Origin of the sequence: Flavobacterium potami, from assembly GCF_020026915.1 — a bacterium.
In the GTDB taxonomy this organism is placed as follows: domain Bacteria; phylum Bacteroidota; class Bacteroidia; order Flavobacteriales; family Flavobacteriaceae; genus Flavobacterium; species Flavobacterium potami.
The window spans coordinates 173,014-230,684 of record NZ_JAINUY010000008.1; the positions used below are offsets into that span (position 1 = coordinate 173,014).

Below are 57,671 nucleotides of genomic sequence, written 5' to 3' on the forward strand. Positions count from 1 at the left end.
GATTTCGTTTTCTGTCAATGCTGTTTTAAAACGCTCAAAAAGTTCATCACGATTAAAGAAAATTCTCCCTTCAAATTTTTCTTCTTTTCCTGTTTCCCAGAAAAACTGCATCACGCGAGGGAGTGCCCTGTCTTTCATTTTATTTTCTAAAAGCCAAGGACGGAGCATCTGGTCTTTTTCGGCATTGTAATATTCTGTATTTACCACAAAAATCCTGAATGCAGCATTCTCAGAAGTAAAAACAGGCTTCCACTGGTAGCGTACACGATACATGTCCCATAATTTACAGCTGGCATTGGGATTATATTTTTTAGCTGCCAGTTCATCAAAATATTCTGGGGTAAAACGCCAGGTTCGCAAATGGATCTCTTTTGCCTCATTTAATTCTTGCTGATCTTTAACAACCTGCGCCTGATAACGTCCTATTTCGATTACTGTTAAACCGTAATTTGCCCAGACCACAACCATGCCTTTTGGGGCAAAACCAAAAATAAGACTTGTAAAAGCATCATATGATTCATATGCAGTATCTGAATCATACATTGAAAATTGTAAATCAGGATCTCCTTCATATTTATATTCTTCAATTGTTTTTCCTTTTACCTCTGCAAACGCATAACGACGTTTAACAAGATCTTTCATCTTTTCTACAGGAAAATCTACTTTAAGCCTGTAAAAAGCATTATCATAACTGGCATAATACGTTAGGTCTGCCCCAATAGGAGTGCCGTGCTGTTCGGTCCACATACCGCCTGAATTTCCCCATTTTCCTGAGGAGCTGCCATACGGCATACCGGCATGAATGCCCTCTAGGGTAAAAATTTCATCTTTTACCATATCTACCATATAGTCATTATTTGGATGACACATTTCGGCATGCCATTCGGGTGTTTTCTCTTTTATCATTTGACAGCTTGTTATTTGTATAGAGGCTAAAAAAAATACTAAGATTTTTATCGCTTTTTTATCCATGCGCCCCAATTTTCTTATTTATAAGATTCATTAAATACATAATCGCTATTGGGATAAATACGAATGCTGTCCACTTTAAGAACTTGACCATTAAGCAGCACTTCAATACTTCGGTTGTCTTCTGCAATTTTTATCTGAATTTCGTTTTCTGTCAATGCTGTTTTAAAACGCTCAAAAAGTTCATCACGGTTAAAGAAAATTCTCCCTTCAAATTTTTCTTCTTTTGCTGTTTCCCAGAAAAACTGCATCACGCGCGGGAGTGCCCTGTCTCTCATTTTATTTTCTAAAAGCCAAGGACGGAGCATCTGGTCTTTTTCGGCATTGTAATATTCTGTATTTACCTCAAAAATCCTGAATGCTGCATTCTCAGAACTAAAAACTGGCTTCCACTGGTAGCGCACACGGTACATATCCCATAATTTACAATTCGCATTGGGATTGTATTTTTTGGCTGCCAGTTCATCAAAATATTCTGGGGTAAAACGCCAGGTTCGCAAATGGATCTCTTTTGAGTCATTTAATTCTTGCTGATCTGTAATAACCTTCGCCTGATAACGTCCTATTTCGATTACCGTTAAGCCGTAATTTACCCAGACCACAACCATGCCTTTTGGGGCAAAACCAAAAATAAGACTTGTAAAAGCATCATATGATTCATATGCAGTATCTGAATCATACATTGAAAATTGTAAATCAGGATCTCCTTCATATTTATATTCTTCAATTGTTTTTCCTTTTACCTCTGCAAACGCATAACGACGTTTAACAAGATCTTTCATCTTTTCTACAGGAAAATCTACTTTAAGCCTATAAAAAGCGTTATCATAACTGGCATAATACGTTAGGTCTGCCCCAATAGGAGTACCGTGCTGTTCCGTCCACATTTTTCCTGAATTCCCCCATTTTCCCGAGGAACTGCCATACGGCATGCCGGCATGAATACCCTCTAGGGTAAAAATTTCATCTTTTACCATATCTATCATATAATCATTATTTGGATGAGACATTTCGGCATGCCATTCGGGTGTTTTCTCTTTTATCATTTGACAGCTTGTTATTTGTATAGAGGCTAAAAAAAACACTAAAATTTTTATCGCTTTTTTACCCATTGTGTATTTCTCTTTTACGGTATTTTTCCAATAGCGCCCCTTCTTTAGAGGGTGCCTGACTTTCTCTCGCCCCAAGTCCTATTTCATTTGCTTTTACGGACCAATGCAAGTACTGGTTTCTCAATTTTTGTGTACTTTCTAAATCCAGATAATCCCAGTACGCTATTTTTTTCAATTTCCATAGATAATCACGGTTTAGTGATTCCTTATCATAAAGATCTCCTTTGTATATTTCGATGTAACTATTACGTAAATCATTGCACGCATTTACGTATCTATTTAAATTATTTTTAATCTTTACAATAAATTCGTCTTTAACTGAATAGGTTTCAGTTAATTTACTAGCAGTATACTGTACTTTTCTATCCTGAGAAAAGTGAAACATCAAATGCAGTGGAATCTGATCATAAGTGTTATAGAGCTGGCGCGTACCTAACAATGCATAAAAAGTTTCTTTGCCCTCTGCAGAATGTTCGTATACATTACGGTTTAATTCATGTTTCTGAAAAATGCGCGATTCGATCTGGCGTTTTGAAAACCAGCCTTCGTTGATTACTATTTCTTTAAATTTTTTAATTTCTTGATCGGAATGCAGTATCATTCTGTTGTATATGGATTCTTTTTTATAATATAAAACAGATTTTTCTACTGCCTCATTTAGATAAGATCCTCCAATGTCTGAATGCACCCCTGGCAACGTTAATTCTAATCCATGCAGGCCAGCACTTTGTATATTAGTCAAATCAAAGTTTTCCCTATATTCATCGTCTGAAGATAGCTGCACAACAAATGTTGCTTTTTTTATGGCTTTTAAATGTAAATCTTCAACATCATTGCCATGATAAACTCCATGAGAAGCTACTGAATCATAAAGACCAACAAAATCGAACTCTATTTCATCAATCTTAAATTTATTACGAAGTAGGCATGCTGCCAAAAAACCATTCTTTTCTAAAAGCAGACAATTTGATACTATAAACTTAGTATCGCCATCTTCCATACCATCATAATACCCCGGTGCAAGAACCTGTACTTTATTATCAGGTAGATTACTATAAATCAAAGCAGGAGTATTAGCGATATGCAAAAAATGTCTTGCGGCGGCGGCACCCCGGCTAAAACCATATACATTTATTTTTAAGACATCAATCTTTTTATTTTTATATTCTTTCAACTCAACAGGAGCTTTTACACAAGCTTTCACCACTTTTGCTACAATACCTCTAGACCCCATACCCATGGCAACATCTGGAAAAACATCATCCTTTTCGAGATCTTCAGTACCAATACCTTCTATGTATAAAGCTTTTTGAAAAGCAGCTTCAGGATTTATAGCATCATAACCTCTTGCTATATTGGTGTAATCGTTGGTATAACTGTCATCGAGTTGGTTGGAGCTTTTATGTTTTTTTCCTGCTGCGGTATTTGTCTTATTGTTTTGCGTACCATCAAAAAAAATGTTTAGGGTTACACTAATCATATTATCTAATGAATCTTCGGGATCTGAAGGTTCATAATCTTTCTCGTAAATACCTTCGTCACCGCCATGCCATCTATTTTTGCCTGTTGCATGAATAACATAATCTCCATCTGTGGTGCGGAGATCCATTTTGCCCGTTGTGGTGTTTATCATTTCACCCTCAACTATTCTAAGAATACTCATGATATATTATGATGCTGTAGAGTTTTCGCCACTGTATTTATTCAGGTTTTTAGAAGCGTGCACCTCTATGTTTTCTTCTGTACTAATTAACGAAGCGCTCTTGGCAATTTCTTTTCTTTCGCTTGATTCAGATTCTCTTTTTCCTCTTATAAGTTCGGTTAAATTGCCTGTTATTCTAGTCATAAAATCAATACCTATGGTTAAGAATATCGATTTTCCAATTGTCTCCGTTTTATTACCGCCAATAGTTACATTTTGATTAATACCAACGATCGTATTCATGTTTTGCCCCGCATTTATAATAATATCCTCTCCAGCTTCAAACTCTATATTCTTTGGAGCTTTAAATCTGATATTTCCGTCACCATAAATCACAGCTATTGTTTTCCCTTTTTGACTTTCAATTGTAATATCACCTGTTGCATCATCAGAAATTATTCGGTTTCCGCTTCTTGTCTGCATTACTTTTAAGTCATTTTGTGGAGTTTCGTATCCAGATGAAGCTGCCCCATTGTAATGGGTTCCCATTATATATGGAGATTCCACGTTACCGCCTTCAAAACCTACCAATACTTCTTCTTTTATTTCGGGAATGAAATAAAATCCTTTTCCTGCACCACCATGAGGCTGAATCATTCTTATCCAGTCGCTCTCATTATCCCAGCCATTCCAGTAATATTCTACTTTTACGCGTCCCATTTTTTCCGGGTCGTTGTTGTCTATGACTTTTGCGGGCTGGCTGTCGGCAAAAGCAAATGCTTTGGGATTGGTGTAATGGGGAACCGAAACATCTGATGGAATGGCTTTAAACTCACAGCTATAATTTCCGTTTATTTCTGAATGATGGATAACTTCTACGGCTATCAATTCGTGTTCAACCGTTTTATTCTGAATGGTAAAAACCTGCCCCAAACCTATTGGGTAATAGGAAATTCCGCTGTAAAAAACACAGTTTGCATCGCTTGCAGAAGTTTGGAGTTTGACCATTTCTTCAATTTCGTCCTTATCTTTGGCGTTATTGGTGTAAGCTCCAATTTTTAATTCTCTTCGCGCTATTTGTCCTTGATTGAATCCCATTGAAACGGCAAACCTGTCACGGCTTCCTGTTGTGGTTTTTTCAGATGAACTGCGGATGCTTGATGCATTTGTATAATCATAACCACCAAAAGAGCTTTTGTGCGAAGCCAATTTGGTCTCAATCGTAAATTTATGAAGCGAAGATCCATTTATAAGTTTTACGTTGCTGGCTTTTGTCTGGCCAAACTGCATGCGCATTCCGTCAAAATAATACCATTGTCCATAACGTGTGGCAAGCCTTTTTAAGAAATTGAAACTGGTTTCGTTATACTGCGGCTTGTTCGAAAATTCTTTTTTATAAGTGGGAACAATCGCTTCTCGCTGATAAAATTCGCCAGAATTGGTTTCGGCAAAAATTTCCAGTGCAATCTGCTGGAGGTTTCGGTTAAGAAAAATTCTAGATTTTTCATTATCATCCAAAAAAACGGTATGGCTTATTCCGTAAACATGAAGACCGGCAGGACTTCCATGAAGATCAACCGATTTTAATCCTTCAATAATTCCTTTTGACATCAGTCTGATGCTGCCGACTTTGAATGTAAAAATGACTTCACTTCCAATATATTTGCTGATGGCTTTTTCCTGATCTTCGGGGGCAATTATAGCTTTTCCAGTGTACTGCCAAGTAAACGAAAAGTAATGGTGGTCGGCCATTTTCTGCGAAAGTTGGAAATCGTAATAAATAATATTTTTTTCGAAGGAACTGATTGAAATATGAACTTGTTCTGAGAATTTACTCTTAGTCATGCTTGGTTAGTTTAAGTTATTCTATAAATTTAGAATTGTGAAAACCAAACAAACTGCCCTAAAAGACATTTGTATATCATAATAAGATTTTTTTACCCAATAAAACCATATTAAGATATTTAATAATTTTTAAAACAAAAAACGCTTCCGTCGTAAAACGGAAGCGTTTTTTAAATATACTAAATTGTATTCTTTATCCTTTTAAACTTGCTGCTAAATACTCACGGTTCATACGTGCGATATTTTCAAGCGAGATTCCTTTTGGACATTCAATTTCGCAAGCTCCTGTATTTGTACAGTTTCCGAAACCTTCTAAATCCATTTGGTGAACCATGTGTAAAACACGATCAGTAGCTTCAACTTTACCTTGTGGCAATAATGCGTATTGAGAAACTTTTGCAGAAACGAATAACATTGCTGAAGAGTTTTTACAAGTTGCAACACAAGCTCCACAACCAATACAAGCAGCAGCATCAAATGATTTGTCTGCATCGTCTTTTGGAACTGGAATAGTATTCGCGTCGATTGTATTTCCAGAAGTATTTACAGAGATAAATCCTCCTGCGTGTTGAATTCTATCAAAAGAACTTCTGTCAACCACTAAGTCTTTAATTACTGGGAAAGCTTTTGCTCTAAATGGCTCGATAAAAATCGTGTCACCATCTTTAAACATACGCATGTGCAACTGACAAGTTGTAACACCTCTGTCTGGTCCGTGCGCTTCACCGTTGATGAATAAAGAACACATTCCGCAGATTCCTTCACGACAATCGTGGTCAAATGCTACAGGCTCTTCACCTTTGTTGATTAGACCTTCGTTAAGAACGTCTAACATCTCAAGGAAAGACATGTCTGGTTCGATTCCATCGATAGGATATTCTACAATCCCTCCTTTATCTTGTGCGTTTTTTTGACGCCATATTTTTAATGTAAGTTTCATAACCTTTTTCGTTTGAAAGTCATAAAGTCGAAAGTCGAAAGTCGCTTGGCACATTTTGCCTTTTGACTTTAAGACTTTGGGCTTTCGACCAAATTCTTATTTATAACTTCTTTGAACTAATTTAATGTTTTCGTAATTAAGAGGTTCTTTGTGTAACACAGCATCACTTGGTTTTCCTTTGTATTCCCAAGCTGCAACGTATGCAAAGTTTTCGTCGTCACGAAGTGCTTCTCCTTCTTCTGTTTGGTATTCCTCACGGAAGTGACCTCCACAAGATTCGTTACGGTGTAAAGCATCTTTCGCGAACAATTCTCCTAATTCTAAGAAATCGGCAACACGAGTCGCTTTTTCTAATTCCTGATTAAATTCGTTAGCATTTCCAGGAACTTTTACATCTTTATAAAACTCTTCACGTAAAGCAGCAATTTCTTCGATAGCTTCAGCCAATCCTTTAGCATTACGAGCCATACCTACTTTATTCCACATAATTTTTCCTAATTTTTTGTGGAAGTAATCTACAGAGTGTTTACCATTATTATTGATAAATTTCTCGATTTGATCTTTTACTGCTTTTTCAGCCTCAACGAATTCTGGTAAATCTGTAGAAATTTCACCCATTTTAATATCTGGAGCTAAATAGTCTCCGATAGTATAAGGCAATACGAAATATCCGTCAGCTAAACCTTGCATTAAAGCAGAAGCTCCAAGTCTGTTTGCTCCGTGATCAGAAAAGTTAGACTCTCCAATTGAGAAACATCCAGGAATTGTAGTCATTAAGTTATAATCAACCCAAGTTCCACCCATTGTATAGTGAACCGCTGGGTAAATCATCATTGGAGTTGTATATGGATCTTCATCGACGATTTTGTAATACATCTGGAATAAGTTTCCGTATTTACTTTTCACTATTGCAGCTCCTAATTTAGTTACCAAAGCAGCATCTTTATCGTCTAAACCTTTTACGTAAGCATCTTCAGTTCCGTAACGTTTGATTGCCGCAGCGAAATCTAAGTAAACCGCTTCTCCAGTTTTGTTAACCCCAAAACCAGCATCACATCTTTCTTTAGCTGCACGAGATGCAACGTCACGAGGTACTAAGTTACCAAAAGCAGGATATCTTCTTTCTAAGAAATAATCTCTTTCGTCTTCAGATAAATCAGTTGCTTTTTTCTTTCCTTCACGGATTGCCTGAGCATCTTCTAATTTTTTAGGAACCCAAATACGACCGTCATTACGTAAAGATTCAGACATCAAAGTCAATTTAGACTGGTGATCTCCTGAAACCGGAATACATGTTGGGTGAATTTGTGTATAACAAGGATTTGCGAAAAACGCTCCTTTTTTATGAATTTTCCAAGCTGCTGTTGCATTACTTCCCATAGCATTTGTAGAAAGGAAAAATACGTTTCCGTATCCTCCAGAACCAATTACTACCGCGTGAGCAGAATGTCTTTCAATTTCTCCTGTAATTAAGTTACGAGCGATAATACCTCTCGCTTTTCCGTTTACGATTACTAAGTCTAGCATTTCGTGACGGTTGTACATTTTAATTTTTCCACGACCAATTTGACGGTTCATTGCAGAATAAGCTCCTAACAATAATTGTTGTCCAGTTTGTCCTTGTGCATAAAATGTACGAGAAACCAAAGTTCCTCCAAAAGAACGGTTATCTAATAATCCGCCGTATTCACGAGCCAATGGCACCCCTTGAGCCACACATTGGTCAATAATATTTCCTGAAACCTCAGCCAAACGGTAAACGTTTGCCTCACGAGCACGGTAATCTCCACCTTTTACAGTATCGTAAAATAATCTGTAGATCGAGTCACCGTCACCTTTATAGTTTTTTGCCGCGTTGATACCTCCTTGTGCTGCAATAGAGTGCGCACGACGTGGAGAATCTTGGAAGCAGAATGCTTTTACGTTATATCCTAACTCTGCTAGAGTAGCCGCAGCCGAACCTCCAGCCAAACCTGTACCAACAACGATAATATCTAAATTACGTTTGTTAGCTGGGTTTACTAAATTAATATGATCTTTATAATTTGTCCATTTGTCCGCTATAGGACCATTTGGAATTTTTGAATCTAATGCCATTATAATTGATATTAATTATTGGTTGAAATGATGAAATAATGCGATAATTACGAAAGCAGCTGGTACTACTACAGCAAACCATAAACCTACTTTACTTAAAAATCTAGAGTATTTGTTGTGCATCCCTACAGATTGAAGAGAAGATGCAAACCCGTGCCATAAGTGGAATCCTAAAAGGACAAAAGACACACAGTATAATCCTGTACGGATTGGGTCATGAAATTTGTGAACTAACTCACCATAATATCTTGTAGCGTCTGGTGCAGTTCCTGCTATGTATTTGTAGCTAACTTCAGGAAACCAGAAATCATAAAAGTGCAATCCTAAGAAAGCCAAAATAACCAATCCAGAAATAATCATATTTCTAGAACTCCAAGAAGCGTTTGCAGCTCCGTTGTATTTAGCGTATGCAATTGGTCTTGCTGCGCTGTTTTGTGCTGTAAGTACAAATCCCATTACGAAGTGGAAAATTACTCCAAATGCCAAAACTGGCTGCATTACATACTGAATCAGCGGATTGTACCCCATAAAATGTGAAGCTTCGTTGAAAACGTCTTCACTAAGAACAGAAATAAAATTTAAGGTAACATGCAGCGCTAAAAACGTGATTAAGAATATTCCCGAAAGAGCCATTGCTACTTTCTTTAAGATGGAAGCATTCAACTGTGCAGATTGTGCCATAAGTGTTAAGTAGTTTGTTTTAAAAAATTAGACAAAAATAACTCAATTACAAAAGAACTACAACCATTTCGCTGTTATTTATAATGATTTTAAAATAGCCTACTCCTAAGTATTTTTACTTATAAATTTGTTTTTAATAATAAATAATTTAGTATAAAAATTTTCAAAAAATTGCTTTATAGCTATTTCTAAGCACTTTCTGATCTTTTAGAATTACCAAAAATTTATCATATTGTTATTTTATTCAAAGTTTTGATTTGTTTTCTTCAAAAGTGACCTGCGTTAAAAATTTTATTCCGTCAAAAAATTGCCAGTCCACAACATAGTTTTACCTTTATCGGCTCAAAAAATTGATAATGAAAACAGGAATTGATGCTATCTCATTTGATGTAGCAAACATACATTTACCCATAAAAACTTTGGCCATTGCCAGAAATATTGAACCAGAAAAATTAGAAAAAGGTCTTGGCTTACTAAAAATGACCTTTCCAGATGTTCATCAAGACGCTGTTGTTTTTGGAGCAAACGCACTAACAAAACTTATACTTGATAATAAAATAAACTTAAACGAAATAAGCCGAATTTATGTTGGTACCGAAAGCGGCATCGATAGTTCGAAACCAATTGCATCTTATTTAATTAGTTTAATGGAGCAAAAATTTGGCGAAGATGCTTTGGCCGAATGCGATGTTGTCGATTTCACTTTTGCTTGTATTGGCGGTGTAGACGCTATGCAAAACTGTTTGGATTTTGTAAAATTGAATCCTACCAAAAAAGCAATTGTGGTTACTAGCGACTTTGCAAAATACGATTTAAACTCTGGTGGTGAGTATACACAAGGCGCTGGAGCTGTTGCAATGTTGATTACTGCAAACCCGAAAATTATTGCTTTTGATGACAATTGGGCAACAAGTACAAAAGGTGTTTTCGATTTCTTCAAACCATACAGAACTATTTCTAAAGAAGAAATTACTAAAAACACTAACAACGATTCTTGGTTTGATAATTTAGAAGCTGAAATTGAAATTCATAAAGATCAACCGGTTTTTGACGGTCAGTATTCAAACCAATGTTATATGGATCGTACGCGTAATGCTTACTTTTCATTCAAAAAATTAAAAAATACTACCGAAACTTTATATAATACTTGGACAAGTATTATCATGCACTTACCGTATTCTTTTCAAGGAAGAAGAATGTTGTCTGAAATTTACGCTTTAGACAGTGCTGAAAAGATTATTGCTGATGATATTGCACCTGCAGATTATCAGACAAAAATTAAAGAAGTAGCAAAATCTGATGATTACAAAACATTTGTAACCGAGAAATTACAGCCAGCTGAATTAGCATCTTCATTAATTGGAAACCTTTATACAGGTTCTATTTTCATGGGATTATTGTCGACTTTGGCTCATTTTTACGATACTAAAAAAGAAGTTGCAGCAACTAAATTTGGTTTCTTAGCTTACGGAAGCGGATCTAAATCGAAAGTTTTCGAAGGAACAATTCAACCAGAATGGCAATCGGCTTTAGCAAATGTGAAGCTTTTTGAAAATTTAGGAGAAAGCGTAGAAATTGATTTCAATACTTACGAAAGTCTTCACAAAAAAGAACAAAAAACAAGCGTAAGAACTCCGAAAAACGAATGGGTTTTAGACCGAATCGAAAAAGAGATTCCTGTTTTAATTGGAGCTCGTTATTATAAATGGGTGGAATAATAATTAAATTCCAATTTTTGAAAACCCAAATTCCAAATAAAAAGCCGAAGTTTAATAGCTTCGGCTTTTTATTTACACACAGCGTGTCATTGCGAGGAACGAAGCAACCACACTAACAAATGTCACACGCGATGAGATTGCTTCGTTCCTCGCAATGACGACAGCACCTTAAAAACCTTTGTCAAAGTTTAAAACTTTGACAAAGGCAAAATCGCATAGTTTCAAATATTAAGAATTATCTAATTATCAAATTGTCACATTATCCAATTAAATTTAATCCTTCTTATGCTGTTCTGTATAATTTTGATTGCCTTTAATTCTGGTATCTTCCGTATGCATTCCGTTTGCCATTCCGAGCATGAAAGCCGTAATGATTAGAATTAATTTTCGTTTTAACCAATGAAGTCGTGGCTTAGATGGCTCTAAACCTTTTTTATGAGTTTGTTTATACATTTTAAAATGATAAATGATTAGACATTATGAATCATCTTATGCCATGAAATAGCATAATGGCGTAGAAATAAAATTTTTAAGCCGTGTATAAACTTTTCTTGAAGTTGCTTGAAGTACTTATTTCATTTATAAAAACCGACTGATTTATAAATGAAGCAATATTTTGATGAAGATTTTTATGTAATTGAAAGACAATTCGAATTTGAGAATTTAAAACTTCTTTTAATCTAAAATCAATTAAAAGTATCGGAAATACAGTTTTTCCAGCTCTTTTAACTTGATTAAAAACGTAAACGCGAAGATTTTTAAGATCTATTTCTTTTCTCGAAACAACAAAAGAAGATTGATAATACTCAGGAGAACTAGCTTGAGAATATAAAACACCATCACCCGCCATTACGACCAAAGCCACAAAAAGGGAAAACAGGTATTTTAAATGGTTTTTCAAAATCTTTTTCAGTTTTTAGAGTATTTCTTTACAATATTAGTTCTTTGTTTTTAATTACTAATCAACTTTCAACTTTTTTCGTGATCCTTTACGTCATTTTTGTCATTCCGAGGAACGAGGAATCTTCGCAAGTAGCTCGTCAAAGATTGTCCATTTTGTTTGTGGAGTTTCGTGTGTGATTTCTCCTTCGTCGAAATGACAACCTTTATGGTTATTTCATTTCTTTTTCTTGATTAAGAACCAACAATCCTAATCCCAAACAAAAAACTGCACAACTAAAAAGCATCCAAACTCCGTCCTTCAAAACAAAAAATGAAATCCCAACAGTAACCGCACCAAAAATTACTATTAAAGATTTTACAATTTCGGTTTTCATAAAATCAAATGCATGCAATGCCAGACCAAGAAAAAGTAAAGACGGACCAACGGCAATAAACGGATAAAAAATCAATGGCGAAATTGTAACTTGATGACTTAATGCCTCTTTTGCAATTTCGTTGTTTCCGTAACTCGACATTATAAAGTCGATTGTACAAAGACCAATATGCGCAATCACGCCCAAAGTTGTCAAAACGGAAGCAACTTTATTGATTTTTGTTTTTGGAAATGCATCATTAAAAGATAATAATAAACATGCGCCAATTAAATTAAACCAATGTGCAAAATCTACCGATTCGCTTAAATTGGGTATAAAGCCCGAAAAAAATAAATAACTAACTAAAAAAAGTAGTAATCCGATCATGCAAAAGTGTTTTGTTTTCATAATTTGTTTTAAAATTGATGAAGCAAAACTAAAATGAAACCATTTCTAAAAACCCAATTTTATTGACTTGGGTACAAAACGCATTGTTTTAGGTACGAAATTACAAAGCCAACAAAAATTCTTTATAGTTTTTAGAAACCGGAAGTTCGATTTGAGTTAAAATAATGGTATTTGAATTTCTCCAAGATTTAAAATGCGACGGATTTATTAAATGCGAACGATGAATTTGCATTAAAAAATCAAAATCATCTTGAACTTTTTTGAGCGAAGAACGAATTAATTTTGATTGAAGTTTTCCATTTTCGATATAAAAAATCTCAACATAATTCTGCGCATTCGAAATACAAACCAAATCGGCTTTGTTGATTTTTAAAACATCTAATCTATTTTCGCCTTTAATTACAAGAATATCTTCTTTTACAGGAATTAGTTTTATCAAATAAGTTCTAGCAAGAATAAGTACAGGTGTCAAAATCAAAGCAACTTTGATAAAGATGACACTAAAAAACTGCCCAAAATTATAACCTCCGTTTAAAATTGGACCTTTGTAGTAACAATAAACTCCAATTAAATAAATAGAATAATAAAAAAGAAGACTCAAAAGTTCGAGTTTTATATTCCACTTTTGGATTCTATCGTGAATCTTTTTTTGAAGAAAAGCGAGAACAGCATAACAAACAAAAGCCAATCCGCTAAAACCGAAACTGATCAAAAGCCACGATTGAAAGTTTATTGTTCCATCATCAAAAGGTTTTATGATAAAAGCGAATATAAAAAGCCACAAGCTGATTAAACTCGCAATTATTAAATGATGCTTTATTGATGGATTTAGTTTGTTCATTTTTTATTTAACCGCAAAGAGCGCTAAGTTATACGCAAAGTTCGTAATGTTTTTTGCTCGCAAAGTCGCTAAGACGCAAAGTTTTATTCGTTAATTTTAATATTTTCAGTATTCAAACTAGTCGCACATTTTAGAAAATGCAATACTTCCGTCAATTATCTTTTTTAATTCTTCAAATTCTACTGTCCATTCTATTGTTATAAATTTCGAACAGTTATTTTTCAAATCATCACTCCAGTCAATTAAAATAGCTGCACCTCCGTTTTTTATTTCTTCCTTAACAAATTCGTATGTTTTAAGGTAATAGTCGGCTCCCTCTCCTCTCAAATCAAAAGAGACATTTTTTGTTTTTGAAAAGACAGAACATAGCGAAAGTCGTTTTCTCTCGCTTGTGTTAAGATTTTTTATTTTATGTTTTTTAGTAAAACTATCTATTTCAAATATTCTTGACACTACAGAACTTTTTAGCTCGGCATTTCTTTTTAAATACTGCCTCACATTCATCGGGTAAATTATCCTTTTCAGCATTGATTCTTCTATAGGTCTAGCAAAAGTTAACGGCTTTATTACTTTTACATTTTTATGTTTTTTTATACCTGCAAAAATAGAGACTAACTCCAATTTCATATCTTCCAGATAACGATGGTTCTCCATATAAATAACTATCAATTCTCCTTCGTACAACTCAAAAGGCGGTATAAAATATTGATCGGTTTTTATTCCTTTACTTTCTAATATTAAGTCTTTCATTTTCTGAATAAAAAAATATTTTAGAATAATTTTACATCATCAAGATTACACAATTCTAAATTCAAAAACAATTCAACAATCAGAAAAGCTATATTTTAATAAAAGTATCTTCAAGAATGTGAAGCTGATTATGAGTGATTATCTTTTGTGGAGTTTCTTGCGGAGATTTGCTTCGCCTATTCGCTATCGCTCGGGTCTCCTTCGTCGAGAGGACAAGACCGAGGAAAAAACTTTGCGCTTTAGCGACTTTGCAAGATTATTCTATTTAGAACTTAAAGAAACAACTTTACGTTTTTTTACTTCTTCAAAAAAATATTCCTTGCGTTCTTTGCGAAAAACCTTTGCGAACTTTGCGGTTAAACTTAGAACGAATCAAAATCAGAAACAAATAAGAAAACTTTAATAAATCAATTTTCCGCTATACATTTAAAATATGTAATTTTGAAATTCGAAGTTCAAAAACTAAGTTATTATGAAATATCATCAAATAAACAGTGGTCTTTTTGTAAAAAACCGCAGAAAATTCATGGCAGAAATGAAACCTAATTCGGTTGCCGTGTTCAATTCAAATGACATTTACCCAATTAGTGCTGATAGTACTTTACCTTTTGCACAGCACAGAGATATTTTTTATCTAAGTGGTGTTGATCAGGAAGAAAGTGTATTGCTTTTGTTTCCAGATGCGCCTTACGAAAATCAAAGAGAAATTCTTTTCTTGAGAGAAACAAACGACCATATCGCAGTTTGGGAAGGTGAAAAATTGACTAAAGAACGTGCTTTTCAGGTTTCTGGAATTAGAACGGTTTATTGGTTACAAGATTTTCATAAAGTTTTGAACGAAATGATGACATACGCCGATACGATGTACATCAACACCAACGAACATTACCGCGCGACTGTTGAAACAGAAACTCGTGAAGCTCGTTTTGTAAAATGGTGGAAAGAGCGTTATCCAGCTCACAATGTTGCAAAAAGCAACCCAATTTTACAAAGAATTCGTTCTGTAAAAGAAAGTGAAGAAATCGACTTGATTCAGCATGCTTGTGATATTACAGAAAAAGGTTTCCGCAGATTATTAGGATTCGTAAAACCAAATGTTACAGAATACGAAATCGAAGCCGAATTGGCACACGAATTCATTCGTAACCGTTCTAAAGGTTTTGCTTATACTCCAATTATCGCTTCTGGAAACAATGCTAATGTTTTACATTATATCGAAAACAACCAACAATGTAAAGAAGGCGATTTGATTTTGTTAGACGTTGCTGCTGAATATGCAAATTATTCAAGCGACATGACAAGAACAATTCCAGTTTCTGGACGTTTTTCTGATCGCCAGAAAGCGGTTTATAATGCTGTTTTAAGAGTTAAAAATGAAGCTACAAAAATGCTTACGCCAGGAACGCTTTGGAAACAATATCATGTTGAAGTTGGTAAAATCATGACTTCAGAACTATTAGGCTTAGGATTAATCGACAAAGCGGATGTTCAGAACGAAAATCCAGAATGGCCGGCTTACAAAAAATATTTCATGCACGGAACGTCTCACCATTTAGGACTTGACACACATGATTACGGATTACTTCACGAACCAATGAAAGCCAATATGGTTTTTACGGTTGAGCCAGGAATTTATATTCCGAACGAAAAATTCGGAATTCGTTTAGAAGATAATGTTGTGGTTCAGGAAAAAGGAGAACCTTTTAACTTGATGAGAAACATTCCTGTAGAAGTTGAGGAAATCGAAACTTTGATGAATTCATAAAAACAATAAAGCCCTTAATAAGTATTAAGGGCTTTTTTAATTTATAAATCGGTTTTTAATTATCCGATTTTTGAAATCTGAACATCCAATTGGAATTTACCGTCAGCTTCGTTTCCGTTGATTAATTCGAAAAGTTCTAATGCTCTTCTTGCATTTTTCTCTTCTTCTCTTTGCTCTGCTACATACCACATCATGAATTCTTCTGTAGCATAATCATTTTCAGCTCTACATTTTGCAATTACTTTATTAACTGCCTGAGTAACTGAAATTTCGTTTTGTAAAGCAATTTCGAATACTTCTCTAAAAGAAGCAAATTCTTGTTGTACTTCAGGAACTGATGGCGTAATTGCAATCCCTCCCATATCTGTAATGAATTTGAAAATTTTTAGAAAGTGTTCTCTTTCTTCTTCAGCTTGCTTATATAAATAACCTGCTGTATTTGCAAAACCGTTTCTATCCAACCATGCAGCCATAGCCAAATATTTGTTTGAAGCATCGCTTTCTAATTTTGCTTGTAAATTCAATATATTTTCTACGCCTTCAGTTAATGACGTGCTTGTTCTTAGTAAATCTTTCATAACATTAAGTTTTATAATGTAAAATTACAAAAACTTAAGCGAGTAGCCCTAAATGTCCGAAAATTTGGATTTAATCTAAGTAAGAATCTAAATAAGCTCAACATTTACCATACTACAAAGCATAGAATGCAAACTAAGCGTAAATTTAGTTCCGTTTAATAATTCTCGCAACTGCACTATTTCGCAGATAGTAAGATTTCTGGAGAAATTTCTTTTTGTAGTTTCTATCAACTGCGCATCTGATTGGTCAGACAAATCATAAAGCATGTTCAAAATGTCAACGCTGTTTACCTTTCTTTGAAAAATCAAAAAATCTTGAATCTTATAACTTGACATTGTATCAGCAAAATTGATAATAATGCTGTTGGTCAAATCACATTGGTAACTGTATCCTTTTTCGGTTTCAAATAATACTTTGGTTGTCAAATCACTAACTAATGCCATTCTGATAAAATTATAACGGTGCAAAAATATAGAATTAAAAGCAATTAAACACATAATTAAGACTAATTTAAAATAACAAAAGTTGTTTTTATTTTTAAATACATCGTAAGAACACTAAAAAACTGTAACATTCTAAAAAATCATTAGACTAATTTTAAAAACAAATTATTAGAAATTATGCAAGCACACGAAATAGATTATCAGATTTTTGGAGAAGAAATGCAGTATGTTGAAATAGAATTAGATCCGCAGGAAATTGTTATTGCAGAAGCTGGCAGTTTTATGATGATGGAGAACAATATTCAAATGGAAACGATATTTGGAGATGGTTCTCAACAACAAGGTTCTGGTTTGTTTGGCAAACTTTTAAGCGCAGGTAAAAGAGTATTGACTGGCGAAAGCTTATTTATGACTGCATTTTTAAACCAAGGCAATAGCAAAAGCAAAGTTTCATTTGCATCACCATATCCTGGAAAAATTCTTCCAATTGATCTGACTGAATTTCAAGGTAAATTCATTTGTCAAAAAAGTTCTTTTTTATGTGCTGCAAAAGGCGTTTCTGTCGGAATAGAATTTTCTCAGAAACTAGGTCGCGGCTTATTTGGCGGCGAAGGTTTTATCATGCAGAAAATCGAAGGAGACGGAATGGCATTTGTACATTCTGGAGGAACAATGGCAAAAAAACAATTGGCTCCTGGCGAAATCCTGAAAGTAGACACTGGATGCATTATTGGTTTCACCAAAGATGTCGATTATGATATTGAATTTATTGGCGGAATTAAGAATTCTATCTTTGGTGGCGAAGGATTATTTTATGCCACTTTAAAAGGTCCGGGAACGGTTTTCATTCAATCATTACCTTTTTCTAGATTGGCAGATCGTATTATTGCATCGGCACCAAGATCTGGTGGCAATAGTCGCGAGGAAGGAAGTCTTCTTGGCGGATTAGGAAATCTCTTGGATGGTGACAACCGATTTTAAAGTATAGAATGGCTTACAGAAATGTGAGCCATTTTTCTTAAAAAACAAAAGCAGGCCTTTCGACCTGCTTCTGATAACCAACCAAAAAACCTTTAATAACCATTTGTGCCAAAATCTTGGGCATTTGAAATTGCATCCAGAAAAGATCTCGGAATAGGCCTAACTGTATGTTTAGTATCAACAAAATTTACTCCCGCAATTGGATTTGTCTGATCTAAATAATTCTTGTTTAATTTTCCAGTACGCTTTAAATCAATCCATCTTGTATGTTCGCCAGATAATTCTCTTGCTCTTTCTTTTAGGATAAAATCAATGTTCATATCGCCACTTGTCACCAACATTTCATTTTCTCTTGAAGTTATGGCAGCTCTTTTTCTTAAAGTATTGACATAACCCAATGCTTTAGATTGGTTATTGTCATTTAAAATAGCCGCTTCTGCTGCAATCAAATACACTTCTCCCAAACGGATAATAGGAATATCTCCTAACCAATATTGATTGCTTTGACAATACAATGCTGCAGAAAATTTTCGCATAGCTGGAAACATATTAATCAAATTCGGATCGTTTGGATACATTGTTGGGTCCTTATACTTATTTGTTCCGGGCTCGAAGATATCGCTTGGATCTGCAACCAAAACGGGCATTTTACTTTTAGTTACTGGATCGATGTTCCAATTTGGAGTAAAAACAGACAATCCTTCATCATTATTCATGTTGATTTGTTCTTCTATTCTTTGAGAATAAAAATTAACCGTAGGAAGAGCCTGCGCCAAAGTATTCTTAATCGTGTAACCAACCACAGAAGCATCTTTCTTGTAAGCTGTAGCCATTGCTTGCGTAATGGTCTTGTTGCTTGCTGCATAAAACTTATAAGTAAATGTCTCCGCAAAACGAGTATCTGCTGGTGATGGAACTGGAGAAAATACTTCTGTCAACAAATATTTACTTGGTTTAAGTAAACGGCTGTTTGCTCTTCCATACAAAATACTGGTTGCTCCAGCTCCCCATTCTGCTCCTCTGGTTGCCAAATCAGGTAAATAATATTGTCTTGTTCTACCTCTATTGAAACCTTCCGGATTTAAACCTCCCGGATCAATACCTTGAGTAAACAAAAACTCCGTGTTTTTCTTGTTATTGTTACCGTCCCAAAGCTTCTTAAATCCTGATGAAGTATTATCACTCAGATACAAAGCTGTATTGTATTTTCCTGGATTATTAATTAATTCTTCTGCCGTTTCTAGCGCCAATTTTGCATATTCAGAAACTTCTCCTAATCGGGTTCTTTGCAAATACACTTTAGCCAACAAACCATAAGCTGCTTTCTTTGCAACTCTTCCTTGTAGTGTTTGCTGCGTTGGAAGATGTAAGCATGCGAATTTTAGATCTTCGATAATTAAATCGTAAAATTCCTTTTCAGAGCTACGAACCGGTGCATTGTCTACTCCTTCAATTATAGATGATTTTGTTCTCAAAACCACTCCTCCAAATTGTTCTACCAATATAAAATTGCTAAATGCTCTTAGAAAATATACTTCTGCTAATTTCGCATTCAATTCTTCTGCAGAAGAATACCCCTTCACATCTTTAGCATAATACATAGCGGTATTACAAAGATTTATAGTCGCATAGGTTGTACCCCAAATTACTTTCACATTTCCATCGTCAGGATTCAACTGACTGGTATATTGTGCGTAACCAATTCCGCCTGTACCTATGTTCTCCCAAGAATCAGTACCTGCTTCTGTGGGCGCTATGTAATCAATTTTTCCATGCAAGAAGTACAAATTTTCATAACAACTATTAACTAAACCTTCAAATCCTGCTCTTTCGCCGTATGATTTATCCAGAGAAACAGTAGTAAGGTTCTTTTCGTCTAAACTACATGATTGAAGAAAACCAATCAGAAAAAAGACAATTAATGATTTTACATTTATATATTTTTTCATATTACTATAATGATAAATTAAGACCGAAAATAACTTGTTTAAATAATGGGAATGAATCTGATCCTCCGTTTTCTGGATCTACATCTTTCAATAAATGACTGCGGCTAAAAACAAAAGGATTATAAGCTGTTGCGTAAAGTCTTAAAGAATTCAAACCACTCTTTTTAAGAAAATCATCTGGCATAGAATACCCGATAGTGATATTCTTAATTTTTATATAAGAAGCATCTACCAACTCTAATGCCGATTGAAATTGTGTATTAAAAGTACCTCCTGGTCTTGGAAAATCATTTGTTGGATTATCTTGTGTCCAATAACTATAGGTTTCTGGCTGTGCTTCTTTGTTCCAATATCCAAGTACTTGAGCACGCATCATGCCGCCGTATCTTCCGTTTACAAACACTGTAAAATCGAAATTCTTATACTTGAATGTGTTTTGCATACCGAAGAAATAATCCGGAACATTGTTACCAACAATCATCCTGTCTTTTGTAGAATAAACGTGCACACCATTATCTGATACTCCGTTGGCATCAAATTGTTCAACTGTCTGAAGTTTAATATCTCCTGGTTTAGCACCATACAAAGCAGCTTCTGTTTCTTGCCCTAACTGCCAGATTCCTATTTTCTTATAATCATAAAACACTCCTCCCGCTGCTGGAGTCTGGCCAATAAAAAGACCTTCAGAAATTAATTGGCTCACACTTAGGTTTCCTAAATCAATATTGGTTAGTTTTTCTTTGGCATGTGTGTAAGTGAATGAGGTATTCCATTTGAAATTTTCGGTCTCAATATTTTTAGTATTGATTGCCAACTCAAAACCTCTATTTTGCGAAGTGGCGATGTTAGAAGTTTTTTTGTAAGGTGTTTTACCATCATAACCTCCAGAACTAGTTGGTAAACGACGATCCCATAAAATACCATCTGTTTGAGTCCAATAATATTCAGCTACAAGATCAATTCTATTGCGCAATACAGAAATATCCAAACCTAAATTGGTGTTTGTGGAACGTTCCCAGGTTAAATCAGGATTTGAAATATGCTCGGTAGGTACATACATCGGTAATGCAGTTCCACCACCAAGAGAAAGATTACTTGTCTTAGTCGAAGTACGAGTCAAGCTGGAATAAGGATCAATATTTGCCGATCCAGAAACACCATAACCAAGTCTTATTTTTAAATTATTCAACCAAGAACTCGTTCCTTGCATAAAAGCTTCATCGCTAATACGCCAAGCCACCGATGCAGATGGAAAAGCCGACCATTTATTACCGTCTGCCAATGGAGAAACTCCATCCCAGCGATTTGTTAACTGAAATAAATATTTCCCTTTAAAACTATAATTAAGACGCCCGGCAAATGACATTCTGTTAAACTGGCTGTAGGTGTTCATTCTCGTCGTAAGATTTTTTACAGCTCCCATATTATAAAACAAAAAATCGTCATAATCTAAACCATTACCTCCCATGAAAGTTCCCTCTGATCTGGTATCTGCCCATGACGTAATACCGGTAACTGTAAAATCATGATTTTTACCCGCCTTAAAGTTATAGTTCAATATATTTTCCCAGATATAACTATAACCTAAAGTCATATTGTAAGTAGCCTCACTTGCTGTCCTTCCTTCTGTCAGCAAATTGTATGAGTTTTTACTTTGAAAAGTACCCGCTCTGTTTCCTGAAAATCGTGTTCCTAAATTGGATCTTAATTTCAAATTTTTGGCAAATTCAATCTCCAAATAAGGATTGAATTGTATGTTGTAGCCCATAGATTCATCAGCAAAAGCTCCTGGATAATTATTTGCTAAAATGCTAATATTGTTAGGGTCTCCTGCTATTGGATACAGATTTACATCACCATTTTCATCAAATGGCACTCCCAAAGGATAAACGCTGTAAGCTTTATTAATTCTACTATTTGTTGTACTTCCTTTGCTGTAATTTAAAATCAGTTGAAAACCTGTCTTAAATTTATCGCTAAATTTAAGATCAATTCCTCCTCTAGAATTGAACTTGTTCATTTTATCATTTTTATAAATTCCTTCTTCCCCCACATATCCTAAAGAGAAATATCCTTGTACTTTTTCAGATCCTCCTCTCATAAAAAGGTTGTGGTTTTGCTGTGTTCCAACTTGCAAAGTTTCATCAATCCAATTTACATATTGTCCATTTTCAATTGCCGCAACTGCTGAAGCATTTAACCCTAAATCGGTTAAACTCGTAGCTTGATAACCATTGTCTAGGAAAAATCGATCACGTTTGTAGTTGAGCCATTTCTCTCCTGTAAGTGGTGCTGGGAAAGACGAGAAACCATTTAATCCGAAGTAGCTGTTAAAATCAATTTGTGTTTTTCCAGCTTTTGCTTTTTTAGTGGTTACAATGATAACTCCGTTTGCTCCAGAAGAACCATATATAGCAGTAGAAGAAGCATCTTTTAAAACATCAATGGTTTCGATGTCATTTGTATTCAAATTGTCAATGCTTGACGGAATTCCATCAATAATATATAATGGATCCTGACTAGCAGTTAACGATCTGTTTCCTCTCAATAAAACTTTGGGTGAAGTTCCTGCTTTTCCAGATGGACGTTGAATATCCAATCCTGAAACTCTTCCTTGAAGTGCTTCCATTGGACTAGCCACAGGATTCAAAGCAATATCAGTCGACTTAACTGTTGCTACAGCTCCCGTCAAATCTTTCTTTTTTACAGCTCCATATCCCACAATTACAACTTCGTTCAATGCCGAATTTTGCTCGTTTAATATCACGCTCAAAGATTTACTTTGACCAACTGTAACTTCTTTATTTTCAAATCCGATGAAAGAAAATACCAAAACACTATTTGATCCGCTTACGCGAATGGTAAATTTTCCATCCAAATCGGTTGAAACTCCATTATTAGTTCCTTTCTCTATAACATTTGCTCCTGGAATCGGCATATTCTTGGAGTCAGTTACTACTCCGGTAATTTCAATACCTTGTTCGGCTATTACTTTCGGAACGGAGTTTTTTTCCTGCAGATGTGCTTGTATTTTTTTCTTCGTCAAAATAATCTGTCGGTCATTTATACTATAAGAAATATCAGTATTCCTGAATACTTCATCCAGTATTTCAGTAATTCCTTTCTTCTTAACATTGATTGTCACCTTTCTATCCAGGTCTATTGCACTGCTCTCAAAAAGAAATCTGTATTCCGAAACAGACTCCACTTTGTTAAACAGTTTTTCAACCGGAGCATTATTCATATTTAAGGTCAACTTTGTATTTTGTGAATAGACGCCTGCTTGAATTCTCATCAAAGAAAGCATCAGTAATAGCGTGGTTAGTTTCATTTTCAGACTAATTTTAGGCAAATAAGGACTAAGCCAATTCCTCTTAATTATTTTTTTCATAATTTTGGATTGATTTTAAATGATTTAATTCGAAACGTCGTTTAAAAACACATTACTAAATCGGGAAATATTGGTAGTATTTTCCGATTTCTTTTTCCTGTATTTCTTTAAAAAATTATCCTCTCACTTCATAAATTGATTTTTAGTTGGTTAATAAATTAGATAGTTAGTTTATTTTTATAAGCTTTCCTTCTATTGTATAAGTGAAGCCTTGAATTTTACTCATTGTTTCTAATACCTTTTCAATACTTTCAATATTTTTATTAAAACTGGCATTGAATTTTTTGTCTAAAATGTCTGTTCTTTTGTTTTCAATCTTGACACCATAAGTGCGTTCCAGTTTGATGATAATATCTCTAAAAGGTGTTTTTCTGAAAACAATTTCTCCATTGATCCATTCGGTATAAAAACGGGTATCGACTTTGTTTATGGCTATCTGATTGCCTTCAGCATTCCAGGATCCTTTTTCACCAGGAACAAGCATGGCATTTTTATTCGCATTTTTAACATCAGACAAACTAACCGAGCCTTCAACTAGTACTGTATTAATATCTGTATCTTCACTGTACGAACTCACATTAAACTTGGTTCCTAAAACTTTTACAGCAACTCCTCTTGTTTTTACTATAAATGGATGTGTTTTATCTTTTGCAACATCAAAAAAAGCTTCTCCTTCTAAAACCACTTCCCTATTATGTCCTTTAATAAACTGAATCGGATATTTTAGAGAAGAACCTGCATTGATATTTACAGTTGTACCATCTGAAAGCGCTACTTTGAACGTTTTTCCATTTGGAATTTTAATCTCATTGTAGACCAATTTGTTCATCGAATTTGTGGCACTATAATTAATTTCATTATTTTTTTGAGAAGCGACCACTTCTCCATTTTTCTTGACAATTTGTTTTTCTCCATTTGGACTTAAAATCTGAATATCTCCATTTTCTAAAACCAACTGAATGGCATCGGGCGGAATTACAATCTTACTGTCCTTATCTGTTTTGTATTGAAAAAGATATACTAAACCTAATAAGCAAACTACTATCGCCGCATACCGGAAAATGTTTTTCCAATTAACAACAATCAGCTTTTGATCAACATTTAATTTTTCTTTCAAATCTTCCCAGTTTTCATCAACATTTATCGATTCAGCATACAACAATGCTTCTTCAAGCAAGCCATTACTTTGTAAATCTTTTATTAATTCTTGCTCTTCAGGAGGCAAGGATGCTATTTTAGAAGCATCAAAATTTCCTTTAGACGTTACTTTTCTAAGTACATCAATCAATTTTGAATTTGGAGTCATTGTTTTTTTATATAGTGGTTTTATTTACTGTTAGGAAAAAAGTTTTTTAGGGTGACAACTAATCAAAAAATTTTGATTTTTTTTACACAATATGAAAAAAAATTAAGTTTTTATTTTACATTTGGCACTATGTAATCCATTACAAATAAATTAATGTCATTTTTAAATGTCGAGTCAAAAAGATTTAAAAATATTTGAAGCTTTATACAAAGAACACTTTGTCTTTCTTTCTTTGGTGTCTTTCAACATCGTAAAGGATAAAGATGTAGCAAAAGACATTACACAAGATTTTTTTGTATACCTCTGGGAAAAAGAAGAAACTCCAGATTTTACTATTTCATTTAAGGCTTATGGCACAAAAGCAATAAAAAACTTGAGTCTTCAATATATTGAGAAGAAGAAAGCAATCAGTCTGAAAACAAAAAAAGTAATCGTTCAAAAATCTGAAGAACAAGTTTTGTTTGAAAACGCAGAAGAACAGAAAAAACCTAAAATTCAAACTTTAATTGAAAAAATCCCTCAGGCGAGAAGAGAAATTTTAATATCACATGTTGTTGAAGGATTGAGTTACGCAGAAATTGCAGAAGACCAAAACATTTCAATAAACACTGTAAAAACACAAATGAAAAGAGCTTACGCCTCTTTAAGAGAATCACAAAACACTTCCCGTTTAAATTTGATCTTATATTTTCTATGGCTAATAAAATAGCTTATTTTTGCTATTAAAATTTCCATTTTGAATCACATACTTTACAAAAACACCAAAATATCCTATTCTGACACCGGAAAAGGAAACGCAATAGTTCTACTTCATGGCTTTCTGGAAAACAAAAAAATGTGGACAGATTACGCCAATTTCTTCGCAGAAAAATATCGTGTAATCACAATCGATTTACTAGGTCACGGCGAATCGGACTGTTTGGGATATGTTCATGAAATGGAAGAAAACGCAAATGCAGTTAATGAAGTCTTAAAACATTTAGAAATCGAAAAAGCCATAATTCTCGGACATTCAATGGGCGGTTATGTTGGTTTGGCTTTCGCCGAATTATACCCTCAGAAAATCCAGAAATTAGTTTTACAAAATTCGACTTCCAAGGAAGACAGTCCAGAGAAAAAGCTGAACAGAACACGCGCAATCAAAGCTGTAAAACAAAATTACATCACTTTTATCACTTTGGCTATCTCCAATTTATTTAGCGAAAACAACAGAGAAAGATTAGCTGAAGAAATTGAAAAAGCAAGAATTGAAGCCTTAAAAACACCTTTACAAGGAATTGTTGCCTCTTTGGAAGGAATGAAAATCAGAAAAGACAGAGAGTGGCTTTTGCAAGAAAACCGCTTTCCTGTATTATTGGTTTTAGGAAAAAAAGATCCCGTTTTAAACTACGAAGAAAGTCTTGCTCAAATTGAAGACACAACAGCAGAATTGGTTTCTTTTGAAGACGGGCACATGAGTCATATCGAAAACAAAGAAGCCCTGAAAGCTATTTTATCCAATTTCTTCCAATAACAACAAAAAGTATTAAAATCGAAAAAGGCCATTTCAAACCGTAGTTGAAATAGCCTTTTTCTCATTTGTGGGGGCAAAATATCGTTATAACTTTGAAGTAATATCTTTTTTATATTTAGACAAAGTAGCTCTTGTTAAACCAAGATTTGCTTTTGTAGAATCTACAGCTAGATAGATAAAATATCTTCCATCTTCTGAAAGGTCAATAATATGAATTTGATCTGTCAATGTAATTAAAATATCATTAATTTTTTGATCTAACCCTAAAGCTTTAAGCGCATTCAATTTCGCTTTTACTACTTCTAAATTATATGCCGAAGCCAATTCTGGATCAAAATCAGATTTAACAGTTAATGAACAATAAGACATTCCTGTCTCAACTTCAGTAACAGAAACAGCGATAAATCCGTTAATATTTTCTCTTAGATCGTTTTGGAAATTTTGTAAAAAATCTGACATGTTTTATTAGATGTTTGGTTAAAATTAGTTGTTAAAAACAGAGTCCATTTTTCGAAGTAACAGCCCCATTTTGCTTAAATCTTTAGAAAGTAAGGCGACACAATTATCGTCTTCGTTTTTGGTTGCAACAACAATTCCATCATTGTTTTTAATCATAACTTGTTTAAGATCACCATTATTAACGTCTTCAGACATTTCTAGGCACATCTTTAAGATCATTCCGATCATTGCTGCTACATTTCCGTCATATTCTAAATTAACAGACTCGTTTAAGATTCCATCAATATTAAAACTCAAGCCAGACTCTGCGCCAGTCTCATCTACTAGTGTTTGTAAATCAATCATATTCTATTATTTTGTCATGTTTTTGGAAGCGCCAAAGATATTTTTAATATTAACATTTATTGCCTAAACACTTGTTAAAAAAACATTCCACAAAGCCTATTGACTCACTTTTATTTATCACACACCTAATCTTATTTTTTTACGAAAAATCTGCAACAAAAATTAACAGAAAAAACATATTTTCTTAAAATCACAACATTTCACTTCATATAGTATATTTCTAAAATTAAGATTTACAGATTGTTGCATTTGATAAAAGTTTTTATTTAGCTTTGCAAAAAAATTGTACCTATGAAAACTGTTGACGAATTACGCTTTGACTTAAATGTAAAACTTATGAAGTTTAGAAGATTTCGTATTGAGAACGGAACAATCAACACTACGAACTCTGAAGCAACAACCAAAAAAGGTTTCTTCAAAAAAATATTTAGCTAAAAGCACTTTAAAAAAAAATAGCCGGACTTATCAATTTTCTTGAAAAGTCCGGCTTTTTTGTTTTTACTATTTTAAGAAATAAGAATCTCAGAAAGCTACTTTTGTTTATCTGCTTATAAATCAAAATATCCTTAAAAAGGAAAAACTCTTATAATAAATTGATTTTAAAAAGAATAGCTTTTTCCCTTAAATGTTTTCTTCGAAAGGAATACTTATATCAAATATCTCACTTAACAAATTAGCAATTTCTTCTAAATACAAATTCAGGATTTCAGCTGTAACAACCGAATTCAACTCTTTCTCTTCTTTAAAACCAAAAGGCAAAAATCCCGATTTTAGATTTTTAAACGAAATAATACCCACTTCTATCGGAAGATTTCCCGCTTCTTTTTCAAACATAAAAGCATAAGCCAACACCTGAATAATTTTGTCATTTTTAATCTCCTGCGTTAATCCATTCCAGGACTTTAGCACAACATTAGCTTTTTCTACTTTTCCGGTCTTATAATCGATAATTCTGATTTTCCCGTCACGCTGTTCAATACGATCGACATTCCCTTTAATTAAAACAGGAAAAGGCAACTTCGGATGAACAAATTCTCTCTCAAACGTCTGTTCCAAAGCAATAATCTTTATTGCCTCATCATTTTTTATCGACTCCAATTCCATCCTTAAAAAATTTGAAACATTTCGTTTTGCAACCTCAAAAGCCAAAAGATTTCTTCCTTTCTTAATCTCCCCTTCTTTATAAACCAACTTAAACTGCTTCAGAACTTCATCATCCAACAATTTAAAACAATTTAAAATATTATTTTCTGAAATGAATTTTCCAATAAAAGGATCATACAAGGCTTTTAAAGTTTCATGAATAATAGTCCCTAAAGTATTCAAGGCAATATTCTCTTCCACTTCTTCCACTTCACGAATCCTCAATATTTTTTGAAAATAAAAATCAATCGGATTTCGAATATAAGAAGTTAATGCCGAAGGAGAAAAACCGGCTACAGCAATTTCTCTCAAACGTTCCATAATCGCTTCAGACTTAGGAATAGAAATTGGCTCGTAAGCCATACTTGGTAAAACTGGATTATAAATATCAAACGTAATATTATGCCTCCATTTTTTCTCTACTTCTAATTGTGTAATAAAACGACTTCTTTCGCCTGCATCCAAGCCATCATTTTCTGTATTATAAATCAAATAAATATTTTTAGCCCTTTGCAGCAAATGATAAAAGTGGTATGTATAGATCGCATCTTTTTCCTTAAATGTCGGAAGCCCCAATTCTTTCTTTACATCATACGGAATAAAAGAATTCTGCGACTTTCCAGCAGGGAATTTACCTTCATTCATCGAGGTAATAATAACCGTTTCAAAATCTAAAACACGGCTTTCCAGGACACCCATTATCTGTAATCCTCGTAGCGGCTCACCTTCAAAAGATACTTCCGCCAAATCGATAATTTGCTTGTAAATAGCATGAAGCGTATCTATATTATCAATATGATTATGCTTGGAGTAATAATTTATTAGTTTATTAATTACTTTAAAAACACCATAAACAAATGCTTTCGCAATTTTTTCTTCCTCATTATCATTGCTAAAATGCTGTTTAATCAAAATTAGTAATGCAGAAATATTTTTCAGAACGGCTATCGATCCATTTTCCCATCTTTCAAACAATAAATTAAAAAAAACAGAAGAATCTGGATGAAGTTCCAGAATTTTATGATGCGTAATAAAAGTATAATTATTCTCTTTTATAATTTTTACCAATTTTTCTGCATGCGCATATGGTTCTACCAACGGATGAGTTAAAACATCAAGCACATCTTTATAATAAAAAACATAACTTCCTCCTTTTCTAGAGAGCGCATTAGTGTGCATTTTAAACAATTTGGCAACAAAAATCTGCGACGGATTATTCTTTCCTGAATACCCCATTGTAATATTCAAAGCTCCAACAGAAGAAGGTAAAGCATATAAAACCGGAACAAGTAAATTTTCTTCACTAAGCACAACCGCAACTTTATCCAAAGATGCAGCAGGATTCTCATTGATTAAATTCTCAAGAATACTACCCGTGAGTTTTGCTTGTCCGATTGTCTTCGGAGTTCCAATAATCTGAATGTTTTTCGACTGCGAAAAATCATCCACAATCCACTCAAAAACATTTGACTTATAATGTTTCCAATTTTCTTTAAATCGCCTTAAAAAAAGCCCAGCATCATGATATGGATCATTTAGAAATGTTTGATCAGCATCCCAGTAAATTCTTGCCTGCTCCAACGCAAGCAAATGCTGCACTATCTTTTCTTCGGCAGCATTCAAAGCATTAAATCCTGCAAAAACAAATGTGCGGTTACCGATGGTGTTCGAAAAATGATTTAAATTATTAACTGCTTCCCTATAAATCAAACCCTGATAACCAATAGATTTAAACAATAAATGATTATAAAGCGACTCGTAGTAAAGAGGCAATAATTTCCAAAAATCAATATAATTTTCAAGGAGTTTTGTTTTTTGATCAACTTCCAATCCCCATCTTTTAATATCCTCAATATCCTTCAAGTAAGACAAAACATGAGTCGGATCCAAAAGATAACGATCAATTTCATTAAAGTCCTGCAAAAGTGTTTTTGCCCAATTTGCAAACAACTCAAAAGACTGCTGATTCTTTTTTTCTGTAACAGACAAATAAACCTCGTAAAACTCAAACAACAACTCAATAGAATCTATCGAACGGATTGACGCAACATCCTGCACAAAATCTTCAATACTTGTAATCTCAGGAGCGATAATAGTTTTATTAGTCTCTTTTTTAAGAGCTTCAATCAAAAAAACCTTTGCTCTTTTATTCGGAAGAATTATCGTGATTTCAGAAAGTTTATCTGCATAATCCTGAATTACAACTGAAGCAATTTTTTGAAGAAAAGAAATATTTACCATAGGATAAAAATAAAAAAAGCCATTCAATTAAGAATGGCTTTTAGTATTTATTTAGAAACTAATTATAGTTTACCTTGGTATTTAGAACCAATGTGTCTAATTTCAGTTCTTCTGTTTTGAGCTTTACCTGCAGCAGTTTTATTACTTGCAACTGGTTGGCTAGCACCAAACCCTTTAGACTCTAAGTTCTCTGGGTTAACACCTCTTTGAACTAATGCATCTAACACAGCTTTAGCTCTGTCTTCAGAAAGTTTTTGGTTGATTTTAGCAGAACCTGTACTATCTGTGTGTCCTTCGATAGAGAATTTCGCGTTTGGATAGTTTTTAAGGATTTCCTTAATAGCATCTAATCTAGCTTGAGTTTCTTTGTCTCCAGTTTTGAAAGTAGCTTTTCCTGAGTTGAAGTATACCGCTCTAGCTTGAACTTTAAGATCTTCTAATGCCTCAGAAGTAACTTCTGGACATCCTCTGTTACTAGCAGGACCTGCAACTGTAGGACAGTCGTCATCTTTGTCAGCAACACCATCTTTGTCAGCGTCTAAGAATGGACATCCACCATTTTCTTTAGGACCAGCAACTGTAGGACATTTGTCATCTTTATCAGCGATTCCATCACCGTCTGTATCAGGACAACCTTTTAAAGCAGCTAAACCAGCAACATCTGGACAAGCGTCATCTTTATCAGCAATTCCGTCTCCATCAGTATCAGGACATCCGTTTAATGCAGCTAAACCAAATACATCTGGACAAGCGTCAGAAGCATCAACGATTCCGTCTCCGTCTGTATCAGGACATCCGTTGAATTGTTTTAAACCAGCAACATCTGGACAAGCATCATCTTTGTCATAGATTCCGTCTCCGTCAGTATCTTTACCTCCGAATTTGAAAACTAAACCAGCAGTGTGTTGAAAGTGAGAAACTGCATCTGGAGTACCATTAGCATCTACTCTATCACCACTTACAGCCCATTTATATCTTGTAGCAAGCTCAAGACCAATTGCATCTGTAAACCAGAAAGTAACACCAGCACCTGGGTTAACAGTTCCGTAGCTGCTATCTCCAAAGAAAGTATAACCTCCACCAACAGATAACGAAGGATCAACCACTTTAGATTTGATTAATTCTTGGAAGCTATATTTGATAGTAGCATCAATTCCGTAGTACATTAAATCTCCAGGATTTGTTACAACGTTACCTCTTCCATCGTGAGCTGGATTGCTTGGATCGAAAGTAACAAATTTATCAATTTTGTTTACAGATCCTTGTAAACCAACAGAGAAACCGCTACCAACATATCTATTTACTCCAATGTAAGATAGAGAAGGAAGAATATTCCAATTGTCTTTTACTGCGAATGGCTGAGAGAAGTGCTGATCAAAAAATCCACTTCCTGAACCCGAACTTGTTCTAGTATCCACAGCATTAACCCCAAAAGAGATCGCCCATGGATTGTTACTATCTTGCGCGTGAGCATTTAAACCCATCGCCATCAATACAGCAACTAAAAGTTTGTTAAGATGTTTCATACTTAATTTTTTTAATTACAATTTAGTTAATTACAAGCAAAAGTAACACCAAATTTTTTAAATACAAAATGAAATGTTAAAAAAAACCTACAAAAATTTGACCAAAGTGGTAATTATATAACTTTTAACATTTTACCGACAACTGTAAAGGCATTTATAGCTTTATCCAAGTGCTCTTTTTCATGTGCTGCAGACAGCTGAACACGTATTCTGGCCTTGTCTTTTGGAACTACCGGAAAGAAGAATCCGATAACATAAATCCCTTCTTTTAAAAGCTCATTCGCCATAGTCTGCGACAGTTTTGCATCGTATAACATGACCGGTACAATTGCAGAATCTCCATCTATAATATCAAAACCTGCTTTTTTCATACCATCCTTAAAATAATTGGTATTCCATTCCAGTTTATCACGTAATGTTGTATCTTTTTCAAGTAATTCAAATACTTTGATTGAAGCACCAACAATTGAAGGAGCTAAAGAATTTGAAAACAAATATGGTCTCGATCTTTGACGCAATAATTCGATTATTTCTTTTTTTGCAGTAGTATATCCTCCCATTGCTCCACCTAAAGCTTTACCAAGAGTACCAGTAATAATATCAACTCTTCCCATTACTCCTTTTGCCTCAAGAGTTCCTTTTCCGGTTGCTCCGATAAAACCAGCTGCATGACATTCGTCTACCATAACCATTGCATCATATTTATCTGCAAGATCACAAATTTTATCTAATGGCGCTACTAAACCGTCCATCGAGAAAACTCCATCAGTAACAATTAATTTGAAACGAGCTCCAGCTTCATTTGCTTTAATTAATTGCTGCTCTAGATCATCCATATTATTATTTTCGTAACGGTATCTTGCAGCTTTGCAAAGACGAACACCATCAATAATAGAGGCATGATTTAAACTGTCAGAAATAATAGCGTCATTCTCACCCAACAAAGGCTCAAATACCCCTCCATTTGCATCAAATGCTGCTGCATATAAAATCGTGTCTTCTGTACCATAAAAATCGGCAATTTTTTGCTCGAGAGTTTTATGAATATCCTGTGTTCCACAAATAAAACGAACCGAGGACATACCAAAACCATGTGTATCCAAAGCATCTTTAGCCGCTTGAACTACTTCCGGATGAGATGAAAGCCCCAAATAGTTATTAGCACAAAAATTCAATACTGTTTCTCCTGTCGAAATTTTTATTTCTGCACCTTGCGGAGAAGTAATGATTCTCTCCTTTTTAAAAATTCCATTTTCTTCGATTGTCTGCAGCTCACTTTGCAGATGTTCTTTTATTTTACCGTACATTTTTATTTCATTTAAAACGTTAAAAATTAACAAGTTAACAATAATTAAGCTTCGTTATTTCTTTAACATCTGATTAATTTTTTCACAAATTTACCACTTCAATGTCTGCTCCTATATACACCAAAGCCTTTTTTAACACTTTGTATCCTAAATCTTCAATTGCATCTTGATATTCCTGAATTTGCTGTTGATATTTTGCATTTACAGCTCCAGTTTTATAATCCAGTAAAAAGGCTTGTTTATTTTCTAAAAAAACAACCCTGTCTGGCTTTAAAATCCTTCCTTCTTTCTGAACAATGGTCTGCTCATTCAAAACCATATCACTTCCATTAAAACAAACTGTGAGTTCAGGATGATTTACAATCTCTCTTAAAGTTTGCAATACTTGATCAACTTGATCATAATTTATCAAACCATTTTCAAGGGATTTCGCAACTGCAAGATCTATATCCGACTTATCTTTAACAAAAGCCAGAATCTCATGTATAATATTCCCATAAGAAATAGCCTCCTGTTGGTGCGTTCCCCACATCAAAGCTTCTCTTTGGGCAATCTTTATATTTTTTGGATTCAAAACTTCCTTAACAATCGGAATTGTTTTTACCAAATCAACCGATTTTGAAACTTTCGAAAGTCTGGTCTTGTCTCCAAATTCATAATTCAGCTTTTCTTCCTCATAAACTCCTTCGTTAATTAAAAACTTGATGAAAAAGGAAGCCATGTTGTTTGGATATTCTCCATCATTTTTCGCTTTCAATGATTGAGAGATAACATATAATTGTTCTTCCGCACGCGTCAACGCCACATACAGAACATTGATATTATCTAAAAGCTCTTCTTGTTTTTTCAAATTGAAAACCGCCGAAGCATTTTCACCAAAACCTTCAACAGCACTACTATTATCTACAAGTGCTTTTGGAACACCTAAATCAATTTCTTCCGTATCAAGCCATAATTTATCTTTTGGTTTCCTATTGTAATCTTCATCTGCAAAAGGCATAATTACGACTGGAAATTCCAATCCTTTTGATTTATGAATGGTCATAATTCGGACAGCATTATTTCCTTCTGGTGATGGTATGCTGAATTTCTCGGCATTCTTATCCCAAAAAACCAAGAAATCTGCAACTCCAGCTTGATTTCGAATATCTCTTTCTAATACGATATCTAAAAAAAATTGTACGTAAGCATTTCCTTCAGACGGGAGAATAAATTTAGAAATAATGATTTCAACCGCTTCATAAAGTGATTTTTTACGCACATCTTCGAACGAAAAAGAAACATCAAAAGTTAAAAGCCATTTTTCGAATTCTTTTTCCGATTTATAACTCATTCCCAAAGCTATAAAATCGTGAATCGGCATTGATAATTCTTTAGTCGAAGCCAAATAATGCAAAAAGTTGGCTTTTGATTCCAAATTTGCACTATTATTCAAATAACGAAGCAAATGAACAATGAGACGAACTTCTGCCGCATTTTGAATCATTAAAGTTTCTGAAGACAGAAGCGGAATTCCCTGCTCTGTCAAATAATTTGCAATTGCAATTCCCTGATCTCTTTTTCGGGTCAGAATCACAATATCTTTAAATTCGAATCCTTGCTTTACAACTTCCTGAATAGTATTTAAAGTCGCCAAAACATACAAATCAGACTTCTCTACAACTTCTTCATCATCAACAGATTCATTTTTTTCCATTATAGGAAGAAAAGAAATATTGACATAACCACCTTTCTTTGAATTAGTATTTTGAAAACTATGATTCTCATACAAATCTTTATAATCTGTATTCGAAAATTCAGCAGCAATCAGCTTAAAAAAGGCATTATTAAATTCAATTACTTCACTATAACTTCGATAATTGGTATTTAAATGCTTCAGTTGTTTATCCGGATTATTGAACGGATTCACATCTTTACTCAATTCAATAAATTGTTCTGCTTTTCCTCCGCGCCAGCGATAAATGGATTGTTTTGGATCACCCACAATCATCAACGTTCCTTTATTTCCTAAATCGTCTAAACCGGAAAGCGAATTATCAATAAGCGGAATTAAATTCTGCCATTGCATTTCTGATGTATCTTGAAATTCGTCGATAAAAAAGTTTCGATAACGCTCGCCCAAACGCTCATAAATAAAAGGAGCAGGCTGATTCTGGATTTCCCTATGAATAATTGCATTGAATTCAGAAATCGACAAAATATTCTGTTCAGACTGAATTTTAGCCAATTCATTACTGACCGTATTCAACAAAGAAAGCGGTGTAATATTTTTTAAAAAAGCTTTATAAAAATCTCTCTTCTCAAAATTTTGATAAACCTCTTTCAATATTTGAAGTAATTCTGGAATAATATTTTCAATCAACGCTCGGTCTTTTGCCGTTTTGTTGATTGCAATATCATCGAACTCATGGAAAGTTTTATTTTTCGGATTAAACTTTCCCGCACGAATACTTTCCAAATGATTCGGAAAAGTTCCTCTCGAAAATGATTTGGGATCAATCCCATTTTTATCAATCAAGTCAATTGCCTTAATTGCCAACTCTTCATTTGTCTTTTCCAATTCTTTACAAAGAGCCTGCATTTTAGCTTTTATTTCTACAAATTCTCCGATTGTTTTATCTTGAAAATGCAGAATTTCATTCCGATTGTTTTCATTCAAAACCAACCTTCCTGTATCTAGAATTTCGCGCGAAACATCCCAACTTTTATCGTCATCGGTTTTTTCCATTGTAAAATCAATGAGCAATTTGGTCAGAGTTTCATCTTCACCGGCCTGCGCAATAATAGCATCAACAGCTTCAACCAATAAATTTTCGGTATCCAAGGTAACCTCAAAAGTCATTGGAAGATTTAAGTCATGTGCAAAAGCACGAATCACTTTGTGCGTGAATTTATCAATCGTAGAAATATCAAAAGCAGCATAATTGTGTATTAAATGCTTTATAATCTGCTGTGATTTTGTTTTGATTTTAATTATCGAAAGCCCTGTATCACGCGCAAGATCTTCCATCAGATCTACCGCTTTTGGAGAGGGTTCATCTTTTGCAAATTCAGACAAGTTTCCAACAATACGACTTTTCATTTCATGAACTGCCTTATTGGTAAAAGTGATGGCTAAAATATTTCGATAAGCATCGTTTTTTGGAGAAGAAAGAATAATTTTAAGATATTCCTTGACCAAAGTATATGTCTTTCCGGAGCCTGCAGAAGCATCATAAATAGAGAAAGACGGACTTTGCATAGTTTGATTTTTTTGTAACGTAAAAATAACACAATAAATATTAAAACCCAATAATGTGAAATTTTCAAATTCCAAAAATAAAAATTCCAAATCCCAACATCATTAAATATTGGAATTTGGAATTTTATTATTTTAAATTAATTTACTAGTGTTTTGGGAAAGCTCTTTTATTGAAGACTAAAAGTATACCTACACCTGTAGAAATTGCAACATCGGCAACATTGAAGATCGCATTGAAAAAAGCAAAATGTTTTCCTCCAAAAATCGGAAGCCACTCTGGAAGATTTCCTTCCCAAATAGGAAAATAAAACATATCCACCACTAATCCGTGAAACCATGTTCCGTAGGGAACTGGAGAAAAGAGAGTTGCTAAATTATGCGTGCTGTCATCGAAAATAACTCCGTAAAAAACAGAATCGATAATATTGCCAGCTGCACCTGCAAAAATTAAAGCAATTGCCACTATTAGATAATTAGAATAGCGTTTTTTAACACTGTCTGCCAGCCACCATCCGATTCCGAATACGGCAAAAATCCTAAAAACAGTCAAAATTAATTTTCCATATTCTCCAGGAATTTTTGTTCCCCACGCCATTCCTTCATTTTCGATAAAATGAATTTTGAACCACTCAGCACCCATCACTTTTACTTCGTCTCCAAGAATGAAGTTTGTTTTGACATAAATTTTAGAAAGCTGATCAACAATTAAAACTAAGAATATAAGGAAATACGCTTTTCGTAATGACATTTTATAGATTTTTGATGAGCAAAAATAACAATTTAAACAAAAAAAACGCTCCCAAAGGAGCGTTAATTGTTTTCTAACAAACTAAACTAAGTTTAAGCGCTAATCTAAACCTGATAAAGTTTATTTTTTTACAGGAGCTTTTGCAGCAGTTTTGGCTGGACTGTCGGAGAAAAAATCTGAAATAGATTTAAATATACCCTTGCTCTCTTTTCCGGCAGCCAATTTTTTCGCTTCGCCCTTTTTAACGTCGGCTTTAAACTTAACGCGTAGTTTTTCAAAATCTTTCATTCTACGCTCTACGTCAGAGTTTACTTCTTTGAATTTCAATACTTTAGCCATAATGTAAGTTTTTTACAGTAAATAATTTAAATTATTAATGATTTGGTATTACAATGATACATAATTTAATTTATATTTGTTAACGAAAATTAACACTTGTTTAGGTTGATTCAAAATTAATTTTCAAAAACAAATCCAAAACAAACTGAATTTAACAATTCTCCCAAAATCCTACAAAATCATGAATGAAATTACTACTACACTAAATGACTTTCTAGTCAGCACAAAATCAACTGCTGCTTTAATTTTAAATGGTAAAGGAAAGCTAATCACTTCCTTAAACTTAGACTACGGAGACAGCATCGCTGCTATGAGTGCAGCAATTTTATCAATGAGCGAAAAATTTTTAATTGATTTAGAAAAAGGCTCTTTAAAACAACTATACCTTAAAAGTGCAGAAGGCGTTATTGTTGGAAACAAAATTAGCGGATCCAATTTTATTGTTGCTTTTTCTCGTGAAGGAAGCAATCTAGCCTTATTAATGCGTTCTACAGAAGAAGTATCTGCTGAGTTGAGCAAAAATTCCCTACTGAAATAAAAAATAAATTCTATTAACAAACAAACCCAAATGAACTATGAGCAATGACTTTTTAAACGTGTTTTTAAATGAAATGAAAACGAACGTAAACGGCTTTATCGCTGTCGCTGTAACAGAAATTGAATCTGGATTAAGCTTTGGAAACTTAACAATTGACCCTGCATTTGACCCGGAATTAGCCGCTGCTTACAACTTAGAAGTTGTAAAAGCAAAACTGAACGCCGTGAAAGCTTTGAATTTAAACCAAGATATTGAAGACATTTTGATTACACTTTCTAATCAAATTCATATTATCGACATTTCTCCAAACAAAAAATTCATGATCTACCTTGCTGCTGATGCTTCAAAAGCTAATCTAGGTATGACAAGAGCAATTTTGAGAAAGCACAAAGCTGATGTTGAAAAAAATCTAGCATAGTCATCTTCAATCTTTTAAATTAAAACCGCTTTTACAAAGCGGTTTTTTTATTGGGTATTATCAAAAACAACTTGATTGCGTCAAATAAAACTTCCTACAAAAAAGGGCTTCTAATCTCCTTTTATTTTTAATTATTATAAATAATTTCTCTCAAAGTAAAAATGCAACAATAACTACAGATATCGTTAAACATTAAACAAAAAAAAGTGCTCTAATAAAAGAGCACTTTTCATATTTTAGACTTTTTGTGAATTTATCTTTGCAAGTTTTTAGCTTCGATACTCATTGTAGCATGAGGAACGATTTTAAGCCTTTCTTTGCTAATTAATTTACCTGTTACTTTACAGATACCGTATGTTTTGTTTTCTACACGGAATAAAGCATTCTTTAAATCACGAATGAATTTCTCTTGTCTGATAGCCAACTGAGAGTTTGCTTCTTTTGACATGGTCTCACTTCCTTCTTCAAAAGCTTTAAAAGTTGGAGAAGTATCGTCAGTTCCGTTATTCAAATCGTTCATATAGGCACTTTTGATCAAGTCAAGATCTTCTTGTGCTTTTTTAATTTTTGCTTGGATTATTTCTTTGAACTCTGCTAAATCTGCATCTGAGTATCTAATAATTTCATCTATCATTTTCTACTATTTTGAAATTAATATAATGGTTCTAATGTCATCAAACTCAATTTCTGTGCCGTTTTCTAAACTATCCACAAAAACCAGTTCGTCTGTTAATGTTTCAGACTTAATATAGTCCTCATTTTTTGAAACTGCATCTTCTAAAATGCCATCTCTTTTTATTTGTACTTTGATCTTATCAGTAACTTCAAATCCTGAATCTTTACGGATATTCTGAATTCTGTTTACTAATTCTCTCGCGATACCTTCATTTTTCAATTCTTCAGATATTGTGATGTCAAGCGCAACGGTTATTCCGTTTGAATTTGCAACCAGCCATCCTTCGATATCTTGTGATGTAATTTCGACGTCTTCTAATGATAAAGTTACACTATTTCCTGCAATAACAATATCTAGCGTTCCCTGCTTGTCCAGCTGATTGATTTGCTCTGCAGAAAAACCTTGTATCTCTTTAGAAATCAGACCCATATCTTTTCCAAAACGTGGTCCAAGTGCTTTAAAATTAGGCTTAATTTGTTTTACCAAAATACCTGAAGCATCGTCTAAAAGTTCGATTTCTTTAACATTTACCTCAGCTTTTACCAAGTCAGAAATAGCTTCGATTTCAGCACGCTGATTCTCGTCAAGTACTGGAATCATTACCTTTTGCAGAGGTTGACGAACTTTAATCATCTCTTTTTTACGCAGTGATAATACCAAAGATGAGATCGTTTGCGCCTTCTGCATTTTGCTTTCCAACGTTTTATTAACAAAGTTTTCGACAAATTTTGGGAATTCTGCCAAGTGAACACTAGCAAAATTCTCGGTTCCTGTAGAAGTTGTTAAATCGCGATATAATTTGTCCATGAAAAACGGAGCTACTGGAGCGCTTAATTTACTGATTGTAAGCAAACAAGTGTAAAGCGTTTGGTATGCTGCAATTTTATCTTTAGCATATTCGCCTTTCCAGAAACGACGACGGCATAAACGAACGTACCAGTTACTTAAATTCTCCTGAACGAAGTCAGAAATCGCTCTTGTTGCTTTTGTAGGCTCGTAATCTTCGTAGCATTCGTCAACAAATTTGATTAACGAATGTAATTCAGAAATAATCCACTGATCGATTTCAGGTCTTTCGTTTAACGGAATTTCAGCTTCTTCGTATTTAAATCCGTCGATGTTAGCATATAACGAGAAGAATGAATAGGTATTGTAAAGTGTTCCGAAGAATTTACGTTTAACCTCAGCAATTCCTTCAAGGTCAAACTTCAAGTTATCCCACGGATTTGCGTTCATTATCATATACCAGCGTGTAGCATCTGGACCGTTTTCTGCAATGGTTTTAAATGGGTCTATAGTATTTCCTTTACTCTTAGACATTTTAATTCCATTCTTATCCAAGACAAGACCGTTTGAAACTACGTTTTTGTATGCTATTTTATCAAAAACTAAAGTTCCGATTGCATGTAAAGTATAGAACCATCCACGAGTCTGGTCTACTCCTTCTGCAATGAAATTTGCTGGAAAATCTTTGTTGTCATCAATTTTTTCTTTGTTTTCAAAAGGATAATGCCATTGTGCATAAGGCATTGCTCCAGAATCAAACCAAACGTCGATTAGATCACTTTCGCGCTTCATTGGTTTCCCTGAAGCAGAAACTAAAGTAAGTCCATCAACCACATTTTTGTGTAAATCGATTAAATCGTAATTAGTCTCAGACATATTTCCGATTTCAAATCCTTTAAACGGGTTTTCTTTTTGGAAACCTGCTTCGATCGATTTTTCGATTGCATTGTACAATTCTTCAACAGAACCGATAATAACTTCTTCTGTTTTATCTTCTGTTCTCCAAATTGGCAACGGAATTCCCCAATATCTAGAACGAGATAAGTTCCAATCGTTGGCATTTTTAAGCCAATTTCCAAAACGTCCTTCACCAGTAGATTTAGGTTTCCAATTGATAGTTTCGTTCAGGTCGAACATTCTATCTTTTACATCGGTTACTTTGATGAACCATGAATCTAGAGGATAGTATAATAACGGCTCGTCTGTTCTCCAGCTGTGTGGATAACTGTGCACATATTTTTCAACTTTAAAAGCTTTATTTTCTTCTTTTAAACGAATCGCGATTTCAACATCTACAGATTTCTCTGGAGCTTGTCCTGCATCGTAATATTCGTTTTTAACGTATTTACCAGCTAAATCGCCTAAATGAGAAGTGAATTTACCTTGTAAATCTACTAATGGAACTGGAGTTCCGTTTTCATCTAAAACCAACATTGGCGGCACTTCTGGTTTTGCTTCTTTTGCTACTTTAGCATCATCTGCACCAAAAGTCGGAGCTGTATGCACAATTCCGGTTCCATCTTCAGTGGTAACGAAATCACCTGCGATTACTCTAAACGCGTTTTCAGCATTTTCATAAGGCAATACGTAAGGCAATAATTGCTCGTAACGGATTTCTACTAAATCTACTCCTTTTGCTTCGGTTAAGATTTTGTACGGAAGTTTTTTGTCGCCGTTTTTTACATTGTCAAAATCAGCGTCGTCTTCACTTAAGAAAAATCCTTTTCCGAATTGTTTTCCAACTAAGTTTTTGGCCAAAACAACATTGATTGGCTCAAAAGTATATTGATTGAAAGTTTTAACTAAAACATAATCGATTTTTGGACCCACTGTCAAAGCGGTGTTTGAAGGAAGTGTCCAAGGAGTTGTCGTCCAAGCTAAAATGTGGATATCTCCAAAACCTTGCAAGAATGAAGGCAAAGTTTCCGGAAGTGTTTTAAACTGTGCTACAATTGTAGTATCAGTCACATCACGATACGCTCCAGGCTGGTTTACTTCGTGAGAAGACAATCCAGTTCCTGCTTTTGGAGAGTATGGCTGAATTGTATATCCTTTGTATAACAAACCTTTATCATAGATTTGTTTCAAAAGCCACCAAACAGACTCCATATATTTTGGTTTATAAGTCACATACGGATCTTCCATATCAACCCAATACCCCATTTTTTCGGTCAAATCATTCCATACGTCTGTATAACGCATAACGGTTTTTTTACACGCTTCGTTATATTCTTCGATAGAAATCGTTTTACCAATATCTTCTTTTGTAATTCCTAATTCTTTTTCAGTTCCCAATTCTACTGGCAAACCGTGAGTATCCCATCCAGCTTTTCTTTTTACTTGAAAACCTTTTTGAGTTTTATATCTGCAAAAAATATCTTTAATCGCACGTGCCATTACGTGGTGAATTCCAGGTAATCCGTTTGCTGAAGGCGGACCTTCAAAAAATACGAAAGGCTCAGCACCTTCGCGAGTTGTTACACTCTTTTCAAATATATTTTCTTTCTTCCAAAAATCAAGAACTTCAGACGCTACAGTTGGTAAGTCAAGTCCTTTGTATTCAGTAAATTTTGTACTCATTTTATCCTTTTCTTAAACGAGGTGCGAAAGTAAGGAATTTTGAACTATTGACCGCCAATTTCTTTAAATTTCACAAACTTTTGTTGAGATAATAGATACAAAAACAGAGGAATTGGTTACTTTCTGATATTATTCTCAGTTTTCTGAGTCAATAAACCAAAAAATAACCAATTCCATAAACACCTAAATAATGTGTTTTATTTGTTATTTGAATCCTCCAAAATATACTTCTTTCATAAAAATTCTATTTCCGAAAACGGGATTTATCTCCACTTTTTCACGAGTTTCCTGATAGAATGTTTCTCCGTTAAAATCTTCAATTTCATAATTCACTTTATGCGGAATTTTGCCTGAATTCAATGCCGCAACAGGACGATAATCTCCAAATAATTTCCTTTCGAAAAAACTTTTATTACCATTATCGAATTCTGTTTTCTCGGTAGAAACAATGATGAAATTTTCTTTATCGATAAAAACATGATAATCCGTTTTAGGAATTGTTCTGTTTCCGGAACTTAATGTTTTTTCAAAATAATTCAAATGGTAACATAGTTTTCCTTCGTACATTTCGTCTCCTAAAACCTCAAAGTTATTCCATAAATCAAGCCTTAAATCGGTTAAAAAATTCACCAAATCAACATTCTTTGACAAATTGCCGTAATCATACGCTGTTAACTTTGCCCATTTAGCATTTATACCTGTTTCACGATCATCGTGGCTCCATGCTTCGGCTCCATTTACTATCTCGTAATAAGCCTCAGGCATTTTTTTCTTAAGAAGGTAATGTGTATTTGTTGCCCATTTTTCTTCTGTTTGAGGAATGTTTGTTCCTTCTATCGAAATCTTAGATAACAGATGCGCTTTTTCTACTTTTTTCAACGCTTGACTTCCTCCAAGATTTTCGACTACTTTTGCTAAAAGATTTGCATTTAACTGATAAGGTATGGAATCAAGCAAATTATATCGCTGCGTTTTAATCTTTTCTAAATAAGCTTCACGATTAGATTTTTCGATTTCCCATTCCGCATCTTGTTGCTGGATTTTTTCAAAAAAAGCCAATCTTTTTTCTTCTTTTTCTTCAGCTATCTTTAATCCTAATTTTTTAAGTTCTGCAAAGCGTGGGGTATGCGCTCTTAATCTTTTGTCTGCAAAATTGGTTTTGTTTATTCGGTCGATAATTGACGTTCCACGCGAATCTTGCTTGTCGTTTTCTACAAGTAAATTTGCGTACAGTAATGCTTTTTCTTTGTTTTCAAGCAAAAGATATGTTTCAGCTAAATTATTAGTAACAATAAATCGAATGTTGACATTTGTTGGCGAAGGCGGATATTTCACCAATAAGCTTTCAAGATATTGCAAATGCGGTGTCAGCAACTTTTCGTCTAAACCTTTTTCGAGTGTTATCTTCTGCATTTGGGCGGTAATTTCATTCTCAAATGCCAACATCTGATTGTATTCAGAATGTCCTTTGGATGTTACAAATTCAAATCTAATTTTTGCTTCATTGGTTGTATATCCAAATTTATAATTCAAAAACTCCTGAATTCTTATTGCTGCTTTATAGATAGCATTCTCAAACCCAAGTCCAACATCGCTGTAATCTGAATCCTTAACGGCCGTTCTAATTTTTTTATCCTGTTCTGAAGCAGCGATTTTTACTGCACCAAGACTACTTCCAACGGTCATTGAGTACGATTCTGAACCACCAAAATCTTGAGTTAGTATAATTTTATCTCCAACCTTGACGTCAAGCTTAACATTTGTGATATAGTTTGAATGTGCACTATAACTCCATTTATTTGCTTTTTTGTCATAAACACTATCAATTTGTGTTTCAGTATATCTTGGCAGTCCAAATGTCAAATAGAGTTTAAGTTTACCATTTGCTGGATCACTTATATAGCCATTAATATTAAAAAAATGCTTCTTAAGATTAGACTCTTCTTCTTGCAGCGATTTATCCATTTGATAAAAAGCAGTTTGCGTCAGTACATTATCAAGAGCAGGATACTCTGAATATTTGATTACCGGTATGTAAAACTTCTTTTTCTTGGAGCTTATTTTTTCTTGTGCCTGAATTGAACCCAATACAAGCAAAGCCATTACGAGTAGTATTTTTTTCATAGGCAAAAAAAAGCCATCAGAATCAGATCCTGATGGCTTTGGATTTTGTTATATTTTTATTTCTTGTTAAAGATCTGAATTGACTTATCAGAAACATAAAAAATATTCTGAGTAGCCGGATCAATCTCATAAAGAGGTTTGTTGTTAGTGAAAATGATTTTATCAACCTCTTTTCCTTCTGCTTTACTAACTTTAACTAAAACTTTTTCTCCCGTATCTGCTTTTGCAAAAATATAAGAGAAGTCTCTGTTTTGCTTCATTGCATTAAAACGAGTGTTAAACTTAGCCGCTACTACGCCAAGAGCTACAGCACCACCAGCATAAGCTTTTGCCTGATCTTTATTTGTCTGATCTCCTTTTGCAACTGAGGTTCTCATGTTACCGTCGGCATCACGATATGTCATAGTCAAATCTGCACCTTTGATATCGCTCGCTACAGCACCAACACCTAAACCAATGCTTCCAACAATAGCAGCACTTTTGATTAAACGTCTTCCTGTTTCACCTGGCTGATTATAAGTGAAATGGTATTTTACAGTCCCATCCATGTTTACACCCATTACTTCAAGTGGTCCAGAAAGCACAACTCCCCAAGGAAACTGCTCGATACTGTTTAATTCTTTTTCTCTTTTGATATTTACCTTAGCAAATGGCTCAGGTTTATCGTTGATACTTGGATCAAATTTGTATAATTTTTCATCATTATACACTAAGTAAGAATTTGTAGCTTCGTCATAAGTTGGTAAAACTGGACGGCTTTTTTCAAACTTAATATTACGTTTCCAAAGTTTAACTCCAGTTTTATAATCAACCATGTTTCCGTAAGTTCCTGTAAGGTACATTACTTTTTCACCAACTTTTCCTAGGTAGTAGATCGGATCTTCTTTATCATCAGAAATTTCGATGAATTTTTTCCAAAGCTTTTCTCCGTCTTTGTTGATCAACATCATTTCATTTTCTGCAACATATAAGAAATCTTGATCAATTGGAATTACTCTTTTCAACCCGCTTCCACGAGCATCTTTTTTCCAGATTTTCTCTCCTGTCTTTAAGTCAAAAAAGTTGAAACCGCTATCGTGAGCAATTAATAATTTTGTTCCCCAATCTTCTAAATAAACAACATATTTCGTTTTAATAGATTCTTTCCAGATACTTTTCCCATCTTCTGTACTCAAAACATTAATATATTCTTTTGTTGAAAGAAGTCCAGCAGAATTAACTACCACAATATTTTTATCATTTTGTGTTTCGTAAAATCTTGTGTAATCTTCGTCTGCTTTCCAGTTTAATTTTCCATTTTCTTTATCAAAAGAGTACAGTTTTCCATAAAGCAAATAATAAACTGTATTACCATTAATCTTTGCTTTGTTTGTTAAACTTGAAGCTTTAGTTGAAAAACTGATTAATGATTTTGCTTTATCAACTGTTGTATTCCATTTAATTTCTCCAGTTGCCATATCTAGCAATGCAATTGCCATTTCTCCGTCTTTTTTTAGCGTAAGAAGATATTCGTTGGTTTCAGGAATAAAATCTGATTGAAAAACCCAAAAAGATTCTTTTGAAGAGTTGTAAACAATTTTACCTGAATCAGTATTGATGATCAAATATTTTGAATTAATGTATGCCTCAACATAAGGGCTTCCTGGAACTGAAGACAAATCTCTTTTTTCTTTGAAAAGATTTCCAAAATCAGGATCTTTTAAGACATCTTTTGAACTAAGAGTTCCAAAATCATCTTTTGTTAAAGTCCAAATAACTTTTTTTGTTTCAGGATCTAATCCTTTTACTGTTCCGCCTTCTTTAAAGACAATAACTCCTGTGATTTCATTCTGAACCAAATCTTGGACAGCATTTTCTGTTGTAACTATCTCATCGTATTTTCTTTGGGCAATTGATGAAACCGTTACCGACAGAAGTAAAATAATCGAAAACGTAATTTTCTTCATGGTAGATTTTTTTAATTATTGGAAATGTTTATTTATGAGAATGTACTTTCCTACTAAAAATTGGGAACTTTTTTTAGTAAAAAATTACTGAGCAAATATATAAAAATACAAATGCGATTATGAAAAAATTTCTTTCAAAATATCGAGTGATTTTGGTTGCTTAAAACCTTCTAAATGAGACGAATAATAGTCTATTAAAATTTTTAGCAGCATTTGCCTTTCAACAACATGAAAGATTTTTTGGTCGTTGTCAAATTTTAGATCAATAAGTTTTTTAAACAAATTGGTTTCATGCTCGGAAAGTGCCGTAGAATTGTGGAAAACCGTAAAAACTCCTTCATTCATTTCAAAAAATGGCAAATCAATTTCTGAAAGATCAGGATAAAAACCGAGATACTTTGTAATTTCTAAAAGTAGAATTAAATGAAAATTTGAAATTTCGTTATGATGATCAAGCCAAGTCAGCGCTGTTTCTAAAAACAAGAAAAGCTGTTCGTTTTTTTCTTCTTCCTGAATAGAATAATGCAGCATTTCAGATAGAAACATTACCATGGTACTTTTTACAATATCGGTATGAATACTTTGAAAAGGGACAGCAGTTTTTATTTCTTTAAAATTTTCTAAAGTGCCTTTGTTTTTATGAACGGCTTCTATTTCTAAAATCGAAAACGGCTGAAAATAAGCAATCTTCTGACTTGCTTTTCTGCTAGAAAAAGCATCACGCACAAAGTAAGATTTCAGTCCGCTAGAAAGCGTAAAGCATTTAACGATCAAGCTTTTTTCCTGAAATTTTAAAGAAGAGATTACTATGGCTTTGGTTTTGACGAGCAAGGCTTTTGGTTTTATTTTTTTGTTTCAAGTTTCAAGTTTCAAGTTTCACTGAAAACTGAGACTGAGACTGAGACTGAGACTGAATACTATCTAATAATCATTATCTTTTTGACTTTAGTTTCTCCTCCATCTTGCGCGGAAATGAAAACCATATAGACACCAGAAGCTACTTTATATTTGCCAAAAGCAGTTGTATCCCATTCTATTGTTCCTCCAGAAGATGTTATTTCGTAAACCAAATTCCCTTCGATATCTGTTATCTTGACATTTGCTTTATCAATCAATCCAGCCACTTTTACGGTTCCTGTATAATTAGGACGAACTGGATTTGGATAAACGTAGGCGTTATTTAAATTATCGTTTGCTGCAGTTGCAACTCCATTAAACGAAATCATTCCTTTATTGGTTGCGATAAAAACTTCGCCTGTTTTACTATTGATTTTAATATCATTAACCACGTTACTTGGCAGTGGCGAATTGTTTATTGTAAAATGATATTTTGTTTCCTGTCCGTTTGGCGAAACCATAAAAACACCAGAATCTGCTGTTCCAATCCATTTATTGTTTGCACCATCTACTACAATTGAAGTAATAAATTGTTCGTACATTAGTTCCTGAGCCAGATTATCTTCCATAATAATAATCGGATTTGCTTTTAACTGACTTTCAGTTTGAAAATTCCCCACATTAGACAAAACTCTCAACCCTTTTATTGTTCCAATCCAAAGCTGGTTTTTGGTGTCTAAAGCGATACTTCTAACATCTGCAACAGGAAGATTTCCGGCATCTGTTCCAAAAGTTATTTTTTTGAATGTATTGTTTGTTTCATTAAAACCAACAACTCCATCTCTGTAAGTTCCCATCCATTTTACATTATTACGGTCTACAACTATACTCGAAAAACTTCCAGCTTCTGCATTGTCTAAAATTGAGGTCATGGCATAACTTCCCCACTGCCCATTTGTTTTTAGAACTTTCAGTCCATCTTTAACCCTACTGTTGGTTACCCAAAGATTTCCTGTTTTATCAAAAGCTGTTGCATTGATACGAACATCGATATAATTTGGACCTTCGGTTGTAATAGATTCTAATCCGCTATTTTTTTCATTGTACAATAAAGTCGTCACATCGTTTTCAATCTTTAACAATCCTGAATAAAAAGAACTCGCAAAAACCTGTTTTTCATTGAACGGATTAACCGTAATTCGCGTAATTGATTTGGCATCAAAAACTTCAGAATAAGGAATATTCATCCAACCGGAAACATTGTATTTACTAATTCCATAACTATCCAAAGGATACGGATTATAAGAAGTATCGTAATCTCCATAAACTGCCCACAAAACATTCGAAGTAGCATCTAAAGAAAAAATATTATTTCGCAGTGGACCCGCCGGTGTTGTGTTTTCGAATGTAGACGCATTATTGAGTGACGAAACAAATAATCCTTTTTCTATTGTCCCAATAAAAAGCTGGTCTCCAACAGCCGTTGCACAATTAAAACTTAAAGTATTATCTAAAACCTGAGTATTTGTAATCTGTCTGTTTAAAACCATTTGATTGTTATAAACATAAACCGTACTGGCTGTTGTAACAAACAAATTATGATTTTTTGCTCTCAGATCTACAGCTGCCTGCGGTAATTGAGAAAAACCTACAAATGTATTCGAATTGAATCGATGAATATATCCAGAATCATTTACGGCTACAAGTTCGGTATCTAAAGTTTCAACACCAAACCAGTTTCCAGAATTTACAATCGCCCATTGGTTGTAATCAATCAAATTAGCATTTGCACTATCAGCCCTTCTTATTCCGCTTGAAGTTGCTGCATAAATAAAGCCATTAAATAAAGCCGTTTGTTTTACACTAATTTCTGCGCCATTATCTCCTATAAAATAAGTATCGCCAAATTTTGATGTATTTAAGTTAAACTGCACAATTCCAAAATCGCAAGAAACATAAACCAGACCATTATATTCCATAAAATGATTGATTTTTTTGAGATTTGTTGGAAGTTGTTTATTTATAATGTCAACCACTTTTAAAATACTTCCGTCTGTTTCATTCACCAAAATCATCAGTCCGTTTTCGTAACCAATTATTGTTTTTTTGAATGTCTCACTATAATATACGGCAGAAATAGTCTGACCCGATAAACCGTCAACAGTTGTCGTTGTTTTAAGCACATTTGTTGCTATATTTTTTGAAAACAAAGCATTTTCTGAAGCTACAAAAACGGTTGTCGGTGATTCTGACAGATCTTTGATTTCATTAAATGAAAAATATCCCTGCCACGACAATTTATTTTGTGCCTGACTAAACTGAAAAAGTAGTAAAAATAAAACGCAGAAAAATGTTCTTTTCATCATTTAATATATTCGGATAGACAAATATACTACAAACGAGATTATTTAATTTTTGATATAAATAAAAAAGCCTCCAAATTATCTTATAAAGATAAATGGAGGCGTTTCTATAATTAAATTAAATTTTTAAACTACACCTTGTGCCAGCATCGCATCTGCCACTTTCACAAATCCGGCAATGTTAGCTCCTTTTACGTAGTTTACATATCCGTCTTCTTCTGCACCGTATTTTTTACATTGGTTATGAATTCCGATCATGATTTCTTTCAATCTTAAATCTACCTCTTCACTAGTCCAGTTTAAACGAATAGAGTTTTGAGTCATTTCTAATCCAGAAGCAGCAACACCACCAGCATTTGCCGCTTTTCCTGGAGCAAATAAAACTTTATTATCTAAGAAAAGTTTAATAGCATCTAATGTTGAAGGCATATTTGCAGCTTCAGTTACACATAAAACACCATTATCTATTAATTTTTGAGCGTCTTCTCCGTTTAATTCATTTTGAGTAGCACATGGAATTGCAATATCTACTTTTACTTCCCAAGGACTTTTTCCTTTATGGAAAACTGCATTTGGATATTTCTCTAGATATCTTTCCGCTCTATTATCTCCAGTTGCTCTCATTTCAAGCATATGATCGATTTTTTCTCCAGAAATTCCTTCTTCATCATAAATGTAACCATCAGGACCAGAAATAGTAACTACTTTACCTCCTAATTCATTTACTTTTAAAGCAACACCCCAAGCTACATTTCCGAATCCAGAAATTGCAACTCTTTTTCCTTTAATTTCATGACCAATTGTACGAAGCATTTGATCTGTAAAGTAAACCACTCCATATCCTGTAGCTTCCGGTCTAATTAATGAACCTCCGTAAGCCAACCCTTTTCCAGTTAAAACTCCTGTAAATTCGTTTCTGATTCTTTTGTATTGTCCAAATAAATAACCAATTTCTCTTGCACCTACACCAATATCTCCAGCAGGAACGTCAAGATCTGGACCAATATGACGGCATAATTCTGTCATGAACGATTGACAAAAACGCATAATTTCTCCATCTGATTTTCCTTCCGGATCAAAATCAGAACCACCTTTTCCACCACCCATAGGAAGTGTTGTTAAACTGTTTTTGAAAACTTGTTCGAAAGCCAAGAATTTCAAAACAGATAAGTTTACAGAATGGTGAAATCTGATTCCACCTTTATAAGGTCCGATTGCAGAATTCATTTGAATTCTAAAACCTCTGTTTACAATAATTTCTCCTTTATCATCTACCCACGGAACTCTAAAAATTATAGAACGTTCTGGCTCAGCAATTCTAAGAAGTATATTTTTGCCATCGTATTTTTTGCGCTCAGATATAAAAGGAATAACTGTTTCTGCAAATTCTCTTACCGCCTGAAGAAATTCTGGCTCGTTTGGATTTTTTGACTCAATAAGAGCCATAAATTCATTTATTTTTTGTTCCATATTTGAAATAAATTTTCAGATAATTTGATTTTATTTTGCTTTTAAAATTAAGGAATTACGTTTAAGAAAACGTTTTCGTTTAAACACACAAAGATATATCAAATTCTGATTCGTTGTTATATTTTTCGCTTTTTTGAGACGATTTATACATTTTTCAAACAATCCAAAAAAAACATATTTTAGCTGTAGGTCTTTACCCGCAAATAACACCGTAAATGTTAGTAAATTAAGTATTTTTCTACTTATTGTTCAATACAGTGATTTAATATTTTGAATCGAATATGTTTTTTATATATTTGCCAAGATTTGTAAGCCCTAAAACATGCCTAAGCACCTCTTTATCACCTTATTTGCCATATTCGGTATATCATCTGCGGCATCTGCGCAGTCAGACCTAGCTCAAGAGATAGGAATATATGCTGGACCAGTTACTTTACAGTCAGATTTCGGTCAGAGAAACAACTTTGACACGAATGCCGGAAACACCGGTTTTGGAGTTGGAATCATGCACTTTATTAACTTTTCTTCTGCCAACAACAGAGAAAGTTTTTTTACAGAGCATTTTAAAGTTAGATCTGATTTAAATTTCAGTAGAACAACACTAAAGCATTTTGGAGAATGGGTTGAAAGAAAACCTGATGGGGTATTCGCTCAGCAATTAAGAAACATGCATGCAAGCTCTACAATAGTCGGTTTAGGTGCTCAATTACTTTTTCATCCTGTTAAAATTCACTATTACGAAACTAGTATAGGTAGCCTTAGTCCTTATGGAAGTTTAGGTTTTCAAGTAAGTTATTATTCCGCAAAAGTTGGATCGCATTTGGGAGACCTAACGCTTCCGACTGTTACTCCAGGAAAATATTTAACTCCTTCTGATGGTCGTGCGCATGGTTTTTCTACAGAAACAGGTGTTGTTTTATCTGCAACTGCTGCTGTTGGTGTTCAATACAAACTAACAAAAATGAGTGATTTGATGTTTGAAACTCGTTTTCAAATGTACAACTCAGACTGGGTTGACGGATTAAACCCAAATAAAGATCTATATAAAGAAAACAAAGCCAACGATTGGCAAGTCTGGTTTAACTTTGGATACATTTATTATTTAGAATTCTAAATCTAAAAAAATCAAAATATAAAAAATCCCAAATTCCAAAATGATAAATTGGAATTTGGGATTTTTTTATTGGAATTTCTTTCTTATGAAAGAGCTTGCTCTAAATCGGCAATTAAATCTTCTGCATCTTCAATACCAACACTTAAACGAACTAAATCGTCTGTAATTCCAACTTCTGCTCTTTTATCAGCAGGAATAGAAGCGTGTGTCATTAAAGCCGGATGATTTGCTAAAGATTCTACCCCTCCTAAAGATTCAGCCAATGTAAACACTTTTAATTTTTCTAAGAATGAGATAGAATCTTCTTTTTTCCCTGATTTAAAATCAAAAGAAACCATTCCGCCAAAAGCTTTCATTTGCTTCTTTGCAATTTCATGAAACGGATGATTTTTCAAACCCGGATAATAAACCGTTTTAATTTTAGGATGGTTACTCAAGTATTCAACCACTTTTTCTCCATTTTCACAATGTCTCTGAACTCTTAATGCCAAAGTTTTAATTCCTCTTAAAACCAAAAAGCTATCCATTGGCCCAAGTGTTCCACCTGTTGCAAATTGCTGAAAATGCAATTGGTCTCCAAGCGCTTTATCTTTTACAATTAATGCTCCAGCAATAACATCAGAATGACCTCCCAAATATTTTGTAGCAGAGTGCATTACCATATCTGCTCCTAAATCTAGTGGTTTTTGCAAGTAAGGTGTTGCAAAAGTATTATCTACCGCCAAAAGAATATTTTTCTCTTTTGTGATTTTTGCTATTTCCTGAATGTCCGCCAATTTCATCAACGGATTTGTTGGTGTTTCTACCCAGATTAATTTGGTGTTTTCGTTGATTAAACTTTTCAGTTTTTCAATATTCGTCATATCAACAAAATGAAATACAATTCCGGAATCTTTATAAACACGAGAAAACATTCTATAAGTTCCTCCGTATAAATCATCCATTGCAATAATTTCATCACCAGCTTTAAAAGATCTCAAAACACAATCTGTAGCTGCAAGACCAGATGAAAATGCCAATCCGCGGGTTCCGTTTTCAATACTAGCCAAAGCCTCTTCTAAAGCCGTACGAGTTGGGTTTGAAGCTCTACTATATTCGTAATCTGCCAAAGGTTTTCCAGGGCTTGTCTGCACAAATGTTGAAGTTTGATACACCGGAGGCATAACTGCACCTGTACTTGGGTCATGATGTTGTCCACCATGTATTACTTTTGTATTGAATTTCATATAGTTATAAATTTTAAGTCCTTAATTCTTTTACAAATTTACCGTTAAATTTATTTTATCGAGATAAAACTGCTTACCTTTATAGATAATTAACACTTTTTGATATGAAAAATTACATATTTACAATCTTTTTGTGTTTGATTATTACAAGTTGCAAAAAAGAGCTTTCATTTGAAAATGAAACGTTTGAAGAAAAATCTACTATTCCGTGCAAAAACGATTGCCCGAATATTACAATAGAAGTTCCGGTTGCCAAAAATCTTAAAGTAATATCAGACAGCATTAATAAAAAGGTATTTGCTGTTATTAAAGAGATTGTGTTTTTTGAAGAAGATTCAGTAAAAGTTGATGATTACAAATCATTGACAAAATCTTTTATTGCTTCCTACGAAGAAATGCACCAGAAATTCCCTGAAGATACTTTTGGTTGGGAAGCAAAAATAATAGGAAATATAGAGTTTCAGTCGGAACAGATTCTAAACCTAAAAATTGATCATTACACTTTTACAGGTGGCGCTCACGGTTATCAAGGTTATCGCTCGTTATTATTTAATAGTAAAACTGGAAAAACAATTTTCAACAATCAATTATTTAAAAACGAAAAAGAGTTTAAGGCTTTCGCCGAAAAAACGTTCAGGGCCAAATATAAAATTCCAGAAAGTGCGAATATTAATGCCACAGGTTTAATGTTTGAAAACGACAAATTTCAATTGCCTCAAAACATTTTTTACACTTCTGAAGGTTTGCTTTTATATTACAACTCTTATGAAGCCGCTTCATACGCAGATGGCCCAAAAGAATTAATATTTCCGTATGAAGAAGTAAAGAAATATTTGAATTTTCAATAGAAAAACAGAAAATTAGACGCACTACAGTGCCTCTCTACAAAAAAACTTTGTCACTTTGTTACTTTGTTACTTTGAACCTTTTTCTTCACTGAACATCATATTTCATCTTACGTAAAATTCTCAGGGCTTCTTTAAAAGAAGAGTAAATATGTTTATAGGGTTTCAGAAGTAATTTTGCATCAATCAATTTTTGTCTGGCATCTTCAAACCCATTCAAATAGCAAATCATAAAAGTAGAAGGCAGATTTTCTAAATCTTTCATTTCTCGTTCAGATAAGGTAATTTCTTTTTGAAGTTTAGCCAACAACGCCATATTGGAATTGTAAATGTGGTACAACATTTTTCGGTTGAATTCTGGTGGCTGAAAAAGCATCTGACGGTCGATTTTATAATAACCGTTATCAAAGAAATGAATCGTTTGTTCTTCTAAAGGATAGTAACTCGTTTTGTCATTTAATCCAAGCGGAACATATTCTGTAATGGTAAAAGTATCATCATTATATTCAATTGTAACAACATCTTGCGCCGAATAGAAAAGCTTGATTTGTTCGTTTATCAATTCGATATCTACACGAGAAAGAAAAGTAGTTTCACGCATTGTTTTCGGAACTCCAGCCCAGCAAATCACAAACAATTCCTTGAAAACATAATATTTCGGCGACATATCTTTATGCCTGAAATTCATAAAATCGATAACACCATCTAAAGTATATTGAATACTATTTCGAGAACTGTTTTCGATTCCAATTACGGTTTCTGTATTTTGATTTTGTTTTTCAACTTCTTCATGCTCTTCTAGTGGAATCGAATTACTGCCGCGTCTTACGAAAATACTGTTGGCCAAAATCGTATGAATTCCTTTTTTAAAGTAAGAGATTTTACTTTTGGGTTTAATGGTAACCAGACCGATTACTTTGTCTTTTGGAAGATTCGGAAAAGGGACGTTTTCGTATTGAATTTTTGGAGGATTTTCTAAAAAAGCATTGACCAGATTCTGAATTCTACTGTCATCGAAAAAGTCATCACCGACAATTTCGTTATCCTGATCCTCTACTCCAACTACAATATAAGAATTGTTATTTGGGTTGGAATTGGACAAGGCACAAATGTGTTTGAGAAACTTGCCTTTTCCTTCTCTCGAATGAAGATTCAATTGCCTTTTCTTATCATAAAAACTGCTTTCGTCATTATGAGCGAGAAGATTCTTAATTAAAAGGCGCTTATTTATCATTTTTGCATTTTTAGTTTGCCACGAATTACACTAATTTTCACTAATTTATTTTTAAACACATAGAATCATAGATCATTGAAACCTATAAAAAAGGCATTTCACTTTTACTTAATACACATAACTATGTGAATTGATGCGAAATAAAATGCCTTAAACACAAAGAAAATCTATGTCTCTATGTGTTAAAAAACGAATCGAAGTAAACTTTGAAACTTTGTTTCTCTGTCACTTTGCAACTATAAATTATTTTTCTTCACAATGGTCGAGGACGCCTGTGCGGTGCTCATGACTACCAAATCAGCAATATTTACATGATACGGTCTTGAAACTACAAAATGAATAATATCGGCAATATCTTCCGCTTGAAGCGGATCAAATCCTTTGTAAACATTTGCGGCTCTTTCTACATCGCCTTTAAAACGAACTTCGCTAAATTCTGTCGCTACCAGTCCAGGGTGAATGCCGCCAACTCTAATTCCAAACGGATTCAAGTCGATTCGCATTCCTGCTGTAATGGCATCAACAGCATGTTTAGAACCACAATATACATTTCCATTCGGATAAACTTCTTTTGCAGCAGTTGAGCCAATATTGATAATATGTCCAGATTGTCTCTCCACCATTTGCGGAATTATCGCTTTTGAAACGTACAAAAGTCCTTTCACATTAATATCAATCATAGCGTCCCAATCATCTAAATCTCCATTTTGAATCGGATCTAAACCGTGAGCGTTTCCTGCATTATTGATTAAAACGTCGATTGTCGCAAAATCAGATGGTAAAGATTTAATTTGTTCCAAAACATCTTTTTTATCACGAACATCAAATGCTAAAGAATGTATTTCTGTAAAAGCAGAAAGTTCTTTTTCGAGTTCTTCCAAACGATCTTTACGTCTTCCGCAAAGCACTACTTTGTAATTATTTTTTGCTAAAATCTGAGCGGTTGCTTTTCCAATTCCGCTCGTAGCACCAGTAATTAAAACTGTTTTTTTCATTGTATTTTTTTTGTTTAACACATAGAAACATAGTTCAACTTTATCTAAAAATGGCATTTCATTTTACATCAATTCACATAGCTATGTGAAAGTGAAACGCTAAAAAACCTTTTTAAGAGCAACAAAAATCTATGTTTCTATGTGTTTATTTTTTTCAGAATAAAACTGAAAACTAAAAACTGCGACTGAACACTTAAAAATTAAGGCACATCGTCGCCCATACTTTCTGTCCAGATTGCGAACCAATCTTCTTTATCCATTTCCAATTCAATTGCTTTTGATAAAGACTGAATTCTCGCAACGTTAACGGTTCCAGCAATCGGAATTACTTTTGCTGGATGTTTTAAAATCCATGACAATAAAAGTGTATCTGCACCTAAGTGATATTTTTCTAATAAAGTAGAAAACAGTTTTTTCAAACGGCGAGTCTGTTTTGTATCTTCTCTAAAAACAGTTCCAAGCGGATTCCATGACAAAGGACGAATTCCGTGAGTCTGCATATAATCTAAACTTCCATCTAACATTGGCTCGTAATGAGTTGCCGAAAATTGAACTTGATTGTAGCTTACTTCTGTTTTTTGGCGAATTAATTCCGTTTGTGAACTTGTAAAATTAGAAAGTCCGAAATCAATAATTTTTCCTTCTCCTTTTAATTTTTCAACAGCTTCTGCAATTTCATCAGCCTGCATTAACGGACTTGGTCTGTGCAATAAAAAAACGTCTACATAATCTGTTTTTAAGTTCTTTAAAGAACCCTCAACCGACTTAATAATATAGTCTTTAGAGTAATCGTAATGTTTGATTGTGTTTTCAGGGCGTTTATCAGCAATCATCTGAATACCGCACTTTGTAATTAATTGTAGTTTTTCACGATCAATTTTACTAGCGTGAAAGGCTTTTCCAAAATCGGCTTCGGTCGTATACGAACCGTAAATATCCGCGTGATCAAAAGTCGTAATTTTGTTTTCGATACTTACCTGTATC

The 57,671-nt window shown here is 33.9% G+C and carries 46 protein-coding genes (2 of these 46 only partly in view); 10 read left to right on the forward strand and 36 right to left on the reverse strand.

Annotated features, from left to right (window positions below; all coding sequences use genetic code 11):
• The 7 genes from K6T82_RS21385 to K6T82_RS21415 form a co-directional block, all read right to left on the reverse strand.
• Positions 1-906: the 5' portion of a DUF2931 family protein gene (locus tag K6T82_RS21385; RefSeq protein WP_223710455.1), read on the reverse strand. The gene continues 123 nt to the left of window position 1, outside the view; only the first 906 of its 1,029 coding nucleotides appear in the window; it begins with the start codon at positions 904-906; its stop codon lies off the left edge, out of view.
• A gap of 80 nt (positions 907-986) precedes the next feature.
• Entirely contained in the window at positions 987-2,015 is a 1,029-nt protein-coding gene (locus tag K6T82_RS21390; RefSeq protein ID WP_223710457.1) for a DUF2931 family protein, read from the reverse strand.
• A gap of 58 nt (positions 2,016-2,073) precedes the next feature.
• Positions 2,074-3,744 carry a phospholipase effector Tle1 domain-containing protein gene (locus tag K6T82_RS21395; protein WP_223710460.1) on the reverse strand — a complete coding sequence of 557 codons (1,671 nt, stop codon included), beginning with the start codon at positions 3,742-3,744 and terminating at the stop codon, positions 2,074-2,076.
• A 6-nt stretch (positions 3,745-3,750) separates the two neighbouring features.
• Positions 3,751-5,568, reverse strand: coding sequence for a type VI secretion system Vgr family protein (locus tag K6T82_RS21400; protein WP_223710462.1), 1,818 nt, complete (start codon positions 5,566-5,568; stop codon positions 3,751-3,753).
• A 193-nt stretch (positions 5,569-5,761) separates the two neighbouring features.
• Positions 5,762-6,508 carry a succinate dehydrogenase/fumarate reductase iron-sulfur subunit gene (locus tag K6T82_RS21405; RefSeq protein ID WP_177211807.1) on the reverse strand — a complete coding sequence of 249 codons (747 nt, stop codon included), beginning with the start codon at positions 6,506-6,508 and terminating at the stop codon, positions 5,762-5,764.
• A 96-nt stretch (positions 6,509-6,604) separates the two neighbouring features.
• The gene (locus tag K6T82_RS21410) at positions 6,605-8,605 is read right to left on the reverse strand and encodes a fumarate reductase/succinate dehydrogenase flavoprotein subunit (RefSeq protein ID WP_223710465.1); all 2,001 of its coding nucleotides are present in this window, start codon (positions 8,603-8,605) and stop codon (positions 6,605-6,607) included.
• A gap of 15 nt (positions 8,606-8,620) precedes the next feature.
• Complete coding sequence (locus tag K6T82_RS21415; protein WP_223710467.1) at positions 8,621-9,286, reverse strand: succinate dehydrogenase cytochrome b subunit; 666 nt, start codon at positions 9,284-9,286, stop codon at positions 8,621-8,623.
• A 356-nt stretch (positions 9,287-9,642) separates the two neighbouring features.
• Here K6T82_RS21415 and K6T82_RS21420 point away from each other — a divergent pair, with 356 nt between their 5' ends.
• Entirely contained in the window at positions 9,643-11,004 is a 1,362-nt protein-coding gene (locus K6T82_RS21420) for a hydroxymethylglutaryl-CoA synthase family protein (RefSeq protein WP_223710470.1), read from the forward strand.
• A gap of 273 nt (positions 11,005-11,277) precedes the next feature.
• Here K6T82_RS21420 and K6T82_RS21425 read toward each other — a convergent pair whose 3' ends face one another.
• The 5 genes from K6T82_RS21425 to K6T82_RS21445 all read right to left on the reverse strand — a co-directional run bounded on the left by K6T82_RS21425 (position 11,278) and on the right by K6T82_RS21445 (position 14,259).
• Positions 11,278-11,457 (reverse strand): hypothetical protein, encoded by a 180-nt coding sequence (locus tag K6T82_RS21425; RefSeq protein ID WP_223710472.1) that lies wholly within the window; start codon positions 11,455-11,457, stop codon positions 11,278-11,280.
• Positions 11,458-11,533: 76 nt separating this feature from the next.
• Positions 11,534-11,905 carry a hypothetical protein gene (locus K6T82_RS21430; protein ID WP_223710475.1) on the reverse strand — a complete coding sequence of 124 codons (372 nt, stop codon included), beginning with the start codon at positions 11,903-11,905 and terminating at the stop codon, positions 11,534-11,536.
• Between the two features lie 211 nt (positions 11,906-12,116).
• Positions 12,117-12,668 (reverse strand): hypothetical protein, encoded by a 552-nt coding sequence (locus K6T82_RS21435; protein ID WP_223710477.1) that lies wholly within the window; start codon positions 12,666-12,668, stop codon positions 12,117-12,119.
• Positions 12,669-12,768: 100 nt separating this feature from the next.
• Positions 12,769-13,509 (reverse strand): LytTR family DNA-binding domain-containing protein, encoded by a 741-nt coding sequence (locus tag K6T82_RS21440; RefSeq protein WP_223710480.1) that lies wholly within the window; start codon positions 13,507-13,509, stop codon positions 12,769-12,771.
• A 117-nt stretch (positions 13,510-13,626) separates the two neighbouring features.
• Positions 13,627-14,259, reverse strand: coding sequence for a hypothetical protein (locus tag K6T82_RS21445; RefSeq protein WP_223710482.1), 633 nt, complete (start codon positions 14,257-14,259; stop codon positions 13,627-13,629).
• Between the two features lie 472 nt (positions 14,260-14,731).
• On the opposite strand from K6T82_RS21445, the gene K6T82_RS21450 reads away from it, so the two are divergent.
• A complete protein-coding gene (locus tag K6T82_RS21450) occupies positions 14,732-16,024 on the forward strand; it encodes an aminopeptidase P family protein (protein WP_223710485.1) in 1,293 nt (430 codons plus the stop codon).
• 59 nt (positions 16,025-16,083) lie between these two features.
• Here the strand turns inward: K6T82_RS21450 and K6T82_RS21455 are convergent, their stop codons facing one another.
• Positions 16,084-16,602: a ferritin gene (locus K6T82_RS21455; RefSeq protein ID WP_223710488.1), complete on the reverse strand. Its 519-nt coding sequence runs from the start codon at positions 16,600-16,602 to the stop codon at positions 16,084-16,086.
• An 87-nt stretch (positions 16,603-16,689) separates the two neighbouring features.
• Positions 16,690-17,046 carry a hypothetical protein gene (locus K6T82_RS21460; protein WP_223710490.1) on the reverse strand — a complete coding sequence of 119 codons (357 nt, stop codon included), beginning with the start codon at positions 17,044-17,046 and terminating at the stop codon, positions 16,690-16,692.
• 177 nt (positions 17,047-17,223) lie between these two features.
• On the opposite strand from K6T82_RS21460, the gene K6T82_RS21465 reads away from it, so the two are divergent.
• A complete protein-coding gene (locus tag K6T82_RS21465; RefSeq protein ID WP_223710493.1) occupies positions 17,224-18,027 on the forward strand; it encodes a TIGR00266 family protein in 804 nt (267 codons plus the stop codon).
• A gap of 92 nt (positions 18,028-18,119) precedes the next feature.
• Here the strand turns inward: K6T82_RS21465 and K6T82_RS21470 are convergent, their stop codons facing one another.
• The 3 genes from K6T82_RS21470 to K6T82_RS21480 all read right to left on the reverse strand — a co-directional run bounded on the left by K6T82_RS21470 (position 18,120) and on the right by K6T82_RS21480 (position 24,673).
• Positions 18,120-19,976, reverse strand: coding sequence for a RagB/SusD family nutrient uptake outer membrane protein (locus tag K6T82_RS21470; protein ID WP_223710496.1), 1,857 nt, complete (start codon positions 19,974-19,976; stop codon positions 18,120-18,122).
• Positions 19,977-19,980: 4 nt separating this feature from the next.
• Entirely contained in the window at positions 19,981-23,307 is a 3,327-nt protein-coding gene (locus tag K6T82_RS21475; RefSeq protein WP_223710498.1) for a TonB-dependent receptor, read from the reverse strand.
• Between the two features lie 226 nt (positions 23,308-23,533).
• Positions 23,534-24,673, reverse strand: coding sequence for a FecR family protein (locus K6T82_RS21480; RefSeq protein WP_223710500.1), 1,140 nt, complete (start codon positions 24,671-24,673; stop codon positions 23,534-23,536).
• Between the two features lie 166 nt (positions 24,674-24,839).
• Here K6T82_RS21480 and K6T82_RS21485 point away from each other — a divergent pair, with 166 nt between their 5' ends.
• Positions 24,840-25,382, forward strand: a complete 543-nt coding sequence (locus K6T82_RS21485; RefSeq protein WP_223710502.1) for a sigma-70 family RNA polymerase sigma factor — start codon at positions 24,840-24,842, stop codon at positions 25,380-25,382.
• Positions 25,383-25,409: 27 nt separating this feature from the next.
• Positions 25,410-26,186 carry an alpha/beta fold hydrolase gene (locus tag K6T82_RS21490; RefSeq protein WP_223710504.1) on the forward strand — a complete coding sequence of 259 codons (777 nt, stop codon included), beginning with the start codon at positions 25,410-25,412 and terminating at the stop codon, positions 26,184-26,186.
• Positions 26,187-26,270: 84 nt separating this feature from the next.
• On the opposite strand, the gene K6T82_RS21495 is transcribed toward K6T82_RS21490, so the two are convergent.
• Complete coding sequence (locus K6T82_RS21495) at positions 26,271-26,645, reverse strand: hypothetical protein (protein WP_223710506.1); 375 nt, start codon at positions 26,643-26,645, stop codon at positions 26,271-26,273.
• 24 nt (positions 26,646-26,669) lie between these two features.
• Positions 26,670-26,990 carry a roadblock/LC7 domain-containing protein gene (locus K6T82_RS21500; RefSeq protein ID WP_223710508.1) on the reverse strand — a complete coding sequence of 107 codons (321 nt, stop codon included), beginning with the start codon at positions 26,988-26,990 and terminating at the stop codon, positions 26,670-26,672.
• A gap of 291 nt (positions 26,991-27,281) precedes the next feature.
• On the opposite strand from K6T82_RS21500, the gene K6T82_RS21505 reads away from it, so the two are divergent.
• Positions 27,282-27,425: a hypothetical protein gene (locus K6T82_RS21505; protein ID WP_223710511.1), complete on the forward strand. Its 144-nt coding sequence runs from the start codon at positions 27,282-27,284 to the stop codon at positions 27,423-27,425.
• A 186-nt stretch (positions 27,426-27,611) separates the two neighbouring features.
• Here the strand turns inward: K6T82_RS21505 and K6T82_RS21510 are convergent, their stop codons facing one another.
• From K6T82_RS21510 to K6T82_RS21535, 6 genes are all read right to left on the reverse strand, one after another.
• The gene (locus tag K6T82_RS21510) at positions 27,612-30,374 is read right to left on the reverse strand and encodes a PD-(D/E)XK nuclease family protein (protein ID WP_223710513.1); all 2,763 of its coding nucleotides are present in this window, start codon (positions 30,372-30,374) and stop codon (positions 27,612-27,614) included.
• Between the two features lie 62 nt (positions 30,375-30,436).
• On the reverse strand, positions 30,437-31,900 hold the full coding sequence (locus tag K6T82_RS21515) for an OmpA family protein (protein WP_223710515.1): 1,464 nt from the start codon (positions 31,898-31,900) through the stop codon (positions 30,437-30,439).
• A gap of 113 nt (positions 31,901-32,013) precedes the next feature.
• Complete coding sequence (gene kbl / locus K6T82_RS21520) at positions 32,014-33,207, reverse strand: glycine C-acetyltransferase (protein WP_223710517.1); 1,194 nt, start codon at positions 33,205-33,207, stop codon at positions 32,014-32,016.
• A gap of 82 nt (positions 33,208-33,289) precedes the next feature.
• A complete protein-coding gene (locus tag K6T82_RS21525) occupies positions 33,290-36,448 on the reverse strand; it encodes a UvrD-helicase domain-containing protein (RefSeq protein WP_223710519.1) in 3,159 nt (1,052 codons plus the stop codon).
• Between the two features lie 145 nt (positions 36,449-36,593).
• Positions 36,594-37,196: a lipoprotein signal peptidase gene (locus tag K6T82_RS21530; RefSeq protein ID WP_223710521.1), complete on the reverse strand. Its 603-nt coding sequence runs from the start codon at positions 37,194-37,196 to the stop codon at positions 36,594-36,596.
• 120 nt (positions 37,197-37,316) lie between these two features.
• Positions 37,317-37,535 (reverse strand): hypothetical protein, encoded by a 219-nt coding sequence (locus tag K6T82_RS21535; protein WP_223710523.1) that lies wholly within the window; start codon positions 37,533-37,535, stop codon positions 37,317-37,319.
• A gap of 181 nt (positions 37,536-37,716) precedes the next feature.
• On the opposite strand from K6T82_RS21535, the gene K6T82_RS21540 reads away from it, so the two are divergent.
• Together K6T82_RS21540 and K6T82_RS21545 are read left to right on the forward strand one after the other, a co-directional pair.
• Positions 37,717-38,073, forward strand: a complete 357-nt coding sequence (locus tag K6T82_RS21540) for a roadblock/LC7 domain-containing protein (RefSeq protein WP_223710525.1) — start codon at positions 37,717-37,719, stop codon at positions 38,071-38,073.
• Between the two features lie 37 nt (positions 38,074-38,110).
• Positions 38,111-38,491, forward strand: a complete 381-nt coding sequence (locus tag K6T82_RS21545) for a hypothetical protein (RefSeq protein ID WP_223710527.1) — start codon at positions 38,111-38,113, stop codon at positions 38,489-38,491.
• 253 nt (positions 38,492-38,744) lie between these two features.
• On the opposite strand, the gene K6T82_RS21550 is transcribed toward K6T82_RS21545, so the two are convergent.
• The 7 genes from K6T82_RS21550 to gdhA form a co-directional block, all read right to left on the reverse strand.
• Positions 38,745-39,125 carry a TraR/DksA family transcriptional regulator gene (locus tag K6T82_RS21550; RefSeq protein WP_008465297.1) on the reverse strand — a complete coding sequence of 127 codons (381 nt, stop codon included), beginning with the start codon at positions 39,123-39,125 and terminating at the stop codon, positions 38,745-38,747.
• 6 nt (positions 39,126-39,131) lie between these two features.
• Positions 39,132-42,533: an isoleucine--tRNA ligase gene (gene ileS, locus K6T82_RS21555; RefSeq protein ID WP_223710529.1), complete on the reverse strand. Its 3,402-nt coding sequence runs from the start codon at positions 42,531-42,533 to the stop codon at positions 39,132-39,134.
• Positions 42,534-42,737: 204 nt separating this feature from the next.
• Positions 42,738-44,657 (reverse strand): Atg14 domain-containing protein, encoded by a 1,920-nt coding sequence (locus tag K6T82_RS21560; RefSeq protein ID WP_223710532.1) that lies wholly within the window; start codon positions 44,655-44,657, stop codon positions 42,738-42,740.
• A gap of 56 nt (positions 44,658-44,713) precedes the next feature.
• A complete protein-coding gene (locus tag K6T82_RS21565) occupies positions 44,714-46,603 on the reverse strand; it encodes an outer membrane protein assembly factor BamB family protein (RefSeq protein ID WP_223710534.1) in 1,890 nt (629 codons plus the stop codon).
• A 117-nt stretch (positions 46,604-46,720) separates the two neighbouring features.
• Positions 46,721-47,434 carry a DNA repair protein RecO gene (gene recO / locus K6T82_RS21570; protein ID WP_223710537.1) on the reverse strand — a complete coding sequence of 238 codons (714 nt, stop codon included), beginning with the start codon at positions 47,432-47,434 and terminating at the stop codon, positions 46,721-46,723.
• An 86-nt stretch (positions 47,435-47,520) separates the two neighbouring features.
• Positions 47,521-49,803 (reverse strand): type IX secretion system anionic LPS delivery protein PorZ, encoded by a 2,283-nt coding sequence (gene porZ / locus K6T82_RS21575; protein ID WP_223710539.1) that lies wholly within the window; start codon positions 49,801-49,803, stop codon positions 47,521-47,523.
• A gap of 126 nt (positions 49,804-49,929) precedes the next feature.
• Positions 49,930-51,273 carry an NADP-specific glutamate dehydrogenase gene (gdhA, locus tag K6T82_RS21580; RefSeq protein WP_223710541.1) on the reverse strand — a complete coding sequence of 448 codons (1,344 nt, stop codon included), beginning with the start codon at positions 51,271-51,273 and terminating at the stop codon, positions 49,930-49,932.
• A 322-nt stretch (positions 51,274-51,595) separates the two neighbouring features.
• Between gdhA and K6T82_RS21585 the strand changes: the two genes are divergently transcribed.
• Complete coding sequence (locus K6T82_RS21585) at positions 51,596-52,387, forward strand: THC0290_0291 family protein (protein ID WP_223710543.1); 792 nt, start codon at positions 51,596-51,598, stop codon at positions 52,385-52,387.
• Positions 52,388-52,470: 83 nt separating this feature from the next.
• On the opposite strand, the gene K6T82_RS21590 is transcribed toward K6T82_RS21585, so the two are convergent.
• Complete coding sequence (locus K6T82_RS21590; RefSeq protein ID WP_223710545.1) at positions 52,471-53,613, reverse strand: cystathionine gamma-synthase; 1,143 nt, start codon at positions 53,611-53,613, stop codon at positions 52,471-52,473.
• Between the two features lie 104 nt (positions 53,614-53,717).
• Between K6T82_RS21590 and K6T82_RS21595 the strand changes: the two genes are divergently transcribed.
• Complete coding sequence (locus K6T82_RS21595) at positions 53,718-54,461, forward strand: DUF3298 and DUF4163 domain-containing protein (RefSeq protein ID WP_223710547.1); 744 nt, start codon at positions 53,718-53,720, stop codon at positions 54,459-54,461.
• An 85-nt stretch (positions 54,462-54,546) separates the two neighbouring features.
• Here the strand turns inward: K6T82_RS21595 and K6T82_RS21600 are convergent, their stop codons facing one another.
• The 3 genes from K6T82_RS21600 to K6T82_RS21610 all read right to left on the reverse strand — a co-directional run.
• Positions 54,547-55,692, reverse strand: coding sequence for an ATP-binding protein (locus tag K6T82_RS21600; protein WP_223710549.1), 1,146 nt, complete (start codon positions 55,690-55,692; stop codon positions 54,547-54,549).
• A gap of 236 nt (positions 55,693-55,928) precedes the next feature.
• A complete protein-coding gene (locus K6T82_RS21605) occupies positions 55,929-56,687 on the reverse strand; it encodes an SDR family NAD(P)-dependent oxidoreductase (protein WP_223710551.1) in 759 nt (252 codons plus the stop codon).
• A 200-nt stretch (positions 56,688-56,887) separates the two neighbouring features.
• Positions 56,888-57,671: the 3' portion of an aldo/keto reductase gene (locus K6T82_RS21610; protein WP_223710553.1), read on the reverse strand. 92 nt of this gene lie beyond the right edge of the window; 784 of the gene's 876 nt are visible here — the last part of the coding sequence; its start codon lies beyond the right edge, outside the window; its stop codon occupies positions 56,888-56,890.

Coding starts and splice junctions, on each gene's coding strand:
- K6T82_RS21390 (WP_223710457.1), bottom strand. CDS start 2,015: ATGATAAAAGAGAAAACACCCGAATGGCATGCCGAAATGTCTCATCCA.
- K6T82_RS21395 (WP_223710460.1), bottom strand. CDS start 3,744: ATGAGTATTCTTAGAATAGTTGAGGGTGAAATGATAAACACCACAACG.
- K6T82_RS21400 (WP_223710462.1), bottom strand. CDS start 5,568: ATGACTAAGAGTAAATTCTCAGAACAAGTTCATATTTCAATCAGTTCC.
- K6T82_RS21405 (WP_177211807.1), bottom strand. CDS start 6,508: ATGAAACTTACATTAAAAATATGGCGTCAAAAAAACGCACAAGATAAA.
- K6T82_RS21410 (WP_223710465.1), bottom strand. CDS start 8,605: ATGGCATTAGATTCAAAAATTCCAAATGGTCCTATAGCGGACAAATGG.
- K6T82_RS21415 (WP_223710467.1), bottom strand. CDS start 9,286: ATGGCACAATCTGCACAGTTGAATGCTTCCATCTTAAAGAAAGTAGCA.
- K6T82_RS21420 (WP_223710470.1), top strand. CDS start 9,643: ATGAAAACAGGAATTGATGCTATCTCATTTGATGTAGCAAACATACAT.
- K6T82_RS21425 (WP_223710472.1), bottom strand. CDS start 11,457: ATGTATAAACAAACTCATAAAAAAGGTTTAGAGCCATCTAAGCCACGA.
- K6T82_RS21435 (WP_223710477.1), bottom strand. CDS start 12,668: ATGAAAACAAAACACTTTTGCATGATCGGATTACTACTTTTTTTAGTT.
- K6T82_RS21440 (WP_223710480.1), bottom strand. CDS start 13,509: ATGAACAAACTAAATCCATCAATAAAGCATCATTTAATAATTGCGAGT.
- K6T82_RS21445 (WP_223710482.1), bottom strand. CDS start 14,259: ATGAAAGACTTAATATTAGAAAGTAAAGGAATAAAAACCGATCAATAT.
- K6T82_RS21450 (WP_223710485.1), top strand. CDS start 14,732: ATGAAATATCATCAAATAAACAGTGGTCTTTTTGTAAAAAACCGCAGA.
- K6T82_RS21455 (WP_223710488.1), bottom strand. CDS start 16,602: ATGAAAGATTTACTAAGAACAAGCACGTCATTAACTGAAGGCGTAGAA.
- K6T82_RS21460 (WP_223710490.1), bottom strand. CDS start 17,046: ATGGCATTAGTTAGTGATTTGACAACCAAAGTATTATTTGAAACCGAA.
- K6T82_RS21465 (WP_223710493.1), top strand. CDS start 17,224: ATGCAAGCACACGAAATAGATTATCAGATTTTTGGAGAAGAAATGCAG.
- K6T82_RS21470 (WP_223710496.1), bottom strand. CDS start 19,976: ATGAAAAAATATATAAATGTAAAATCATTAATTGTCTTTTTTCTGATT.
- K6T82_RS21475 (WP_223710498.1), bottom strand. CDS start 23,307: ATGAAACTAACCACGCTATTACTGATGCTTTCTTTGATGAGAATTCAA.
- K6T82_RS21480 (WP_223710500.1), bottom strand. CDS start 24,673: ATGACTCCAAATTCAAAATTGATTGATGTACTTAGAAAAGTAACGTCT.
- K6T82_RS21485 (WP_223710502.1), top strand. CDS start 24,840: ATGTCGAGTCAAAAAGATTTAAAAATATTTGAAGCTTTATACAAAGAA.
- K6T82_RS21495 (WP_223710506.1), bottom strand. CDS start 26,645: ATGTCAGATTTTTTACAAAATTTCCAAAACGATCTAAGAGAAAATATT.
- K6T82_RS21500 (WP_223710508.1), bottom strand. CDS start 26,990: ATGATTGATTTACAAACACTAGTAGATGAGACTGGCGCAGAGTCTGGC.
- K6T82_RS21505 (WP_223710511.1), top strand. CDS start 27,282: ATGAAAACTGTTGACGAATTACGCTTTGACTTAAATGTAAAACTTATG.
- K6T82_RS21510 (WP_223710513.1), bottom strand. CDS start 30,374: ATGGTAAATATTTCTTTTCTTCAAAAAATTGCTTCAGTTGTAATTCAG.
- K6T82_RS21515 (WP_223710515.1), bottom strand. CDS start 31,900: ATGAAACATCTTAACAAACTTTTAGTTGCTGTATTGATGGCGATGGGT.
- kbl (WP_223710517.1), bottom strand. CDS start 33,207: ATGTACGGTAAAATAAAAGAACATCTGCAAAGTGAGCTGCAGACAATC.
- K6T82_RS21525 (WP_223710519.1), bottom strand. CDS start 36,448: ATGCAAAGTCCGTCTTTCTCTATTTATGATGCTTCTGCAGGCTCCGGA.
- K6T82_RS21530 (WP_223710521.1), bottom strand. CDS start 37,196: ATGTCATTACGAAAAGCGTATTTCCTTATATTCTTAGTTTTAATTGTT.
- K6T82_RS21535 (WP_223710523.1), bottom strand. CDS start 37,535: ATGGCTAAAGTATTGAAATTCAAAGAAGTAAACTCTGACGTAGAGCGT.
- K6T82_RS21540 (WP_223710525.1), top strand. CDS start 37,717: ATGAATGAAATTACTACTACACTAAATGACTTTCTAGTCAGCACAAAA.
- K6T82_RS21545 (WP_223710527.1), top strand. CDS start 38,111: ATGAGCAATGACTTTTTAAACGTGTTTTTAAATGAAATGAAAACGAAC.
- K6T82_RS21550 (WP_008465297.1), bottom strand. CDS start 39,125: ATGATAGATGAAATTATTAGATACTCAGATGCAGATTTAGCAGAGTTC.
- ileS (WP_223710529.1), bottom strand. CDS start 42,533: ATGAGTACAAAATTTACTGAATACAAAGGACTTGACTTACCAACTGTA.
- K6T82_RS21560 (WP_223710532.1), bottom strand. CDS start 44,657: ATGAAAAAAATACTACTCGTAATGGCTTTGCTTGTATTGGGTTCAATT.
- K6T82_RS21565 (WP_223710534.1), bottom strand. CDS start 46,603: ATGAAGAAAATTACGTTTTCGATTATTTTACTTCTGTCGGTAACGGTT.
- porZ (WP_223710539.1), bottom strand. CDS start 49,803: ATGAAAAGAACATTTTTCTGCGTTTTATTTTTACTACTTTTTCAGTTT.
- gdhA (WP_223710541.1), bottom strand. CDS start 51,273: ATGGAACAAAAAATAAATGAATTTATGGCTCTTATTGAGTCAAAAAAT.
- K6T82_RS21585 (WP_223710543.1), top strand. CDS start 51,596: ATGCCTAAGCACCTCTTTATCACCTTATTTGCCATATTCGGTATATCA.
- K6T82_RS21590 (WP_223710545.1), bottom strand. CDS start 53,613: ATGAAATTCAATACAAAAGTAATACATGGTGGACAACATCATGACCCA.
- K6T82_RS21595 (WP_223710547.1), top strand. CDS start 53,718: ATGAAAAATTACATATTTACAATCTTTTTGTGTTTGATTATTACAAGT.
- K6T82_RS21600 (WP_223710549.1), bottom strand. CDS start 55,692: ATGATAAATAAGCGCCTTTTAATTAAGAATCTTCTCGCTCATAATGAC.
- K6T82_RS21605 (WP_223710551.1), bottom strand. CDS start 56,687: ATGAAAAAAACAGTTTTAATTACTGGTGCTACGAGCGGAATTGGAAAA.